Here is a 57,671-nt window from a genome sequence, read left to right as displayed (position 1 = left end):
GCTGGGCTACATAGCCCGAAAATTCCTGCCCCAAGGTGAGTGGCGTAGCATCCATGAGGTGTGTGCGGCCAATTTTGACTACGCTGGCGAATGCTTCGGATTTTGCTTGCAGCGTATCCCTTAGTTTTTCCACGCCGGGGATAGTCGTTTCCATCAATCTTTTATAAGCGGCGATGTGCATAGCCGTGGGGTAGGTGTCGTTTGAAGATTGTGACTTGTTCACGTCATCATTAGGGTGGACGAATGGTTTACCCTCACCAAGTTTGTTGCCCTGAATGACATGCACGCGGTTGGCTATCACTTCATTGACGTTCATGTTTGACTGCGTACCTGATCCGGTTTGCCAAATGACCAACGGAAACTGCCCATCCAACTGCCCATCCAATATTTCATCACATACCTGGGCAATTAAATCCCGTTTCTCTGCCGGCAATACACCTGCATCGGTATTCGTATAGGCCGCTGCCTTCTTGAGGTAGGCGAAGGCTTCGATAATTTCTTTCGGCATGGATGCCGCCGGGCCAATTTTGAAGTTATTGCGCGAACGTTCGGTCTGTGCCCCCCAGTATTTATCGGCAGGTACCTGCACTTCACCCATGGTGTCGTGTTCTACTCTATAAGACATGAATTTTGATGTTTTTGATTACGTATGCAAACTTAGATAAATCCGCTTTTATATGCAATTTAATCGCGTTGCATAAAAAAGTGGATTTATCGGTCTCTCCGGCTGCCATTGAAAGACAACTTTTGTAGAGGAAATATAGGGATTTGATGTGAGATGTGAGGGTGTACGACAGCTAGCAGGTTTCACGCAAAGCACGCGAAGGTTTTTTTCACGCAAAGTGCGCCGAGCCCATTCCTTAGCGGCCTTCGCGAGAAAGCGGAGTGCCTTTGTGTCTCTGCGTGAACCTTTTTAAATATTAGATTTAGACATGAGATGTGCTCTTGTCGAATCATAGATGTCCCAGAAAAACCACATAAATCCCTATCATTTTGCCTGTTATTAACTATATTGGGCAGCTGTTTCAATTTTGGAATATGATGAAAGCATACAGACTAATTTTAAGCATTATACTGTTAGTAGGAAGTACAACATTATTCGCGCAAGAAAAACCCCTGCGTGTAATCGTAATAGGTGCCCATCCGGATGATTGTGAAGTAGGGGCTGGGGGACTAGCCATTTTATATGCCAACCAAGGACATGCAGTGAAATTCGTGTCTATGACCAATGGCGACAAAGGGCATGTTCGGATGAAGGGGAAGGAGCTAGCTAAACACCGCTATGAAGAAAGCATGGAAGCGGCGCGGAAGATCGGGGTCACCTATGAGATTCTGGATATCCCCGACGGGGAGCTGATGGCAACCCTGGAGAATAGGCATGAAGTCATCCGCTTGATTCGCGAATGGGAGGCGGATATTGTGATATCACACCGCCCCAATACGTATCATCCTGACCATCGATACACCGGCGTGTTAGTACAGGATGCCGCTTTTTTGGTGACTGTCCCAAATATTGTGAGCAAGGTGCCCGCTTTGAAAAAGAACCCCCTATTCTTGTATTTCAGCGACAATTTCCAGCAACCCAATCCATTCCGCCCTGATATTGTCGTTGATGTGACCTCGGTGCTAGATGGGATGGTAGATTTGTTGGATGCACATGCATCACAGTTTTACGAATGGCTGCCGTGGATTATGCAATTGGATGAACCTCCCACTGGAGCCGCTGAACGGCGGGCATGGCTAAGGGCTTGGCGCCTACCCCAATCCATTATCACGGATGAAATAGAAAAGCAATTGCTTAAACGGTGTCCGCACAAGAAACTTAGCGATGTCAAACGCATTGAATCATTCGAAATCTGCGAGTATGGCAGACGGGTGACCGATGATGAAATCCATATGCTGTTCCCCATATTATGTACGGATTGAGTGAACCCTCTTCCCGGGAAAAACTACCCCATTAATCGAAGTGATTTAAACTTATGCGCTTACCAAACATAAACTCAAACAATGCAAAATACAATATAACGGCCTTATGGCTGTTCAAAAAAAATCCTTATCTTCGTGCTAGGTTTAGGTTGATAGCCCCTAATCCCATTGGGGCTGCCGTCCGCGAAAGCGGGCGGTTTTTCGTTTTGAGAGGAGCGGCTGATGGCATTTCAATCGATATCGGACAAAAGGAAATGCCTCGCTACGGGCAAGGTTGTTTAAATGCGAAGCATTCATGAACGCCTCTTAAAACAAGCACGAAGGCGAATAACATTATTTTAATCATGTCGGGTTCATAAACAAAAACTATTTCCTGGTGTCACAGGAAATGGGCCCAGCCTTTTCATAAACCACCCGCCCTTACCGCCGTAATAGTTGAGTCAGTTCTTTGCAAATGTGCCGCAACCTTTCAATACCTTACCATCGATATTCAGGAATATTTCGAACAGCATTTCCTGGTCATTGATAGAGTACACACAGGCGGGCAGCTCCCGTTTATCATCCCCGTTAAAATCCACTGCTTTAATCATGCCATAACATTTATTATCTGCTGCCGAAAACATAATGGTTTGACTGGGCAGCTGATCGCTGTGATAGGTAATGTGCAGGGTCTTTTCCCGATCTGAGGTAAACGATTTAAAATGCAGCTGGTTCTTACGGAACCCGGCTTCCCATATTTCTCCCTTATCGCCCGCCGCCAGAAAAGTTAAAAGCCCGTTCATCATGGCTTCCACAAAATAAGCCGCCGGCACTTCATATAGCCGATATGCGCTATTTTTGGGCAGCGTTACCGTGCGTGTCCCTGCTATCAAAGCAGCACTGCCTTGTTCGGTGTAGCTCCCTAACAGGAGGGTGTCTTTGACTAATTTCTCCTGTCCGTGCACCCGGACCGTACCAGCGCAGTAGAGGCTGACCAGCAGTATATGGCTTTTTAGTATTAATCCCGATAGATTCATTTCTTCATATTTGTCTGTTTCGAAGGCCGCCCGGAGAAATTCCGGGCGGCCTTTTATATTTCATCTTTCCGGTTTTTAATAAAGGTATGCTCCAACTTTGTATCCCCAAACATATGGATTACTGAGTGCCCTTGATTACTTCCATATACCAAATAACTTCAAAGCCGTAATTACCGTTCATTGATTTTTTAGGCACATACAGCATGATGATCCTCTATATCATGTTCCAACGATGCGTTTTGGGTAAGCTCATCCACATGATGTTTATACTTTTCATTCCAGCTGATGAAACGCCTTCAATTCCGCACCGGTAGAGCATATCATCGATAATACTCAAATTTCCGTTCTCTGATCGTCATCCTTCCATTTGAATCAACAATAACCCTTTTTGTGCAATTCTTATTTCTTGTCATATTGGCGGTAAACCTTGATTGTTTTGTCCACTTCCGCCTTTTTATATTCGTGAAAGTCTCCATTCGGGAAGTATGCGATCTCTTTTTCAATGCCTCCCGAATCGTCATACTCATACACCCAGCGCGTATCCAAACTGCCGTCTTCATTATAATTCTGTGTTTCCGTAGTTAATCCGAATTTGTCATGCGTGTGAAGTTTGTCAAACCAAAACTCGCCGTCGTCGTAATGCACAACCCTTACCTGGTTCTTGGCTTCATCATACGTATATTCAAATATCGCTTTATTATTGGTTGCATCTCTGACAAGATGCCCATTTTCATCATAATCGAATTTAGTGTCATTATTAAAGACGGAATCGTCACCCACCAGTCTGTTTTTGATTCGCGCAAGATCACCCTTTGCGTTGTAATGCAACGTATCGGTTTCAACCGTTTTACTTGAAAACCTTTCCCCGTATGCAATGCGGTATAACAGCTTGCCCGCTTCATCAAATGTTAGCTTACAATCATTGTCCATTTCCGAAAGAAAGGGATAATGAACGTCTTCGCTCAAACCCGAAGCCTCATAGCCGCCAAGGTCAATGACGGAATCTTGGGGCACAAGATACGTCTTCTGTTCCACCGTTTTTACGTTACCCTTCAAACCATAGACTAATAGCTGATTACTATCCCCTTTCGTGACCTCGTATATACTTTTTAGCACGAGGTTCCCCTCTTTTTTACTTTCCTGCGCACAACCTTGCAGGATTAAGAAAGCAAGTAAGCCTGATAGTGTCGCTTTTCTATACATCATAGACCAATTTTTACTTACGTTTATTTACGGATTGGCGCCTTTAACCAGGTTCCTATGCCAGATGACTTGAAGGTCATCGCTTTTTGACGACTGGGGAGCATAAAAGAGTATATCATCAACTTGCACCATCTCTTTAGGTCCCTTCTTATAGTGTCTTCTAATCACCCCCTCTCTACGGTTATATCCGTCTATTCGTTTTAGCGAGAGTAACTTTCCATCACCCAGAATTTCCAACTTGTAATTCGCTATTTCTGCAAGTTTTCGCTTTTTCTTATTGATAAACGAGATTCTGTGGTTGATGTGGTTTAACGCCTCTTCTTTATCAAAATAGCTTGATTGGTATAGATTAAATAACCCTTTGCCCAACGCATTTACATAATCCTCCCCTTGTTGGTTTTCAAAATCGGATATCAGTTTTTCATAGGCCTGTAAAACCTTTATTTTTAAGGTCGCCGTATCCTGCTCATCAAAGGTTCTTCCCATTCGCCAATCGATGAGCTCATAAGGCACGGCGGCGGTAAATATAGCTGCATGTATGAATGATTTTTGCCCGGCATAATCCCCTTCGGGCAAGCTATAGCTATATATAATCTTGGGTTCTTCCATGCCACCGTCTTTCCATGCCGTTTGCTCGATGGTTAGCTTAAAACCGATATCATGTTCCAATGATTCGTTTTGGGTAAGCTCATCCACATACCTTGGATAAATTTGTATTTCTATTTTTTGCTCCCCCTTATTGGGTATGCAGGAATTAATTTCCGTCAAATAATGACTCAAATAGTTCACATATTTATTCCCGATGGGTATACCATTTATTAATACGGTAAACGAATACCCCGTATTAACCCTTAATTGATAGGTGGGTTCATCGCCGAAATTTTCAAGGTGATCAATTTCGTCTATGATGTTTATACTTTTTATTCCATTTGTATTTTGCTGGCTACAAGCCAAAAATGGCGTCAAAAACATGAAACAGCAAATGGTACTTAATGTATTCGTCATGGAAAATATGGTTTAACCAGATTTTGATATACGATCACTTCTAATTTTTCTTTGCCATTATCTGAGTCAATCCCTTGGGGAGCATAAAGGTAAATGTCATCAATATGAACCGTTTCCTGACCGTTCTTTGTATACTTTCTTCTCAATACCCCTTCTTCCCGATTATATCCATCGATTTTTCTTAAAGATAAAAGTTTTCCGTTTCCTGAAATTTCCAGTTGGTAATTATCTAAATCCTCCAATTCTCTCGATTTTCTATTTATGAAGTCTATTTTATTCTTTTTCAGTTTCTCAAACGCATCATTATCGTAGTAGGCCCCTTGTGCCAAATTATACATTCCTTTTTCAATAAGCTTTATATATTCTTCTCCGTTTTTATGCTCGTAGTGATCTTTTAAATCTTTATAAAATTCAAGAACCGCTGTTTTCAATATCGTGCTATCTTTGTCTTTAAACGTTTTTCCGTTCCGCCAATCTATCAATTCATAAGGCACTTCCGCCTTAAAAGAGGCTTTGTGAACAAACGTTTCTTGCCGGGAATAATCTCCCTCCGGCAATTCATACTGATAAACGATCGTCGGTTCTTCCAAACTGCCGCTTATTCCAGAAGTGCTCTCAAGTTCAATTTTAAACGTATTACTATTTTCTATGAACTCCTTGTGGCTCGTTCCGTCACTGGTCATTGATGGACGAATATTAATCTCCAGCTCCTGCTCCCCTGAGGCCGGAATACAGTTATTCACTAAAAACCACCTCGTATTCCCTGTATTCTGATTCTTGCTGGCGGTCGTTATGCCGTTTATTCTGATGGTATACGATAACGAGCTCGTGACCTTAAGCCGATATACTGGTTCATTATCGTATTTTTCAATTTCCCGTATTGTCTTTCCCGTGGTTTGATTTTCAACACGCTCTTTGTTCTGACCACAAGACTGGATAGTCATTAGAACGAATAAAAAACTGATACTGATTCTCATCTTACTTACTATACTTGTTTCTATTCAATACACTAACACCAATTTCTTCACCATCTCCATTTCATTAGTACATTATTTGCTTTTCAATGGACTAATGGAGCATTCATATTTTGTCTGTTTCCAAGGGCAAACATGAATGGTCCGTCGGGCTTGCTGGCCGCGACAAATAAGGCCAATTGATTTTCTGTTAAGCCACACCGCATCTTGCTCAAATGTCACCTCGATTTGCGTTTGGCCGTCCTTGGCTTGGTATATTTCGATTTGGTTATACATACACAAATATATACCTGTTTTTTTTAGTAAAACAAATTAGATTGATCTTAAATTGTATCGATTTAAAAAAACAGATCATAATCGAACGTTAAAACCTGTTAAGAATCAATCGATTTTGCCGAGAACAACCATTTTTACGGCATGAAACAACTTTTCGCGCAGCTATTCGTGTCGATAATCGTGTCATGTTCGTTCTTTTTTAGATGACATAACTTTCTCAACCTTGTTAATCAGCATACCTATGCGTTTCTCCTGCAATACGGCTTTGATTCGGTTCATTGTTCCCACTATTGAAATGCCTCACAAGATAAGTATAGATCCGATTATCATCTCATTTTTTGAGATGCATTTTATAGCGCTGTTTTTGGCGCGTCGTAATGCTTTGACATAATATCATCCAAAATTAAGGATGAATATGTACCTCTTATTACGGGAAACCGGAATATTGGATAGGCTTTCTTCACTCATAATGAATAGTTATAGCTAAAAGTGTGTCCAGGGTTGAGGCAAGTGTTGCCATCTATAGGTTGAGGTGGGGATTCAAGATGTCGCACAGCAAATTGGATGGCAGACGCATCAAGCACCGTCAGGGCCGACCCAAGCAACGCAGGACTTACCATTGCCAGCATCGCGGTGGCTACCACCTCACCAGTTGGGGCCACCGGGATTTCAAGCGGTATGAAAGCAGGGAAGATTACTGACAAACAATAGCGATGTAGTTGATTGAAAGGTCGCGAAGCTGTAATATCGACCATGCATTCAAATATCCAATAGCCACCCCTAGGTGGCGTTTCGCTTTTGGCGTTGTTTCGTCAATTTAATCCCTCCCAGAACCTACGCCTTAGAAAATAAATGACTCATGCCTTGTAGTTCTTTGCTATAGAAAGGGTTAAGTCACCCGCCTCTGTCGGTGATGGTATATAGGTAGTGGCATTTCCCGGAAGGTTCTCCGATGGCAATGGGGCGGGGGATTTTACTCTTAAATAAAAAACCTCACATCCAGCAGGTGTAAGGCTTAATATGCATACAATAATTAAGAGACTATATTATTGTTGTTTTTTGAATTTATCATAATGAGGATGCCACTCGGGTAGCCCTGCTTTTTTGAGAAATGCTTCTGCATCCTTCTTCTTTTTTACAAAGGCAGGTGATTGTAGACTTAAGGCAAAGCGCTCTTCCTCTGTATACTGCTTCTTTTTAAGACCTTTATTTTCTATCGTAGTTCCCATACGCTTTCTATTTTAATTATTCAAAGATACGAAATTATTTGCCGGATTGTTTTCTCCTCAGCAAAAACGGATTGCTCCGAAATCGGAGGGCTTGTAGGGAAACTGGAAACTAAGTTTGTTAGTTTATCGCTGTTTACGTAAGTTTGCTTCCAGCACCATACCCGGAAAAACATGGCAGACCCCGAAAACAGCATAAAAACCAACGGCAGGCAGGACGACCGCCTCTGGAAAGCCGTGCTGGAGCATGTGTTCCGGCATTTCCTGCTGTTCTTCTTCCCAGCGTCAAAAGACCTATTCGATTTCAGAAGGGGCTTCGTCTACCTCGACAAGGAAATGGACGAACTTTTCCCCGAGCATAGGCAGGGAGGGAACAAAGGCGTGCGCTATGTGGACAAGCTGGTCAAGGTATTCCTTAAGGACGGCGGCGAGCGATTCATCCTCACCCATGTGGAAGTGCAGTCGCAGAAAGGCAAAGGCGATTTGGCCAGGCGCATGGCGGATTACTACATCAAGCTCCGCGAAAAATACAAGGTTCCGATTACGGCCGTCGCCATACTCGGGGACGGCAACAAAAACTACCGTCCATCAGGTTACGAGGAAGGATTGCTGGGCACCAAACTCACGTATGAGTTCACCAGTTATAAGATACTGGACCAGGACGAGGCGGCGCTGCGGGCAGACCGCAACCCGTTCTCGGTGGTGGTGCTCACGGCGCTGATGGCCATCAGGCGCAAGGGTGTGGACGACGACACCCTGCGGGGCATCAAACGCGATCTGTATTTCGAGATGAAGGGCCGCAAGATGCCAAAGCACACGCGGGCAGGGATATATGACTTTTTAAAATATTACGTTTCTTTTGTGGATCCAAATCAATTCATTATCTTTGAAAGTGAAACATCTGAAATAGAAGGAAGGAGTACCGAAGCAATGGGAACAACAGAGTATTTATTGGATAAGGCCGAAAAGCAAGGAATCCAAAAAGGTATGGAAAAAGGCGAAGAAACTAAAAGTTATAAAGTTGTAGCCAATCTAATCCAGCAATTGGGATTGGACGACCAAGCCGCAGCAGGGGTCGCCGAAGTATCCACAGACTTCGTGCAGAAAGTCCGCTTAGCCTTGCAAAAAAAGAAATAACGGTAGCCCGAACTACCATATATTGATATTGAGCCATATCCATTTGGGTATGGCTTTTCTATTTCGGAAGCGTCCCGTCCTTCCCATATTGCTCCACGATGCCACGTAAGAGGGTTTTCAGTTTCGGGTTCAGTGTTTTGGACTCCTTGCCGTTCTTGCTTACCTTTACCACATAGGCGGAGCCGTGTTTTTTCTCAAATTGAGCTACCGCATTCTTTATGGCATCAAGTAGGTTTACGAACGGATAAAGGGAACACTGGCCGTGGCCAGCCAACTCGTTATTGCATCACCGTTGAAACTGCCGCCCAAAGTGGTGGCGGTGGCCAAGTACCTCGCCCTGGCATTGGGTGTATTGGAAGCGGTGGAAGGAGCGGCGAAGGAAGGGACGGGCGATGAAAGTTAGCCAGCAGCTGGGCATCGGCACAACAGGCGGCACGTTGCTGAGCATTATGGGCCAGCTGGGCCTACACGATATGCTCAAAACAGCCGTGCTTGCAGCCATCGGTGCGGTGGTGAGCTTCGGCGTAAGCCTGCCGTTACAACGCTGGCAGCGGAAACGGAAATAGCGAGAAAAAGGGATGGGTTGAAACCCATCCCCTATTTTAGGACTAGACACACCTCTTCACTCGCCGTTCGGAGCATCCACGCCAACTTATCGTATGGTTAGGTGGATCTCGTTGATACATAATACTAAACTTACTTAGATTTACATAAAATGACTATTGGATATATGGCCCAAGCCTTCCGGAAGAAATTGTTCGTAGTATAAAAAGAATCGATAGCATTAAAAAGGTATAAATTTTACATTCTGAAAACCAGTCACTTACAATTAGGTGTGGTAATCTGATGTTTTTTTGAACTTCCGTGGGGTAAAGATCACGAAAGGATCGTATCTATCTAAAGAGACATGGTACTTTATATCACCTAAATTGGGGTAGTATTTCCCACAAATTAGGTGTGAAGAAACGATAAAATTTTTATTTTTCTTTGTCTCGTTAATCGCTTCGTTCGATATTTCAATAGCTCGACAAGCTAGCAGCGTACTGTTCCTAAGGAGGATTAAAGAAGAAAAAAGTTTAAACGAGTTCAAGATATAATATCCGATAGTCAAAATGATAGCGCTTTATGATTGGATCAGTATGCAATATTCTATATTCCCTTCGAATCAGAAATCAGCTTACTCAGCAAAAAATGGCTGATTTACTATATGTTAGCAGACCAACATATCGATCGTGGGAAATGGACATTGAGAAAATGCCTCTAGGTTCATTTAAAAAGGTAGTGAGTTACTTCAAACTAAGCAACGAGGAAATAAAAGAAGTATTAAATATCGATTATGATATCTTAAATACAACTTCAGCGCGGACTTCTGGATCTGGCATAGAAGGTATACAAAATGATATTAAATCAATAAAATCCTTTCTATTTAATGGAGTTAAGAATGAAGATTTGAGGTAGTAGTTTTTGAGGAAATACTGAATGATTTTATGGTTAGCGAATAATCAAACAAATTAATACGCGATGTCGAAAACAAAAATTGTTGTTGCTGTAGTATCTTCTATTTTGCTTAATATTAGCTGTAACAACCATCAAGATAAAATAGATCAATCTTACATCAGTCATCAGGACGAATATCGGAATATTATTGGGACGAGTTTATCTGAATTTAATAAGTTGCCAGTTCGAAATCTAATCACAGAATTTTTCGCGGCGTTGCTTCAAGGTGTGCGGTGCAAGTCACTTTTGTTTTACAAAGCGCAACTTGGAGTTGTGGTTGGCGGCAGCCAAAGATTTTCTAGAATACATCGTCAGCTTGCTGTTGGAATAGGGAAATCAAGCAATTTCGTTTTATTTTAGGTTTTTATGCTTATAGACCTTCTTGCCTTAAAGCGGTTAGCTTACTTTGTTCCGTTATTGGTTGGAGCTTTCTCTTCCATTTCATGTGGCCAACAACATGATAATAAGTATATTCATGGTATATGGACAGCTGAAGATTCCCTAAACGGTGTTCTCTACAAACACGTGTTGCAACTGGATGAAATAGATGGTGAAGGTCTTGCTGTTTCAGCAAGAGCAACTTATTTGGGTCATCCTGTCCGAATGCAATTTGATACCGCTTTTGTTTACGGTGACTCAGTCCGCTTTTGGAGCGACAATACCGGGATTAAAGACATCTTTAAGGGGAAGTTGGATGGCGACGTAATCAGTGGTGAATTCACCCGGAACGATCAAACACGGGAGATGACTTTCCGTAGATTCGACTTGAAAGCCCACCGACCTCAGACACCAATCCGTCCTTTTCCATATGTCGAAGAAGAAGTCCACTTTGCCAACCGTGACAGCTCGGTCGTGTTTAGCGGCACGTTTACATTTCCGAAAGGAGGCGGTCGATATCCTGCTGTTTTGGTCGCTACAGGGTCTGGCCCGCAGGATCGCGATGGGGATCTGTATTTTCATGACCCTTATTTGGTCATCGCTGATTACCTCACGCGGCACGGCATTGCCGTTCTCAGACTGGACGACCGTAATGTGGGGAGGACGGTGGAGGCTCCTGGGGCCAAAGTCGATTTTGTGGACGACGCGATGTGCGCTATCGAATTCCTGAGGGGGCATGCGAATGTGGACTGCAGGCGCATCGGTATTGTTGGGCATAGCCAAGGAGGATTAATTGCGATGGAGGTTGCGGCTGCTGTCCCTGATCTTGCAGCGGTTGTGTCGCTCGGCTCCCCCATTTCCGTTACGGGTGGTGATTACTTCTTAAACCATTATGAGCCTTTCATAGCGAATATGACTCATCAATCTAAAAAGAAGGTTACAAGGCTAATGTCTGAAATCTTCAACATGATAAAAGAAACCCCGTCAAAAAGGAGGGCTGCGGACCTGATACTGGACAAGCTCAAGATATGGTTGGAGTACAACCGCGACGATAAGGAGGCCTTATCTGCTTTCCTATTTACGCCTGATGATGTGGCGAATGAAATGGCGATCCGGGAAATGCTAGAGAAATCGTTTGGATATTATTTTTCCAGAGACCACTACTACATTTTGTCATATGACCCTGATGCGGTGTTTCCAAAAATCACATGCCCTGTTTTGGCAATTTATGGTGGCCACGACAACCGCATAAGCTTTCCGGCAGAGGAAGAACGTTTGGATTTCCTTGTTAGCCGATCCGGAATTGAGTTGGAGGCAAAATGTTTCGCACGCATGAACCATTTCTTGCAGACATCAAACAGCATGAATGACACCGAGGTGTTTGAATCGGATGAGACGGTGTCCCCTGAGGTCTTGGAACTATTGAAGCATTGGCTGATCGAACGACTTAATGCGGATTAAGCTAATTGCACCCTATTATAAGATGATACGAAAAAACAGTCCTAAAACCGAGAAGGTAGCAGAATCCTATCTTAATCGGCTTGCGAATATATAGCATTTTATAAATCAATTGAGAAACATGCCTTTTTGGATTTAAATGTAAAAAAGTAATTCAAAATGGAAAATTAAAGATCAAATCCTTTTATGTTAACTACTTACATTTGTATTGCAATAGACTAAAGTTAAAAAATGTCAGCTTATTATATTAATACTTGCAAAAGTGCAGACCCTAGGTCTGAAAAGCAACGGAGACCCACAAAAGGTAATAGCATTATGGTATAAATGAATTTGGAAAAGCATGACTCAGATAAAAATGTTTGTTCTTTTGATTGGTCTGAGCTATTCTTTTTTTTTGCGTGTCAAGGTCAGGAAGAAAATGAGAATATCTTAGGGCTTTGGGAAGCGTTGGATCCCGGGTCTGAGGAACCGTTTAACTATATTTTGGAAGTTTGTAACGGCCCAGACAACGAACCTGTTGGGTACTTGAGTATTCCTGCACTTTCTGTCGACAACGCCAAACTTGATACTTTTACCTACAGCGACGATACGCTCTATTTCGTTTTGCACCAGGGTCACGTACAAATGAGTTTTTCTGGTGTCTTGTCGGACAGTGAAATCGCCGGAAAGTACCAAGGTATCCGCAGTGGCTGTATTGCAGTACATGAACTTTTTAAACAACAGAAATATTAACAGGTTGAAACACGCGCTCGCCGTTTAAACCGCACAACGGGTTTTACTAGACACATTTCGCCCATGAAAATAAACTCCATAGAACGTAATGCCGCTTTTACTGTTCGGAGAGCTTGCAAAATTGTTAATATTAAAGTTACTGACACACGGTTGCAAGAAACTTTACTCGAACATCCGCATTTTCCGTCAATGCAATCCTTAAAGGATACCCTCACATCTTTTAATGTCTCCAATTTAGCTGTTAGAATCGATCCTATTTTGCTTCAGAGAATCACGCTTCCTGTCATCGTATACCTGAATAACAACATTGGATATGTGACTGTCGAAAAGGTGGAAAATGGTTTTGTCGAGTGGTTTCACAACGATTTGGGAGCTGGCCGAGATCATATAGCGGACTTTTCGAGAAAATGGAATGGCGTTTCTCTCGTGATTGAACCGAGTGCACTATCAGGAGATACCGATTACGAGAAGTACAAACTAGAAGAAACTAACAGGCGCAGGAAGAGGTATTCTCTTTGGATAGCATCGCTAATACTTTTTTTGTTATGGCTACTCGAAAGTCCAGCAACTACCAATACGCTATTCAACTTACTTCTTTTTATCAAAATAATAGGAAGTGTAGCTAGTTTCAAACTTGTCCAGATCTCGATGGATAAATATGATAGCTTTTGGAGAAAGGATAAACGTCTAAATTTTCCATCAAATTCAGAACGGATACTCCGATCTAAAATGTCGAAGTCTATTTTTGGCCTACACTGGGCCGAGCTGTGCTTATTATTTTTCTCTGGTGGACTGCTTTCCCTACTAACTTCAAATCTAAGTAATCTTCCTTCTAGAATTGATGCGCTGCAAATTTTCAGCTATTTGGCCTTAGGTCTCACTGCATGGATTCTTTATGTTCAGTCTAAGTTAAAAGGATGGTCTCCTCTTTGTGTACTAGTTTCAGGTCTTTTATGTGCTGAGTTTTTGATACTGTTTAAAGTTATTCCTACATTTTCCGGAGATTGGAAAGATACCACACAATTAATTCTACTTTTTTCAATTCCAACAGTTATCTGGGTCTCTTTTAAAGGTGTCTTAGGAAGCTCTTCTACGGCCCAAGGGCATTATTACACCATTAAAAAAATGATGTATGATCCTGCATATTTAAGAAGTTTATTAGCTAAGAAAAAGGAATTGCCACCACTGTTTTCTAAAATGAATTCTGTCACCATCGGAGTAAGTGAGGCTCGTACCTGCATAACGCTAGTTTTAAGTCCTATCTGTTTTATGAGTAGAACTGCTTTTTTTCAGACTCAAGAATTAATTTTAGCGAATCACGGAATAAGATGTGAGATTTTTTTAGCTGTTTCACAAAATCCAGAATCATTCGATTATACCCTTGCATCTGCCATACTAGGTACTACTTCTGTGCCGGCGAAAGTCGCATTGGAGGATTGGTACAAGCAAATGCCTATCAAGTTTGAAGATTGGAGCAAAACTTTGCAATTCGATAAGAAACTAGGCTTAGAGCAACTTATACACCATTTTCGTTGGTTTGAATTATCTGCCTTACGATCAGAGTTGCCCATCATACTTATGGATGGGGCAGAATTACCTATGATATATAATGCTTCTGATATAAAAAGGATGTTAAATGTTAACCTGAAAGGATGAAACATAATTGGATCTCGGTATATCTATATAGCGACCTTTCATTCGAGCGAGTTATTGCCGCCTTGATCAGAAAAATTGTAGTGGAACTAACCAATATGGATTTGATTCGCTCCTATTTCTTTATACGATACTGGGAAGGTGGAAGCCACATCAGGTTGAGGGTTTTACCAAAAGGAAATAAAAGCATCCCTGACGTCAGAAGCTACATCGTGAGAAATGGATCTACATTTTATGAATCACAAAAAGACCGCCAGCATTATCGTATAGAATTCGTTCCTTACGAAAGAGAAGTCGACCGATATTCTGGCAAAAATGGAGTAAAAATAGCCGAATCCATATTTCAATACTCCTCAATGGCTGTGATAAATATCATTAATCAGTATGAGTCTAGATGGAACAATGGACTTGCGATAGCCATTGCAATTAAAATGCATGTAATTTTTGCGAAGAGTTTAATCGAGGAATCAGAATCGAGGAAAGAACTATTTAAACGCATTTTTGAAAATTGTATGATGCATTCTGTAAAACTCGATATTGATAATCAAATTACACAGGCAAATATTGAAAGGGTAAAAAAGGCATTCGAGAAAACTTTCCTCGAGCAAAAGGAAAAGATTGTTTCAATAGTTAGGAGTACATTTTTTACGGAACTTGAAGAGACTAAATGTGAAGGTTGGGAAGAACAGTGGTTGCGATGCTGCCAACAGGTTAATGTTGACCTGAGTACACAACACCTAATTCCACCCAATCAGCTTGTTCAATATTGCGAAAATCATATCCACATGACTAATAACCGTTTAGGGGTGTACTTGAGGGATGAGTCTTTTATAGCATTTATGATTTATACCGTTTTTAACGAAACCAAAATTTGTAATAATTAAAGAAACATTGATATAATTTCATCTACCAACCAATTTAAGAACCCGATGTCTAAAAAAAAGGCAATTTTCATTCCTGCATGCATAAGGAGCCATGTGCTTCCCTCTTTTTATTTAGCGGAGTTGCTCTCTGAAGAATATGAGGTTGTGTATGCAGTTTGTTCAGAAGCTTTAGGAACGCTGTGTAAAAAAAACGGCTTTAGATATTTTACATTAGGTGGTCCAAAAATAGGTTTAGGTTTTGAAGAGAGGTATATAAAGGAAAAATATGGAAAGGTCAGTTTTGCGCGATTATTCAAGGCATATGTAACAAACGAATTGTATTGGAAAAGGAAAGATCTTTATGACCGAATTGTAAGGGATTGGCAACCAGATCTAGTGATCATAGATGTCTTCATGAGTACCGATTTTTTCGTACTAAAACAATACCGCAGTTTAAATATCGCATTTTTCAATCCGATGCCATCTATTTATACCATAGATACATTCCCTAGTTTTTCAAATGGAACAGAAACAGATACTTCTTACTCGGAACCAGAAATTCTAAAAGTAAATTTATGGGACTTAATTCTCGGAGGTAAGCAGTCTCTTTTACGATTAGCGAGGGATATTCAATATTTTAATTTGATAAAGAAGGTCGGCCTTAGCGGTAAGGAAATGCCGGTTAGAAGCAAGTTCACGCTTCTTTTTAAGGACGTTCCTGAACTAATACTTTTACCTGAAGAATTTGAATATGAATTAAATGCTGGAAAAGCGCATCAATTCTACTTGGGCCTTTGCCAACGAAACGAAAGAGTTGACACTGAGCTGGATGATTCTTTTTGCAGAAATTGGCCGGATATATTGAAAAAAAAGGCCAATGGTGAAAGAATTGTCTATTGCAGCTTTGGTACTTTTTTCGATAGAGCTGATAGAAAACTATTAAACTTTATAAAGCTGCTTTCGACTACACTAGGGGATTTTGAACGGGTACACCTAGTGTGTTCAGTTAACAAGTATGTAATCGATGCTATCAATTTAGAAAAACAGGAGAGAGACCGCATTTCGCTTTTTTATAAAGTTCCCCAAACCTTAGTGTTACAAAATGCTGCTGCTTTTATTACTCACGGTGGTATGGGCAGCATAAAGGAAAGCATATTTTACGAAGTGCCAATGATTGTATTTCCATTAGATCTTTTTTATGACCAAAATAGTAATGCCCATAAAGTGGAGTTTCATAAGTTAGGACTTAGAGGTGTACTTGATTACGAACGTGTGGATAGTCTGAAACAAAAAATGAAAGATGTATTAGATAACGACATCTATCGGGAATCGCTACGTAAGTTTAAAGGGCGGGTTAACGATAGATACTCGATTGAAAACCTGCAAGTTTTAATTAAAATGAATGTATGTATTTTCTAAAAGTAAGAGGCGATAAACACGTAAACGCGTCCTTTTAGTTAGGTTTCAGAGTCGATTCAAACCTATTAATTATGAGCCTGGGAAGATTTCCTTTCTTTAAACAATTAGATGCGATGGATTGTGGTCCGGCATCTTTAAAGATTATTTGTAAATACTACGGAAAAAATTTTTCCATGAAGTATTTGCGCGAAAAGTGTAACATAGCCAGAGAAGGGGTTTCTTTGAAGGATATTAGCCGTGTCGCAGACGAAATTGGATTACGGACTTTGCCACTAAAATTATCAGTAAAGGATCTCACCGAAAAAGTGCAGTTGCCTTGTATTATACATTGGAGATATACTCACTTCGTTGTGATATACAAAATTAGTAAAAGCATATTCTTTCTGTCAGACCCTCAAATCGGCTTGGTAAAATATACTAAAGCTGAGTTTGAAAAGTGTTGGACAGGGCGCCACGAAAAGGGAGTCGTTCTGGTAATCGAGCCAAGCCCTAAATTATATCAACAGAAAGACGTAAAAGTTAGAAAAAACATCTACCGATATGCTGGGTATGTATTGCCATACAAAAACTTTCTTTTCCAAGTCCTGATCGGAATGATAACCGGAGTGGCTGTCAGTCTTGTGTTCCCGTTTATTACACAGTCAATTGTCGATATTGGAATAGAGACAAAAGATTTCGACTTTATTAACATTCTTTTAGTTGCCTCTCTGGTGTTAACACTAAGCTCAGTAATTTCACACTACATACAGAGCAGAGTTATATTGTTTGTTGCGGATAGAATTAATATCAGCATGGTGTCAGACTTTTTATCTAAGTTATTACGATTGCCCATTAACTTCTTCGAAAGAAAGATGACAAGCGATATATTGAACCGAATCGGGGATCATAACCGTATTCAAGCTTTTCTTATGAATGCTTTCTTAGGAATTATTGTTTCAACTTTAAGTTTCATTGTTTATGCCGCGATATTATGTTTTTATAAAATTCAATTATTCCTGGTGTTTCTTGGCGGCACGATTTTGTATTTAATTTGGATCTTTTTATTTCTTGGGGCAAGAAGAAGGCTGGATCTTGGATTGTTCGATGCCAACACTGAAAATCAAAATGAAATTATCCAGATTGTCGATAATAGCACGGAAATAAAAATCAACAACTTAAATCAGAAAAAGAGGTGGGATTGGGAAAAAAGTAGAGCAGAGATTTCCAATTTAACTGTAAAATCATTGAATCTATCACAAACTCAGCATTTCGGAACAACTTTAATTGATAGAATTAAAAACATTGTGATCACATTCGTTGCAGCAAAAGCGGTAGTAGAAGGTGAAATGACTATAGGAATGATGCTATCCGCTCAGTACATTATTGGTCAAATGAATGGCCCCGTAGGACAAATAATTGGATTGGTTCAGTCATACCAGGATGCAAATATTAGTTTAGAGAGAGTAAACGAAGTTGTAGAAGAGGAGAAGGAAGAAAAAATTTTTGACGGCTTTGAATCCTCTCTTCCATCGAAGAGAACTATACGACTAGTTAATCTGTCTTTTAAATATCATGAGAGCACACCAAACGTGTTGAAGCAAATAAACCTCGAAATAGAAGAGGGCAAAATGACGGCGATAGTTGGTCAGAGCGGTAGCGGGAAAACTACTTTAATGAAACTGCTGCTGCGACTTTACGATACCTACGAAGGTGAAATATTCGTCGGCGACACACCGTTAAATTCGATAAACCTATATAATTGGCGACAAAAAAGTGCGGCAGTACTTCAAGACGGCAAAATATTCAATGACACTATACTGATGAATATTGTGTTAGACTCAGAAAGCATTGATGAAGAGAGGTTGAAATCCGTTATTGAATTTTCAAATCTTAGGGAATATATAAATGGGACTTCTCTTAAGCTATACACTCCTATAGGAAACGGTGGATTCGGTATTAGTGGGGGGCAAAAGCAACGAATTTTAATCGCTCGAGCGCTCTATAAGAATCCTGATTTTCTATTTTTTGATGAAGCAACAAATTCCTTAGATGCAAAAAACGAAAGAGAAATAAGCGATAATTTTGAACGAATCCTAAAAGAAAAGACAAGCGTAATAATTGCCCATCGCCTTAGTACAGTAAAAAGAGCCGATAAAATTGTCGTTTTACATAAGGGTGAGATTGTTGAAGTTGGAACCCACTCAGAGCTTGTCGCAGTTAGAGGTCATTATTTCAATTTAGTTAGCAATCAAATTGAACTTGATAGTTAAAACAGGGATGGAAAATTTTGATTTACGGGAAGAGTTTTTTAACGACGTATACACGATGAAGCCTAAGTGGTGGATGCGTTGGGGGATTACAATTTTTCTGGGTATATTTCTGCTATTGTTTTTCTTCGCCTACATTGTTAGGTATCCGGATATTATCAAATGTGATATTGAAGTTTCCACCAACAATCCGAGTATTACATTTCAAATCGCAGAAGGTAACGAAATTGAAAAAATTTTGGTTAAAAATAATGCGACGGTAAAAGACGGCACAAGTCTTTTAGTTTTCAGGAATAGTGCAAATTATCAGGATGTGTTGATGTTGGACAAAGACCTGAAAACTATTTCTCTCGACGAAGAAGGACTAGTCGGATTTTTTGAGAAATATATCGGAAAGGAAATGCAGTTAGGCGAAACTATCGAAAACGAATGGAGCTCTTTGTCAGATCAATTATTATCATATTACAAAATTCAAAAATTGAACTTTTTCAAGGTGCAAGTCGAGTATATAGAGGAAGAACTTGAAGACCGGATAAAGTTGAAACGGCAGTATTCTACGTTAACTCAAATCAATAATAACCAAGATGATATCAATGAGGAGAGGTTTAAAGCTGACTCTATTTTGTTTTCACGAAAAGTCCTAAGTAAGGGTGAATATAACAACAGTAGGCAGAGTTACTACATCAAGCAATTGGAACTGAAACAAAATGAAATACAGCTAACTAGGATTGAAGCAGAAATAGGTACACTTAAGAATAAAAGGAATAGTTTGTTGAATGAGGAAAGACAAAGTTTATTAACTCAAACCGTATCAATTAAAACATCCTTGGGACGTATTCATTCCGCTATCGAAGCTTGGAAAAAACGCTATTTGTTCGTTTCACCGGTACAGGGCAAAGTTCATTTCTTGCAAAATTTGGAGGAAGGTAATTTTTTTTCTGGCAAAATGCTTACTGTATTGCCTCACAGTACCTTTCATTCTGTCAAAGCTAATATAAACGTTGCCGGTGCAGGTAAAGTCAAGCTTGGTCAGCGGGTTCTAATAAAGCTTAATGATTATCCTTACAAGGAGTACGGTTTACTTGAGGGTAACCTGTCGGAGTTTTCGTCAATTGCAGGGGAGGATTTTTATGTAGGAAGGATTAAACTTGACAATGAAAATATTTCGAATAGCCGAATGGTAATTAGGGATAATATGAGGGGTATCGGAGAGATAATTACAAATGACCGAAACTTACTTGAAAGAGTGTTTTCAAACATTTTATACGTATTTAATAAGAAATAATGCATTAAAGAAAATCATAGCCATGGTGGAATCCGAAAAACCAATAAAAGAGTAGGAGTTTAATATCATTTTTATTTTTATTTTTTATGAAATTATCAATTGAAGATTTAATGGTTGACAGCTATGCTGTTCAGCTATGTGAGCAAGAGCTTACGGAGATTAAAGGTGGTACTACTGTTCCCTGTGGGGTTTATGTACTTGTCGGAACCGTAATAACCACAATTGGAATTATTGTTGCTGCTACCGCTAGCAAACCGAAACAGGTTAAAACAAAAAAAACAACGACTACTACATTTAAAAAAGCCGATGGTGGCGATAGTACCGTGGTTAAAGAAGAGTATGATTATTACCCTAATTAAACTACAGGTGACATTTCAAGTACTCATTTTCAATTTTTTTGGCATGATTAAGGAAAATGATTAGGTACTGAATTCCAAAAGAAGAAATGTTACTTTGTAGACTATTAAAAGTGGGTTCTTTGAATCTTCATTGAACCCACTTTTATCATTGCTTATCACATGCTTAATATAACACTATGGCGCTATCGTCAATAAAAAGTCAATTCGTTTATTGGATGCTAGGGATTCATTTCTTAGCTATATCCCCCAGCTGCCTTCCAAAGGATGAATCGACAATCAGTTCTAGAAACTTGAAATATCTAAAAGACAAATACGGTATCGAAACATTGAATTACTTTTATGAAACTGTTTTTCATGAGGATGACAACGGAATGAGTAATGTCATTACAAAACTGAGTTCCAACCCCACGATTGCAATTTTAGGGCATCCAACTGAAGAGGAGATTGGATATGTAGAAAGAGCAATTTCGGATGTAAATAAGTTGAAACTTCCTATCAGGTTATCCTTGGCTGCTCCAGGTGATTCCGCATTGATCAGGATTTTTTTTGGAGATCTAAAAGAGGTTAACGCCTTTTTTAAGCCAGACAGCGTTTTTATAAGCGATAATGATGCCGATTGGCATGTTGGAATGGTGAGATCAACTGCTTATGATGGCATTATAGAGCAGGCTAACGTCGGCATTTATTACACGGAAAAGGACCTGACCTACTCAACCAGGTACAAGATCGTGCTGGAGGAAATTATACAATCGCTTGGTATCATAGGCGACAGTTATAACTATCCGAGCAGTCTTTTCTTTGAAAATTACAATCCGGCTAAATCGTTAACACCATTAGACGTTGATGTGCTGTCATTACTCTACGAACCAGTGATTCCTGCAAACTACACGAGGGAGTCATTTGAAAAGAATTTTGCTGATGAGCTCTACGCGGTTAACACACATCAGAAGATTGAAAATTTGCTAGCAAAATACCCGCAAACGTCGTATGAGGATGTAGAAAAATGTTTTTTCGATGGCGTCTTCCTAAAACACCCAAAAGAAACAAACCTATACTTGTATGGACCGATACAAAAAGAGGACTCACTCACCATAGCGCGTGCCATTTTGGCCCTCAATAAGATATCTCCCAATATAAACCTCAAACTAGCTGCGTCACCCGCTATGGAACCCAGTCACGGAATTGTTTTTGACTTCCGTCAATCGGATAACCAGAAAGCATCGGTAAAAGGCAGTAACGAAATAATCGCGGGGAGAACCTGTATGTTTCCAAAGCTTATCAAAAATAAGGTTCAGCTTTCTTTTAACGCTAGTGAAAGCGCTCAGGAATTAAGGCCGCGGAGTATAATTGATGCGATCTACTTCAGCTTAATTCAGATGCCCAATGAGCCATCCCGTACCAACGAGTTGTTTAAGACCAATGGAAATGAAATAGAATTTACCCCTCGATATGCAAACTTATTGAAGCTAGTTTATTCCAACGAATTTATAGATGGCCTGAAATTAGCGGATTTTAAGGAAATTGAATTAGACATGGCCAAATGAATATTTTATCAATACCCAGTTTGGTTGGAGGGCATTCTCACTTAATTCCTCTATTTGTTTTCCACCAGCGTTATCTCAGAAGGTTAAGTTATGTAAATAACTTCTTTTTGGTTGGAGAACAGAATAAAGAGCTACTTAAGGCTAGTGGCATAAACTGTGTTAACTTAGATTATTCGGTCCGATCCCACCACAGCTTAGAAAAGCTGAGACGGGAGATCTTTGCTGCCGAACAAGAATCGTTCGATTTGATAAAACCTTCCATTGTAATTGAGGATAACTGCTTTACTAGCCCATTAATATCAGAAAAGAATGGCGTTCCCAGAATTTCAGTCCAACGGACTGGTTTTTTCAGGTCTATAGATAATCGATATAGGCGGGAACATCACATTCATTCTGCAGAGAAAGACGATAAAGGTAATAGAGCCAGCAGATTGCTTGATTTTTTTCACGACCAATCCCAGCTTAACGATTCTACTCCGGAATCAAAGTTCTTAAAACAATACTTAAACGCCAAGACAAAAATTGTCCCGGGAATACGGTCTATTGAAATACTTCCGGATTCTTTGTCTGATGATACTTCATACTTCTTTGCTGGTCCGCTTACCGTAAAAGACAATCCTTCAGACTTGCTAATTAAAAATTTAGAAAAGTTTTTTGAGGCTAATCGCGATAGAAGAAAAGTGTTCCTAACATTGGGTCTGATCGATAATACCCCGGCGGAAGCCTATATTGATTATCTGGTGGAACAGGAATTCTGCGTAATCACCACAGTTGATTATATAGTCAAAAAAGACCATGAAAGGCCGAGGGTTTTTCAAAATAAATTTTTGCCGCTAGATATTGTTTCGTCTTCCGTGGATTTGATAATTCATCAGTGCGGCTCCGGGATATACCACTATCCCATACTGAATGAGAAGCCTGCAATAACGTTGGGAACATTGTGCTATGATAGAGAAGATGTAGCAATGGTATTGCAAATGAAGCAAGTATCAAAACACGTCCCGCATCCAAAAGACAACGAAAATCATTTTGAAATATTTGTAGAGTGTGTTGACCAATTTAAAAATGGGAGGTTGTGTAGTCTTCCTATGCTTTTAAGTTTAAAAAGAGAGATACACCAAACGATGCTCGAATTTGACATTGAAGAGGTCATAAAACATACTTTGAGTTAAATTACTGATACTGCCATAGAAAATTTAATTTTTACAAATCCGGATCGAGTTTTCATGAGAACTACATTTCCATTAATCTTCGGGCGACAAGGAGGTGCTAGTACCAACTTATTGGATTTTTTAACAATGAAACAAGGCTATGAAGAGTGTAATTCCATTACATCACTTAACTTGGAAGCTGACGCTTTGAAACAGACCGTTGTTAATATTCTCTTCGATTTAATTGGTAAAGAATCAAACGATACTGCTAGAAATATTCTTTTATCCTTGAAAAGAGACGTATTCAATAATCGCGATCTCGCAAAATACAGTGGTATAGTAAGTGACTATGACGATCTAAAAAAGGCCATCGATTTGTATATTTCTTGCTCATTCCAAGTAGCCAGTAAGAAAGAGCAATTTGAAATAAGCTTTAAAAATCAGTTAAGAAAAAGTGTTAACACAATTAGAGAGAGCTGGGGACAACATTTCTTGGCTAACGGAATCTTATTTTCTTCTAATGTTCTATACGAAGAAATCAGAAAAACACTACCTAAAGACTCTAAAATAGACAAAAGCAACAAGAATCTTTTAATTGCAATAACAAAATACTTTATAAGAAGCGTTACGAAAACCACCCCGTTTAGCAGCTTAAATAGCGTGTTTGTATTGGAGTTGAAGGAAAAACGATACAAAAAAGTCGACTTTAATCAACAAGAATCTAGAATTCAAATTTCTAATTTAATATTTTTTCGCGTCAAAGAAATATTGCTTGGAAATAAGAATTTTGTTCGACATTTGATCGTAAAACCTAATTCAGCAATTTGCAAAGAAATAGAAGATGATGAATTCTTTCATTTTTTTGTTAATGTCAAGAATAACGAGTATTTCAAAAAAGCGAAAAAAAATGCTGTCGTTATAGCGATTATTGAGCTTGCTAAACAATCGGTTCATCATCGCGATTTGGAAGATTTAATAGCTATTAAATATCCTCAGGGAGAGGAAACGATCGGTGAATTTTTAAACGCGTTGATAGACGTGGGAATTCTGATCCTCCAATTCCCAGTAGCAATAGACAACATGGAGTGGGTCAATAGTCTGATAGACTTTATTGACAGAAATAAGCTAAACCTCGATTTAGAAGTATTGAAAGTGCGTAGCTTTTTAGTGCTTCTTAGGTCTACCGTGCTTTCCTTGGAGTCAACGCATGATATTTCTAAGCGCAGGCAATATATGGATGATTGCTCCCGACAAATTAGCAAAGCACTGAATTTTGACGGAACTTGCGATTATTTAAATAAGTTGGTCCTTTCAAAAAATTTATTCTACGAAAATGTTTTCACCACATCTGATGTTGAACTGGAAAGTATACACATTGAGGCGGTGCAGGATAGGATACGAGAGGTTTTTTTTGCATTAAACTGTATTTCTTTGAAAGAAAGAAGTATAAGTTTTCTTTATCGGTACATGGTGCAAAATGGAGTTAAAAGAATGCCATTATTGGAGGCGTACACTGAGATTTATCTGAAGAATAAAAAAGCAATCGACAGCGAGAATGTGGATTTTGATGCTGCCAATGTTATACTCGATAAGCTTCTTGCCGAACTTGCAAAAGGAGATGGTGACCGTCCAATAGATATTTCGTCTTTTGTAGACCGATCATCAATCGTAATTGATAACAATATAAAGTTTGGGGCATTTGTGCAATTCATTAATAATAAATTTGAGGACGTTATTATTAATTCTTTTTCCGGCGGATTTGGATCTAATGTGTCTAGATATCTGGGGTTTTGCCCTACTAATGTTTTAGAAAGATGTCGCGAATACGTAATTAATTGCGAAAAAGACTCAATGGTTGCTGATGTTAGGGACGCTTCTATCCATAATTCAAATTCTTTTCCAATTTTAGCAAATTATACTATAGATATCGCTTCTTCGGATACTGATTCGAATGAAGATATTCCCCTAAACTCCTTGTTTTTAGCTGTTTGTGACGATAACAAGGTAAGAATTATCAATGGAGACGGAGTAGTCGTTAAACCGGTGAATTTTTCTATGGAAGCAGTACATAGGAAATCAAAATTTACACAATTTTTGGATTTATTCAACAGCACAGACCTTTTTGGGTACAGCTATTTAATGCAAAGAATTGGCGATTTTTTAATCAACTCCGCGTTTAGTTGTAATGTTCACATGAGCCCCAGAATTATATTCGACAGAAAAATAATTCTAAAACGGAAGCAATGGCATATTAAGGTGGATTATTTGCGATCTTACATAGGCGTCTTCGAAGAGCGTCCTGAAGTTTTTTGTTTAAAATTGAATGCATTTATTCGCGATTATTCTATTCCCAGCGAAGTCTTTGTTAAATTCTCGCACACACGAAAGCGGAATGATGGTCAGTCTTATGATAGTTATAAGCCTTTTTACATAAACTTCGTTGCGCCGTTATCAATATTGGTCTTCATGAATATGCTTAATAAGAGTGACAGCGTGCTAGAATTATCTGAAGTGCTGCCCGCTCTTCCTTCTGCGACTGAAAGCTCCCCGGGCCGAGTTAGGGAGTACGTAATGAGTCTATAATTGTTTACGTTTACAGAAGGCTGCAACATAGTATCGACCTAATTACTATAGTCTTAGAGCCTTGAACTACGTATACATGCTCGTTTATCAAAATTGATTTGTAAATTAATAACCTGGGACATTTAGTGTGGCTTTCACGCATAAGATAAATAAACAGACGATCATTTTAAGTACAAATATTACTATAACGTATGGACAATTTACATAATACGATGTACAACGAAAATAACACTGTTACCGTAATACTTACCGTTTGGAAACGAAATCATTTGGAGGAACAAATTGAATCAATGTTATCACAGACGGTAACGCCTAATGCAATATGGGTATATCAATGTAAAAATTATGTCGATGTTTCCGCTACTTTGGCAAAGTTCCCGTTCGTCGAACATTTACATTCTTCGGTTGACCTTAAATATTTCGGTCGCTTTTCATTGGCCCGATATGTTAAGACAAATTATGTCTGGATATTGGACGACGACGTTATCCCCTCTTCTAACTGGCTAATAAAATCGTTGCAGTTGTGCGAAAAAGAAAATGCAATTATAAGTAGTGCAGGTAGAATTATCCCAAAAGGAGACTATTTCCCTGAGCGGCTAGAAAATGTTAACCAGTTCTTTTTCGGAGATGTCCCAAGGCAAGGTTCGCAGAATCTTTGTTTCAAAAATACAGTTGTTGACTTTGGTTGTAATGGTTGGCTTTTTAAACGCCAATGGCTAGACTATTTTTGGAGTGCGAGTCCATTTACCCTTGAGACTGCAGAAGACATGCACTTATCTGCAATGTGCAAAATCAAGGCGGGTATACGAACAATAGTTCCAAAGCAGACCAGTGAGGAGACAAGTGGGAATCTGAAAATTCAATATGGTCTAGATGAATATGCCTCCTGGTTGAGAGGAGGTTTTTTTGATGAAAGAAATGAAGTTCTACATTATTTAATAGACCACCTGGCATGGCGTCCGTTACTCTGGGAACGTAATCTTAAAAAAGAAGTCTATAGATTCACGTTGCAATCGATAAAGCTCGGAAGACAGGTATTGAAGAAAATCAGGGCTATCCTGATAGCTTTTAGTACTAGGTAACGTTTTTCACCGGACTGAGTTTTTATTGAATATTTTACCTCTGTATTTTAAATCGTCAGTTAAATTTGATACGTTGATAGAGCGCTACATTTTTCTTCAAACTATCCAAAACGTATTACCGCACATAACCAGCCAAAAGAGAAAAGCGGAATGTGAGGACTTAATTAAAGACATTTCCATAAATTGTCGAGCACGATCCTCCAATGAAAACCCACGTGCTGAATATTATAAGGCTGTACTATTTGACCTATTATATGAAAATTACTATACAATCGATAAGCTGAATTTCGTAGAAAAAGTATTTTCATGGGCTGACAAAGAACAATTTATAACGCAAAAGACAAACTCAGAAAATGGCACTGCAGAGTACATTGATAATTTAACTGGAGATTGTGGGATAGGCCATGGCCTAGCTGGAATGGGATTGGCTTTGATTCAGCTTGCTGGGACTAATGATCGATTTTTGGAGAAGAGCATTCGATAGAGGACAGTTATAAATTCAGTCATAAATATTGGTATGCTTATACCTCGTCAGGGAAAAGAATCACTGAGCTCATCATCCCCTGTTATATCACCTAAATTGGGGTAGTATTTCCCACAATTTAGGTGTGAAGGAGGAATAGGATTTTTATTTTCCTTTGTCTTGTTAATCGCTTCGTTCGATATTTCAATAGCTCGACAAGCTAACAGCCTATTGTTCCTAAGGAGGATTAAAGAAGAAAAAAGTTTAAACGAGTTCAATATAAGCTAGCCATAAAGAAAAAATAATCAAAACAGTTATGACCATTCGTTATTCAATTATCTTTTTCCTCGCGTTCATCAACCAGATTTGTTTTTCCCAACAAGTCATTTTTGAGGGGCCATGGGAATACAAGGACCAGGTTAGAAATGGAACATTACATACCACCTCAGGTAACCACGAACCGATTGAATGGACCAACAAAAATGCACCCGATACGACGTACATCACCAAAACATTCCGTTTCAAGGATCTCGAAAAAGGAGGAATGACACTGCGCTTTCGTATCGATAGCATGGCGTTATTCGATACGACATCCAATATTTCGGTCATCATTATCGGCACCCATAACAAAACCTTTCCGATTTACGTAAACTTACCATTGAGTAAGTCGGCGATGTATCCTTCTACGGAACAAGCTATCAATATAGTCGTCGACACGCCGGTCGACTCAATGGCCATACACTTTATGCTGACTGGTAGGTCTGCCATGCGCTTGTCAAAGGTTCATTCTACCCTCACACAGGGCGAATATACCAAGGAGTGGCAGCGGCAATACGCACAACGCGTTGAAGACCCTTCCTTCCGCAAACAACTAGCTGTAATGGGAAAGGTTTGGGGATTGCTTAAATACCATGGGCCTAACATCAGCAATGACGATATGGATTGGGATCAAGTTTTGATCCATAGCCTCGACAGTCTGTTCGGTTCAAACACGAAGAACAATTCCAAGGGAATCATTGACCGTTGGCTTCAGCTTGCTTATCCGGATACTGCGGCTATTGTCGGGAAAACTATACGCACGTTTACCGATGCCGAACGGATCAACATAGATGACGCATGGATCGAGCAAAACGATGTGCTTGATGGACAGACGCGATCCTTGTTGAGCAAAGCAAGAAACCATTATCAGCCATTCGCCAACAAATACGTCGCCACCTGGGATGCTGCAGACGAACGCATCAGTCCAAGGGATGGTGCGGCTCAGTTTTTTGAGGAAAAACGCCATGGGAATCCGGTTCCGACCGCAAATGAACGGATATTGATGCTGTTTAGGTACTGGAACATTATCCAATACTATTACCCTTATAAATACACGGTAGCCGATAAGTGGGACACGATACTGGAACAAATGATCCCGGTATTTGTCAATGCGACTACCGGCAACGCTTATGGTCGTGCCCTGCTTCGATTGAATGCCGCAATTAATGATGCCCACACCGCGCTCCCATGCCGTGCATCGACGGTGACTTCTACTGTATTCAACGGTTTTACGCCTATGATGCCTGTTAAACTCCGTGTACTGAACGGCGAAGTATATGTAAAACAGGTGAGCCCCGCATTCCAGGCCGCTACAGGTTTGCAGAAAGGAAGTCGTATACTGAAAATCAATAACCGTCCCATAGCAGCGCATATCGCACTACTGGCCGAACACATTAGTACCGGCCGGGACGATGTTTTGGAACACATTATAAACGGCAATGAAGTACAAGGTGAATTATTGAGTTATATGCCGGTCGTCAATGATTCCATCCGGTTGGTCTATCTAACGGATTCGGTGCAACAGGATGTTGGCTTTCGGTTTGATCCGTCTATGTTCGCAGACGCGATGAAGCTCATGAAAGATGCTAAAAAGCCCAGTCACTTTGCAGCAGCGCACAAGGGCGTATGGCGGGTGAACGATACGACGCTTTATCTCAACAGTGGTTATTGGGAAAAACAATTTGATGACGTTGGTTTGCTCAAAAATGTAAAGAAGCTCATTATCGATATGCGAGACCGTCCCAAAGCTAATTATAATTGGAACTTTTTATTTAAAGAGCAAGAGGAATTTGTGAGGTTCTCAATGCCCATTCGAGTTCCGGGTTACGTGAAAGTAGTCCCCCAAGCCATATCCCCAAACAAAGATTATTTGTTCTCCGGAAAGGTAGTGGTGCTGGTTTCGGAAAATAGTAAGAGCTATCCGGAAACCGTCACCATGCAGCTGAAAGCCGGGGTAGAAGATGCGGTATTTATCGGGAGAAATACCTGCGGATCAAACGGAAATGTGACCTGGATTCCGGTAGTGGGCGTAAATAAGTATAAACTCGCGTTCTCAGGGGCACGGGTTATGTTTCCGAATGGGACAGAGACACAAAATGTCGGCATCGCCCCGGATATTGAGGTGAAAAGAACCCTTGAAGAACTTTTAAGAGACCAGGACGTGATTCTCAAGCAGGCTATTAGTTTGTAAGAAAGGGTTATACTTTATGATTAATTATCTTACTTACTCAAATACATCGATTTCTTCGCGTACATTTCCCTGAAAAATGGATCCTCTAAATCCTTGATGAAGCGAATGGCCTCACCAGTCGATTTCATTTCCGGCCCCAACTGTTTATCCACATCCGGGAACTTATCAAAGGAGAATATTGGTTCTTTGATAGCATACCCGGTTAGCTTGCGCTCAATGGTAAAATCCTTCAGTTTGTTTGCGCCAAGCATCACTTTGGTAGCAATATTGATATAAGGTACATCATATGCCTTCGCGATAAAAGGAACGGTACGTGATGCCCGTGGGTTGGCTTCTATCACATATACTTTTTCGTCCTTTATCGCAAACTGGATATTGAGCAGTCCGCTTACATTCAATGCTTTGGCCAGTTTTATGGTATATTCTTCCATTTTTTGTTGCACAGCTGCTGGCAAACTGAACGGGGGCAATACGGCACTGGAATCGCCAGAGTGGATACCAGCGGGTTCGATGTGTTCCATCATACCGATGATGTGGACATCTTCGCCATCGCAGATGGAATCGGATTCTGCCTCCTCGGCGCGGTCGAGGAAATGATCGATCAACACCCGGTTGCCGGGTAAATTGCGCAGGAGTTTAACAACAGCCGTTTCAAGTTCTTCGTCGTTGATAACGATGCTCATTCGCTCCCCACCTAGCACATAGCTGGGGCGAACCAGCACTGGGTAACCCACCTCTTTGGCCACTTGAAGTGCTTCTTCGGCACTTTCAGCCACACCGTATTGGGGGTAGGGGATATCCAATTCCTTCAACAGATCGGAGAAGCTGCCGCGGTCTTCGGCCAAATCCATGTTCTGGAATGAGGTGCCGATGATTTTGATGCCATTGGTTTCCAGCTGCTCGGCCATCTTCAGGGCGGTTTGCCCACCTAGCTGCACGATGACGCCTTCCGGTTTTTCCAGCTCAATGATTTCACGGACATGCTCCCAATAAACGGGTTCAAAGTAGAGCTTGTCTGCCATATTGAAATCTGTGGACACCGTTTCCGGGTTACAGTTGATCATGATGGCTTCATACCCGGCCTCTTTGGCGGCCAGCAGACCATGCACGCATGAGTAATCAAACTCGATACCTTGCCCAATTCGATTGGGACCGGAGCCAAGCACGATAATTTTCTTCTTATCTGATGCGATGGACTCATTTTCATGTTCAAACGTGGAGTAGTAATATGGGGTCTGCGCTTGAAATTCAGCAGCGCAGGTATCTACCATCTTATACACCCGCTTGATGCCCAATTGTACGCGTCGGTTGTATACATCATCTTCAGAGACATTGCCAAGCAGCCAAGCGATTTGCACATCCGAATACCCTTTTTGCTTCAGCGATAGGAAGAAATCTTTTGGGATGTTGTACAGCTGGTAGCGACGCAATTCGGTTTCCAAGAGCACCAGCTCTTGGATTTGCGATAAGAACCATTTGTCGATATGGGTAATCTTGCGAATGGATTCAAGGGGCACGCCTAACTCAAAAGCATCCTTGATATGGAAGAGGCGGTCGCTGCTCGGATGTTCGAGGCTGTACATGATTTCTTCTAGGTTCCGGATTTGCTTCCCATCGGCTCCAAGTCCATGGCGGCCAGTTTCCAGGCTTTGGCAGGCCTTCTGCAGGGCTTCGATGAACGTGCGGCCAATGGCCATCACTTCACCCACGGATTTCATCTGTAGGCCAAGTTCCCGGTTAGCTCCCTTGAATTTGGCAAAATTCCAACGGGGAACCTTTACAATCACATAGTCGAGCGTGGGTTCGAAGTAAGCCGAGGTGGTTTTGGTAATCTGATTTTCAATTTCGTCAAGGTTGTAGCCAATCGCCAGTTTGGATGCAATCTTGGCAATGGGATATCCGGTGGCTTTGGAAGCCAATGCGGAAGAACGTGATACACGCGGATTGATTTCGATAGCAATGATGTCTTCATTTTCCGGATTGACGGAAAATTGTACGTTACACCCTCCGGCGAAATTGCCAATGGCACGCATCATCTGGATGGCTTGATTACGCATATCTTGGTAGCAGCGGTCACTTAGTGTCATGCCCGGGGCTACGGTAATCGAGTCGCCTGTATGGATACCCATCGGGTCGAAGTTCTCGATAGTACAAATGATGATTACATTATCATTGCTATCGCGGAGCAACTCCAATTCGAATTCCTTCCAACCTAATACGGCCTGCTCTACCAATACCTCATGCGTAGGCGATGCTTGCAGCCCACGGCTGAGTGCTACCTCAAAATCTTCCTTTTTATGGACAAAGCCACCACCGGTGCCTCCCAAGGTGTAGGACGGCCGGATAACTAAAGGAAAACCAATCTCCTGGGCTGCTTCTTTTCCCTCAAGGAATGAATTGGCGATTTTGGATTTGGCCACGCCGATACCGATATCTACCATGAGTTTCCTAAACGCTTCACGGTTTTCGGTTTTTTCGATGGCGGCCACATCTACTCCAATAATTTCTATGTTGTATTTTTTCCAAAGACCACGTTCATCAGCTTCAATGCATAGGTTGAGCGCTGTCTGTCCGCCCATGGTAGGCAGTACAGCGTCTATGTGCTGCTCCTGCAAGATGGTTTCGATACTCTCGCATGTCAAGGGCAGCAAATACACATGATCGGCAATAACTTTGTCGGTCATGATGGTAGCTGGGTTGGAGTTGATGATGGATACTTTAATTCCTTCCTCTTTAAGTGAAAGGGCAGCCTGAGAACCAGAATAGTCAAATTCGCAAGCTTGTCCGATGACAATTGGGCCTGAGCCGATGATCAATACAGAATTAATGGAGGTGTTTCTGGGCATTATATGGAGAAAAATGTTAACAATTTCCAACTATTTTATGGCGCCAAAACAGTGAGAAAGCCCGGGGAATCTTGGTAGGATATTCCGACTGTTTTGTCGGAGTGCAAAGATACATTTTTTTATGAAATAAACGATTAATTATTTTTGATGAAGCGATTTCTATCCTACCACTTTTTAGGTATTTTGTTAGCCGTCACTAACTTTTTTTTTCAGAATGCGAATAAAAGTCTACTTTTGGGAATTAAAAATAGGGAGATAATATTAATTAGAAATTACATTATGAAAATTAAATTGACGTTGTTAGCTTTTTTCGCTGTATGTACCATGACGGTGTCTGCACAAAGTGATTACAAAAATTCAATTGGTATCCGCTTAGGTTCGGGGTATTATGATGCTGTCGCCGTTGCTTTCAAGACATTCATCAGCCAACCGGGTGCTTTAGAGTTTGACCTGGGATTCCGGCCTTATTCAGGGTGGGCCAAGCGGACAAACCTTTCTTTTTCTGGTGCGTACCAACATCATTTTCCCATCGGAGACATTGCAGGATTCAAATGGTTCGTAGGTGGAGGTGTTGTGCTATCCAATACCTTTTCTGATGTTGATGACGTAGATGGCTTCAATGCTGGAATTTATCCAACAGGCGGTGTGGACTACAAGTTAAAAAATGCACCCTTTGCTTTTTCAGCAGACATCAGACCTACAATCCATATCGTGAACGGCTCTGACTTTCGAGGCCGTGAAAATTTTTACGCCAATGGAGGTGTGACCGCAAGGTACACGTTTTAATGGTTAAAAGATAAAAAGTGCAATGGCCAGCCAATTCGTTTGGTTGGCCATTTTTGTGTCAGCTATTGCCAAAGAACGATCTTGGACAAATTATGGATGTCTCTTTTTTCGAGCTGTTAGTTGACCAATTCCGGCAGACATCTGCTCTGGAGTGGTTTGGAACCATCACAGGCTTTGTTTGTGTGTATCTTGCTGCTCGTCAGCATATCCTCAATTGGCCGATCAGTATACTCAGTGTTTCTGCATATGCTATACTATTTTATCAAAGTAAGCTATATGGCGATGCTGCACTGCAGTTTTATTTTCTTGGTACGGCTATATATGGATGGTACTATTGGGCAAAAAGAGACACGCAGGATATGAAACCAATTGTGTCACTGAGTACCAAACAGATTACCGGCGTAGTGGCGCTCACCACCGTATTGGCCTTTTTGCTGGGATTGTTTTTAAGCCATTTTACCGATACGGATGTGCCTTTTATAGACGGCACCTGTACGGCGCTCAGTTTTGTGGCCCAATTTCTCATGTCACGAAAAGTACTGCAAAACTGGTTGCTTTGGATTATTGTTGATATTTGCTATATTCCATTATATGTATATAAGGGATTAACACTGACTGCGGTATTGTACTTGGCTTTTGCCATCATCGCATATACCGGATACCGGGACTGGAGGAAGACATGGATAGCAAGCAACTGATAAAAATAGCGGTTGTCGGGCCCGAATCAACGGGCAAATCGAGCATTGCCGAACAGTTGGCCCGTCATTACGGCACTGTATGCGTGCCGGAATATGCGCGTGAATACTGTCGACATCTAAACCGCGAATACACGCTACAGGATGAAATGAACATGTTCTATGGCCAATTGGCCTTGGAGCGGAGCCTGCTGCCCCTTGCACAGAACAACCTCCTGATATGCGATACCATGTTCCTCACGATGAAGGTATGGTGCGACCACCTTTTTGGCCATACACCCCGCGAGATACACGAAGCACTGGAAACACCTAGTTATGAGTTTTACCTCTTGATGGATATCGACTTGCCTTGGGTGGATGATCCATTACGAGATTTTCCGGACCTTAGGGAGCATTTCATGCAGGTATGGCATCGCGAATTACAGGCAATCGGAGCGAACTATGCGGTTGTGTCGGGATTGAGGGAGGAGCGGTTTACGCATGCACTGGAAGCGGTCACACGGTTCCTCGCCAATTTGTAGATTTGCCAATTCGCACATTCGTGAATAAGCGAGTGTACGAATCGGCAAATAAGCGAATAAGCAAATCAATACCGATAATGCTCGGGTTTATAAGGCCCCTCTACCGGTACGCCAATATATTCCGCCTGATGGGGTTCCAAGATATCCAGCTCAACACCGATTTTCGCCAAATGCAGACGGGCTACCTTTTCATCCAGATGCTTGGGGAGTGTATATACCTTGTTTTCGTAGTTACCAGTGTTGGTCCATAATTCAATTTGGGCCAATGTTTGATTAGTAAACGAATTGCTCATCACAAATGATGGATGCCCTGTGGCGCAACCGAGGTTGACCAAACGGCCTTCGGCCAACAAGATGACATCTTTTCCCTCAATCGTATATTTATCTACTTGGGGTTTGATTTCGACTTTGGTATGGCCGTAATTCTGGTTGAGCCAAGCCACATCGATTTCGTTGTCGAAGTGGCCGATATTGCACACTACAGTCTTGTCTTTTAGGGTTTTGAAATGCTCGCCACGCACGATGTCACGGTTACCGGTGGTAGTAACCACGATGTCCGCTTCCTTGACAGCATTGGCAAATTTCTTTACTTCAAACCCTTCCATGGCGGCTTGCAGCGCACATATGGGATCTATTTCGGTGACGATAACCCGCACGCCTGCACTACGCAGCGACTCGGCCGAGCCTTTGCCCACATCGCCGTATCCAGCTACCACGGCAACTTTGCCAGCCAACATAAGATCTGTGGCGCGGCGGATGGCATCAACCAATGACTCGCGGCAACCGTATTTGTTGTCAAATTTGGATTTGGTGACGGAATCATTCACATTGATGGCCGGGAGGTGCAACGTGCCATTTTTCATACGTTCATATAAGCGATGTACACCGGTGGTGGTTTCCTCGGAAAGCCCCTTGATGCCTTCAATCAGTTCGGGATATTTGTCGAATACCATGTTAGTAAGGTCGCCACCATCATCCAATATCATGTTGAGGGGTTTCCGTTCTTCACCAAAGAAAAGGGTTTGTTCGATGCACCAATTGAATTCTTCCTCAGTCAGGCCTTTCCAAGCATAAACCGGAACACCGGTAACGGCGATGGCGGCGGCGGCATGATCCTGTGTGGAGAAAATGTTGCAGGACGACCAAGTGACTTCGGCTCCCAATTCGATAAGGGTTTCAATGAGCACGGCCGTTTGGATGGTCATGTGCAAGCAACCGGCGATGCGGGCACCCTTCAATGGCTTTGAAGCTCCGAATTCTTCACGGAGTGCCATGAGACCCGGCATTTCGGCTTCGGCCAATTCGATTTCCTTGCGGCCCCATTCGGCGAGGCTAATGTCTTTTACTTTGTAAGGGATGTATGAAGTTTCTATTGATGACATGGTTTCACGTTTTATTGAATGGCAAAATTACCTTATTTGATGCTGAATACCAAACGTTGACAGGCATCACATCACAAAATCTGACATTCATTTGAGACAAGGCATTTGTTTAGGGTCATGATGTAGTGTATCTTTGCACATTGAAATAGTTGTTAAACTAAAAGAAAGGACTAAACACGATGTATCCAGAATACTTGGTAGCGCCGATGCGCAAAGAATTGACCGATGTAGGTTTCGAAGAATTGAAAACACCGGAGGAAGTTGAGACGGTCATTAAACAAGACGGAACAGTTTTCGTAGTTGTCAATTCAGTATGTGGCTGTGCGGCTGCTAATGCCCGCCCTGCTGCGATTACCGCCGTCAAAAATGAGAAACACCCAGACAAGGTGGTGACAGTTTTTGCAGGGATGGAGAAAGACGCGGTTGACGCGGCTCGCTCATACATGCTGCCTTATCCACCATCTTCACCTGCCATGGCCTTGTTCAAGGACGGTAAATTGGTGCACATGATTGAGCGCCACCAGATCGAAGGCCGCCCCGCACAAATGATTGCTGATAATTTAGTGGCAGCATTTGATGAATATTGCTAGTATTGCCGTTTAAATTTTTGAGTTAATAAAAAAACCATCCCGAATTTTCGGGATGGTTTTTTTATGGGTCTGAATTTGGTTTCGTTGCCGATTAATATTCAATCGGTATATTCAGCTCCACGCGGCTGCCGCGTTGCGGTACACCTACAATCCTTACGATGTTGCGTTCGGAGTCGGCCAAAGCCGCTTCCACAGCGTCCGCATTGTTGACGGGTTTACCATTAATATGGGTAATGACCAATCCACGTTGTACATTAAAGTAGTCGAACAGTCCTCCACGATGCACTTGCGTTACGACCACACCAGATGATATCCCTAGCTCCTTTTTCTTCGCATCGGTAGCGGGCACAAACCCAGCCCCCAGCTTGTTGTATATTTCCGTTGCGCTACGCGTTGCGGCAGTTTCTTTTTCAGCTGCGGCTGCAGAAGAGCGGGTATCTTCCTTCAAGGTAACCGTTACATCCCGTTCCTTGCCGTCACGTTTGTAAGTCAATTTCACCTTGTCGCCTGGGCGTAAACGGTAGATGCGTTCTTGCAATTCAGCAGACGAGGTGATGGTACGGCCCTCTAGTTTGGTGATGATGTCTCCCGCTTTGATTCCTGCTTCTACAGCAGCACCTTTTTCCGTTACACCGTTTACATAGAGGCCATTAATATCTTCAATGCCTAATTCCTTGGCTGCTGATGGGTTCAACTCCCTAAACGTAATGCCAATCAAACCGCGTTTTACCTCTCCAAACTTTACAAAATCATCCGAAATTTTCTTTACAATGTTTACCGGTACGGCAAATCCATAGCCCGCGTAGTACCCTGAAGGCGACATGATGTTGGAGTTGATGCCGATCAATTCGCCATTGGCATTGACCAATGCACCCCCACTGTTGCCTTTGTTAATGACCGCATCGGTTTGGATAAAGGATTCTACGGCATTTGCGATAAACTCTTCCTGTTCATTTTGCGGTTGGCGATAGCCTTGTTGTTGCTGATCCCGCTGATATTGCTGGTATTGTTCGGCCCGGATAATACCGGTGGAACGCCCTGTAGCACTTACGATACCGGCAGTAACGGTGGATTCCAATCCCAAAGGATATCCCACAGCCAATACCCATTCCCCAATGCGAACCTCGTCCGAATCACCCAACTTGGCAAAAGACAGGTTTTTGGCGTTAATTTTAATCAATGCAATATCCGTATTCGGATCCCTACCGATTACCTTGGCTTCCAATACACGTTTATCGGTCAGCGTAACCTCAATTTTATCGGCGTCTACTACCACATGGTTATTGGTCACGATATACCCATCGTCTGAGATGATCACTCCCGAGCCCGTTGCCTGGGCTGGTTGCGCGCGTTGTTGCCGTTGTCGGGGCATGCCAAAAAATTCCTCGAACAAATCAAGAGGGTCCTGTCCGCCTCCCCCTCTGGATTGGCGTGCAGCATAAGTGGTTTTAATATTGACCACCGCAGGGGCTACTACCGCCGCCGCCTGGGTGAAATCCGGGTTTCCGGTAGACGATACCACATTCGGAACCGGATCATTGGCATAATGTAATTCTTGTCTTTCTTCAAAAGACATTTTGCTTTCCTGTTTGTTTTCAAACAATTTGTAACCGCCCAATGCAATCAAGCCTCCTGTGAGTGCGGTCAATAATGTTAATCCTAATTTTTTCATGATATTTCCAATCGTTATAAGTCGAAAATTTTTGCTGTTGCAAAATGATGTTCAAATGTAATACCATTTGTCACACCAAAGCAAATGTATGGCTGCACTTTTCTGTTAAATAATGTTAAAGCAAATAAATGGGAAACACCTTGTTGCTTTTCACTTAACGTGCTGAAATATTGAACGGATATAATTACCTTTGGCCCTCCAATGGAAACACATTTGTTCTATAAATACCAGGGCGCTGGCAACGATTTTATTGTTATTGACAACCGAAATGGGCTGTTTGATAGGAATAACGCGGATTTGGTGCATCGCCTTTGCGATAGAAAGTTTGGTATAGGAGGGGATGGATTGATGCTATTGCAGCATGCAGCAGGTTATGATTTTGAAATGGTATACTACAATGCCGATGGACGCGAAGGAAGCATGTGTGGCAATGGTGGGCGCTGTATTGTAGCCTTTGCACGGGATCTAGGACTCATTGACCGTGAAGCTGACTTTTTGGCAGCTGACGGTGGGCATCGTGCTTATATGCATGATCAACAGGGATGGATAAGCCTGCAGATGATCGATGTAAATGAAATCAAACAGGACGGTGATGCCTATATAGTCAATACCGGTTCGCCACATTACATCAAGCTGGTAGATGGCCTTAATCTCTTCCCCGTGGTTGAAGAAGGACGTAAAATCCGTTATAGTAATGCTTATCGGAGTGAAGGCATAAATGTGAATTTCGTAGAGGCTGACGGCTTGGGTTATTTTGTCCGCACGTATGAACGTGGCGTGGAGGATGAGACGTTGGCATGCGGAACGGGTGCCACGGCTGTGGCGTTGGCCATGGCTTGGCATGAAAGTAAGGATGGTGAATTGGAAACCCCCATACGGGTGGCAGGAGGAAATCTGAATATCCGTTTTTCCAAAAAAGGGAGCCTCTTTACACAGGTGTTTTTAGTGGGGCCTGCTGAATTTGTTTTCGAAGGTAAGGTTGCTTGGTGACATGAGACTTCCCCGTTTTTTGATATACTACCATGTGTTTGCTTTGCTTGTGGCATTACTAGCTGTGGGATTACAACACGTCGTTGATCCTACAATAATACTTAGTCCCCATTTTTGGTTGCTTTTTACCGTGGTTTTTATCCTTACGCTGGTGGCCTATGTGTTGAGCGATTTGGGCATCCGCAAAGGAGAAGAATTATCTGTTTACGGTCCCATTGCCGGACTTTTCGTCAAGCTACTCGCTTGCTTGGCCGTAGTAGCCATATTAATAATTAAATTCCCTGAAAATAAGGTTCTTACAGCCCTTAACTTTTTTTCACTATATTTCTTGTTTACGGTCTTTGAAGTTATATGTTTGTTGCGTAACTTGCGCGACCAAAAGAAATCTTAAAAAATTGGGAATAGATGAATTTTAGGCACTTTTTCAACTCAAAAAAAATCACCTTCACAGCAATTTTCGTTGTTTTTGCCATATTTTCAACTGTAAGAGCCGCCAATAGTATTTCCGTTGATAGTGCCGCCGTTGTTGCCCAAGGAGCTCATGGGGAGGAGAAATTTAACCCGACTGAGATCATCATGGAGCATATCAGTGATGCCCATGATTGGCATATTTGGGGAGATTTATCGCTTCCGCTACCGATCATATTATATACGGATAAAGGATTTGAGTTTTTCTCTTCGGGACAGTTCCATCATGGAACGCATGATTATGAAGGAAAGCATTATACCTATAGGTTGGTAGATAAGAAAAAAATCTGGGTGGTGGGAGCCAATGGGGAAGTTGATGAAGCAGCCTCAGGCCGTGTTTGGGATTTTTCAATCACTAAGAACGTCGCTTCCATGTTCTTATCGGTGTTTATATTAGTCTTGTTGTTTTCGTCTGTTGCCAGGACCTACAAAAAGCGAGAAGGTAAAGCACCTAAGGGATTCCAGTCACTTATCGAGCCTATTATATTGTTTGTGCGTGACGATATTGCTAAGCCAAACATCGGCCATAAATATGCCCGGTTCATGCCTTTATTATTGACCATTTTCTTTTTTATTTGGTTTAACAACTTATTGGGATTGATACCGATTTTTCCGGGAGCGGCCAACGTGACGGGAAATATTGCGACCACGTTGGTTTTGGCGCTAGTTGTTTTGGTCGTAGTCAATGTCAATGGTAATAAATATTATTGGAAGCATATCCTCATGCCTGATGTGCCTTGGTGGCTGTATCCAATCATGATTCCTGTTGAATTGGTAGGCGTGATTTCTAAGCCATTCGCATTGATGATTCGTTTGTTTGCCAACATCACTGCTGGCCACATCGTTATTCTGAGCCTTATTTCGTTGATATTTGTCTTTCAATCATTGGCAGTAGCTCCAATTTCATTGGCTTTTGTGTTATTCATGAATGTATTGGAACTGTTGGTTGCATTTTTACAGGCATTCATTTTTACGTTGCTCACCTCCTTGTTTATCGGGATGGCTATAGAGGAGCATCATTGATTTTAGTAAATACTTAATAGATCAATATACATTAAATTAAATTAGTTATGGTAGGTTCAATTGCGGCACTTGGTGCTGGATTAGCGGTTATCGGTGCCGGTATCGGTATCGGACAGGTGGGTGGCAAAGCGGTAGAAGGTATCGCGCGTCAGCCTGAAGCTGCTTCAAAAATTCAGACAGCTATGATTATCGCTGCGGCACTTGTAGAAGGTGCGGCACTTTTTGCAATCGTAGTGTCTTTGATGGGATTGTAATCCATCATAAGTTGCTGAATGGAAAAAAAGCCGGGCTCCTAACGATTGGTTTTGCTCCCGGCTTTTATTTACACAACGTAGAAATTAAGAACTGAATATGAGTTTTGATATTGGTAATCCAAGTTATGGATTGGTATTTTGGACATTAATTGCTTTTTTGCTGCTGTTGGTGCTGTTACGGAAATTCGCATGGAAGCCAATTATCCAGGCGTTGAATGAGCGGGAAACCTCCATCGAAAATGCCTTGGCATCCGCCGAAAAGGCAAAGGAGGAAATGGCACGGCTATCTAATGAAAACGAGCAGTTGCTTAAGCAAGCTCGTGTCGAACGGGATACAATTCTTAAAGAAGCCAAAGAACTTAAGGACCAAATTGTGACGGATGCTAAAGTACAAGCGCAAACCGAAGGGGCCAAGTTGATTGAACAGGCAAAAAAAGAAATCGACGATCAGAAGAAACGGGCAATGGCCGAAGTGAAAAACCAAGTGTCTTCGCTTGCTATAGATATTGCGCGCACAGTGCTTCAAAAGGAATTTGAAGACAACAAAAAGCAAGAGGCTTTGGTGGCAGACTTGCTGAAGGACGTAAAATTGAATTAATAGGCCCCTGAAGCTAATCGCATAACGATATGTCAGAGTTTAAAGTTGCATCACGGTACGCAAAATCATTGATTGATTTGGCGCAGGAGCAAGGTAGCCTTGAAACCGTAAAAGGGGATATGGCGCAATTCATAGCGGTATTGCGTGCCAGTAAGGAGCTGCAGGCTGTGCTTAAGAATCCAATCATAAAACAGGATAAGAAGAGCAAGATTCTAGATGCATTGTTCGAAGCAAAGATACACCCCTCTATAACGGCATTTTTCCACATCATGGTACGAAAAGGCCGCGCCGGTATATTGTATGCCACAGCACAGGAATTTATCCGCGAATACAATGAGGTGAAAGGTATTGTAAAAGCGACCGTAGCATCAGCCGTGGCATTTTCGCCTGAGCATCTTGATATACTGGAAAAAATAATTGCCAGCGAAATTAATGCAAAAATAATTTTAAAAAATAAGGTAGACGCCACATTGATTGGTGGGTTTATAATTACTGTGGGTGATAAGCAAATCGATGCTAGCATAGCCGGTAAACTCCATAAGCTCGAACGCCATTTTAAATCCCAAGTTGTTAATTGATGAACTTCCAAAGATGGGAGTCAAAAAAAAGTTAAATAGCAAAAAACCCCTAATAATAGACAAATGATAGAGGTAAGACCAGATGAAGTATCGGCAATTTTGAGAGAACAATTGTCGGGCTTTAAATCAGCAGCCGAACTCGAAGAAGTAGGTACCGTATTACAAGTGGGTGACGGTATCGCTCGTATTTACGGCTTGACCAAGGTTCAGTCGGGTGAACTGGTTGAATTTGATAGTGGATTGCAAGGTATCGTATTAAACCTTGAAGAGGACAATGTAGGTGTTGTACTTCTTGGCCAATCGGATGAAATAAAGGAGGGAGACACCATCAAACGTACACGCCGCATTGCTTCCATTAAAGTGGGTGAAGGTATGCTGGGTCGTGTGGTGAATACATTGGGGCAACCCATAGATGGCAAGGGTCCTATCTTAGGCCAAACCTATGAAATGCCTATCGAACGCAAAGCGCCGGGTGTCATCTTCCGTCAACCGGTAAACGAGCCATTGCAAACAGGTATCAAAGCGATTGACGCCATGATTCCGATTGGACGTGGTCAACGTGAATTGGTTATTGGCGACCGCCAAACAGGTAAAACAGCTGTTTGTATAGATACCATCATCAACCAAAAAGAGTTTTACGATGCAGGTGAACCGGTATTCTGTATCTATGTGGCTATCGGCCAAAAGAATTCCACGGTAGCCAATATTGTGCGTACACTGGATGAAAATGGGGCCATGCCTTACACCGTTGTGGTGGCAGCGTCTGCGGCAGACCCAGCGCCTATGCAATTTTATGCGCCCATGGCGGGAGCCGCTATCGGTGAATTTTTCCGCGATACGGGCCGTCCGGCCTTGATTATCTATGACGACTTGTCGAAACAGGCCGTAGCCTATCGTGAGGTGTCACTATTGTTGCGCCGTCCCCCAGGTCGCGAAGCCTATCCTGGTGATGTATTCTACCTGCATAGCCGCCTTTTGGAACGTGCTGCGAAGATCAATGGGTCAGATGCAATTGCCAAGAACATGAATGATTTGCCCGATTCCATTAAAGACATCGTGAAAGGTGGTGGGTCACTAACAGCGCTACCGATTATCGAAACCCAAGCAGGTGACGTATCGGCTTACATTCCCACTAACGTGATTTCCATTACTGATGGCCAGATTTTCTTGGAATCCAATCTCTTCAATGCTGGGGTGCGTCCAGCGATCAACGTAGGTATCTCGGTATCACGTGTGGGTGGCAACGCGCAAATCAAATCCATGAAGAAAGTGGCAGGTACATTAAAGCTGGACCAAGCGCAGTACCGTGAATTGGAAGCATTTTCAAAATTCGGTTCGGACCTAGACACGGCTACCAAAGCGGTGTTGGATAAAGGTGTGCGTAATGTGGAAATTCTCAAGCAAGGACAGTTTTCACCCGTTGCCGTTGAAAAGCAAGTCGCTATTATTTATGCCGGTGTAAAAGGCTTGTTCCGTAGCGTCCCGGTAAATAAAGTAAAGGAATTTGAAGCGGAGTACCTCCAACAATTAGAACAGCGCCATCCCGAAGTGTTGAAAGCATTGAAAGCAGGTAAATTCACGGACGAACTTACTAATGTAATGGATACTGTGGCCAAAGAGTTGGCTGGAAAATATTAATAATTTAGACATGAGACATTAGATTTGAGATTTGAGATTTTTGATATGGGATTTTTGCTGATATTTTCCATGTCTCACATCTCATATCTCACATCTCACATCTAAGATATGGCAAACTTAAAAGAAGTAAGGAACCGGATCACATCGGTCAGCTCCACACAGCAGATTACCAAGGCCATGAAAATGGTTTCGGCCGCCAAACTCAAGCGTGCTACGAATGCCATTGTGCAATTGCGGCCCTATGCCAACAAGTTGAGGGAGATTTTGGCCAGTGTCTCTGCGAGTGTGGAAGGTAGCGCTTCTCCATACACGGTCGACCGCAAGCCAAACCAGGTATTAGTGGTGGTGATTGCCTCCAATAGAGGGTTGGCTGGGGCGTTCAACGCGAATGCGATGAAGACCGCCAACCGGCTGATTGCCGAGAAGTACGGTGAACAGCTTAAGGCAGGAAATGTAAGCATCATTGCCATTGGAAAAAGAGCCCAGGATTATTACCAAAGGCGCAAGTACCGTGTAATAGGTGATAACAGCGAATTGTTTATGGCGCTTAATTTCGAAAACACGTCGAAGATTACCGAGGCCATCATGAAGGGGTTTTCGGATGGCGACTATGACCGTGTAGAGTTGGTATACAACCAGTTCAAAAATGCAGCTGTACAAATCCTTACCACCGAACAACTGCTCCCTTTATTGCCTACAACAGTAGGATTGGACCAACCAAAGTCGGAAGTGGATTACATCATTGAACCATCCAAAGAAAAAATCATTGAGGAATTGATTCCAAAAGCCATCAAGACGCAGCTATTTAAGGCGGTGCTGGATTCGCATGCTGCTGAGCATGGCGCGCGGATGACAGCAATGGATAAGGCTACCGACAATGCAGGAGAGTTATTGAAAGCACTTAAATTATCCTATAATCAGGCTCGGCAAGCCGCTATTACCACTGAGCTTACGGAAATCGTAAGTGGCGCGGCCGCATTATCCAATGGATAGTTTCAATCAGATGATAGCATAATGAAGGGGCCTGACGGCCCCTTTTTTTGCAGCCACGGAGTATCAATTTTTGGAAGAGAAATATGCAACCATTAAAAATACCTGAAAATAGGTATTGCTGTATAGCAAACAAATGTAGTACTTTTGTGTTATAAGCTCCACAAGGTGATTCAATGCGCCTTTGGCAGGGTTATTGAGTAATTGAGTGTGAGATGTGCTGAGTTGAATTATTGGTCAATAATTCATTATTATTGTACATATTGTAGCAAGAGGAGGGGTGTTTTCGGTTAACCAATCAGGATGGGAGAGCTACATTAAAACCCATACATGAAAAAATTAATACTTCGCTTCAAAACTGTACCTCGCTGGGCAATTTTGTTGCTGGACTTACTGATATTGACTTGGTCTTTTTCCTTATCTTATTTTATTGCTAATCAATTTAATTTCAATGACATCATTCGAGGTCATTTCTTTATAAGCACGGCCTTATATAGTGGTATTGCATTGCCGGTGTTTTTTTTGATGCGGATACATACTGGATTGATTAGGTATTCGGATACACGGGATATGCTGAAGATATTTTCAGCCATGCTCATCACCACGTTAACCTATATGGTGGCCATTTATTTAGTATTGAAACCTCTTTTGGAGATTACGGCCTCGGAAATGATTTTGGTGATGCTGATTAACTTTTTCATTGCGATATCTTTCCTCATCATGCTCCGTATCGTCGTGAAAAGCGTTTATTTCATGTTAATGAGGAAGATACGTGACGTTGACACGGTGAGGGTATTGATTTATGGAGCGGATCAAAATGCCATCATGGCCAAACAGGCCTTGGAAAACAGCACGGAATCCAAATTTATCATTATAGGTTTTATCGATACAGGCAGAAGTAAGCTAAATAGCTACATCGAACGGAAGAAGGTCTATCATGTGAAGGATCTCGCCGTCTTGAATGATAAGTATTCGATAGACCAGATGATTTTCGTGAAGGATCATTTGGGCCACCGGGATAAAAAGGTCATCGTAGAACGTTGTTTAAGGTTGGGTATCAAGGTGCTTACCGTTCCGCCAGTTACGGAATGGGCGTCGGGAAGATTGAAATTGCAACAAATAAAAACCCTTCGTATCGAGGATTTGCTACAACGTGCGCCCATTAAGATCAATAACGACCAGATTTGCGATGACCTTTGTGGTAAACGTATCCTGATCACGGGTGCCGCGGGATCCATTGGTTCCGAAATCGTGCGCCAGGTACTGCGTTATGATCCCCAGATGCTTATCTTATGTGACCAAGCGGAGTCGCCGATGCATGAAATCCAATTGGAAATCGAAGAAAAATTCCCAGAAAGCAATGTGGTTGTAGCCATCGCGGATATTCGCAACCTGGAACGGATGCATCAAATATTCAACGATTATCGGCCTGAACTGGTGTACCATGCCGCGGCGTATAAGCATGTGCCCATGATGGAGAAAAACCCTGGTGAAGCGGTAAGCACCAATATAGGCGGAACAAAGAATATAGCAGATCTATCTATCCTTTTTGGCGCCAAGAAGTTTGTGATGATATCTACGGATAAAGCAGTAAACCCGACTAATGTGATGGGTGCTTCAAAGCGCATCGCCGAGATCTATACGCAAAGCCTTGATGAAATACAATCTATTCAACTGGTGGATGCAGCTACTGGAACGAGCAAATTGATGAAGGGGACGCGTTTCATCACCACCCGGTTTGGCAATGTGTTGGGTTCAAATGGGTCCGTGATACCGCGTTTCAGTTCACAAATTGAAAAAGGCGGCCCCATCACGGTAACGCACCCCGAAATCACTCGGTATTTTATGACCATACCCGAAGCTGTGCAGCTAGTATTGGAAGCGGGTACGATGGGCAATGGTGGCGAAATTTATGTGTTTGATATGGGTAAACCTGTGAAAATTGTTGATTTGGCTAAAAAAATGATCCAACTCGCGGGACTCAAACCAGAAAAGGACATCGAAATCATTTATACCGGTCTACGAAGCGGAGAAAAACTGTATGAAGAATTACTGAGTGATGGCGAAAAAGTGCTGCCTACCCATCACGACAAAATCAACATCGCTCGGGTCAATCCGGTGGACCATGAACATGCAAAACGTATTATTTATGAATTGCTTGCTTTGAATGAACGGAGAAACAGCAGTGGTATGGTTCGAAAAATGAAAGAGATTGTCCCCGAATTTCTCAGCAAGAATTCTCCCTTTGAAGCGCTTGATTCGGTGGGGTAAACGGCTGACATCCGATAACTGACAGCCAATAGCTTAATAAATCACCACCTAATCAATGCACTTGCCCAAGTAAATCCTGAGCCAAAAGCAGCGAGGCAGATCAAATTACCATCCTTAATTCTCCCCGCCTCCCAAGCCTCACATAATGCAATCGGAACCGATGCTGCGGTGGTATTTCCGTATTTTTGGATATTATTGAACACTTGATTATCATCCAAGCCTAGTAGCTTCTGCACATATTGGCTGATGCGAAAATTAGCCTGATGAGGTATGAGCAGATCAATATCTTGTTCCGTAAAACTGTGTGTCGATAATGCTTCCTTGATGACTTCCGGAAATTTTACGATCGCTTTTTTGAATACGGCGGGCCCATCCATGTAGGGTAGTGCGGCCCCACTTTCCAATTGTTCCGTAGTAAGAAAGAGCCCTCCCAACTCCTGATCTGGGAAGGGCGGTTTATCCTTCATCCATTTGTTGGCATGAGCACCGGGATAATACATGGCCAATATTTCAGCATCGGCACCATCGCTATGGAGATGGGTGCTTAAGATGCCCTTTCCCTTTTCTTGAGTAGGTTGGAGTACAACTGCACCCGCGCCATCACCGAAAATGACCGACATATTACGGCTGCGTGTCTCAAAATCCATGGCAAATGAGTGCTTTTCACTTCCCACTACCAAAATGTTTTTGTACATACCCGTTTTAATGAACTGATCAGCCACGGATAATGCGTATACAAAGCCCGAACATTGGTTACGTACATCCAATGCACCTATTTCATGCATACCCATTTCACGTTGCAGCAATACCCCACAACCTGGAAAATAATAATCGGGGCTTAATGTGGCAAATACGATGAAATCAATATCCTGAGCCGTAGTCTTCGCCCGCTCAATGGCTATTTTAGCGGCTTCGATGGCCATTGTGGTGGTAGTTTCCGCATAACGATCCGCAAAACGGCGTTCCTGTATGCCAGTGCGCTCCTGTATCCATTCATCACTCGTATCCATGAAACGGGTTAAATCGTGATTGGTATAGACGTTCTTGGGAACGTAATACCCTATGCCAGCTATTTTTGATTGGTACATGTATGTCAATCTTTTATAGGTTTATAACATGCAATTGTACGGAAATTTTATAAAAAGAAGTAATTTTGTCTTTATGACCATCGAAACGCAAGAAGAAACCTTTACACTGGACGAAGTATTGTCCGCTATTACGCCCAGTCACAAGCTTATTCTCTGGAATGATGATACCAACACATTTGAGCATGTGATTAGTTGTTTGATGAAACATTTGCAATACACTGAACCCGAAGCTGAAAAAATCGCATGGAAAGTACATACGGATGGCAAATGCGCTGTATTGGAAGGAAGCTACACCGAGGTGGATGTGTACCGAAAAATACTCAAATCAGAAGGATTGACGGTGAGCGTGGAGTAGGGGTGATCCCATACGTAACAATGTAATCGAAGCAGTTCCCAAGCTGTAATAATGCGGTTACTATAGGTGTATGGTTACGATAAAAGCACAATCTTTGTGGCAGAATATTCAGATACTATTTTATTAGATAGACAAAATGGACTTTGCGCGTAACATAAGGATTGGATGGATTTTTTTAATCGTTATTTTTATTTTACCCTTAGGTGTGGCTGCACAGGAGGGGAATGCAAAAGTATCGGGTGTAGTCATTGATGAGGCATCAAAGGAGCCAGTGGGCTTTGCCAGTGCAACCTTATTGAAGCAAGACTCAGAAAATTATATCAACGGAATGCAAACGGCAGCGGATGGTAAAATCTTATTTACTGATGTCGCTCCAGGGACATACATGGTGCGGGTCACTTATGTAGGGTATGAAGACCTTCTAAAGGAAAATATTGTCGTCGAAGCGGGGAAGGATGTAGATTTGGGCGGCATTTTATTGAAGTCATCCGGCGAGTTGCTGGAAGAGGTGGTGGTTGAAGGTACTCCACCCGCCATGCAATTAGGGATAGACCGCAAAATTTTCAATGTGGCGCAAAGCACCATCAGTGTAGGGGGCACGGCTACGGATCTGCTTGCCAATGTGCCTTCGCTACAGGTTGATATGGATGGAACGGTGAGTTTACGTGGATCCAGTAGCGTGCGCATACTGATCAATGGCCGTGAGTCGGCGATGGCGGGTAGTGATATCACGCAGTTTCTACAATCGCTACCGGCAAATTCTGTTGAACGTATTGAAGTAATAACCAATCCGTCTTCAAGGTACGATGCTGAGGGGCAGTCGGGCATCATCGATATTATCCTCAAGAAAAATACCCGCTCAGGACTTAATGGTGCAATCAATGCCTCAGGAGGCTCGTATAATAATTATATGGCGGGCTTAAACCTGAATTTCCGGGATGAAAAATTCAACTACTTTGGCAGCTATACATTTAACCGCCGGAATATGGTGGGCAATGGGGTGAATAATACGGAATTATTGACCAATAATAGCCTTACAAATAATGTGAGTGAAAGTGAACGATTAGGGCTTAACCATGGTGTGCAATTAGGGCTGGACTATTATTGGGGAGAAAAAACCGTGATTGGCTTATCCGGTAACCTCAGCTTGCGGGGTAATGAACGGAATGAAGATTTATTTTATAATTATCTTAACCACTCTTCCTTATCGGGTACCAGCACACGGTTGTCAAGGCAGGATGAGGATGACCTTGGTTTTGACCTTAACCTTGATATAAGGCGTAGCTTACGTAATGACGGGGAGCAATTGATTGCTAACGTAGCTTTTGGCAAAGATAGCGAAGAGGGGATCAATACGTTTAATCAGGATTATTCCCAACCTCCGGGGGGGGAATATGAGCGGATGCGGATTAATGACACGGAAGAAGATGGGCGAAATCTCAACCTCCAATTGGATTATGTGAGGCCTTTTAGTGAAAATCATAAGTTTGAAGCGGGATACCGCTCCATCATTAGGTCAAGCCAGGATTATCAATATTCCCAGTCCGACTCCACTGGGGGAGGATTGTTGCCCGATTACAGCGTGAGTAATGATTTTGACATGACCAGCACCGTGCATGCCCTTTATACCAATTACCAGAATAAATTGACTGATAAGCTTGGGTTTCAAGTCGGGTTGCGGGCGGAGCAAGCTTATTTGGATACGGAATTGGGCTTACTTACCCCCGGCCTTCCGGAAAATGAACAGCAGATAGAAGGAAAACTTGATTATTTCAGAATTTATCCCAGTGTTTTTTTAACACAGGAGTTTGGTAATGAAAATCAGTTGCAATTGAGTTACACACGCAGGGTAAGCAGGCCCAGGGGTTGGCAGGTCAATCCGTTTGTGGATGTATCCGATAATTTGAACCGCCGCCAAGGGAACCCCAATCTCCTGCCTGAAGACATTCATTCGTTTGAACTGGGATATACCAAGACCTGGAGTTCACTTATACTTACATCGTCCATCTATCACCGGATTGTCAATGATGTGGTACAACCCATTATCATTGAGGTCGATGAAAATACGGGGGTCACGTTGATGCAATGGCAAAACATTAGTCGCAATGAGGCCACGGGGTTTGAGTTGATATCCAAGATTGATTTTTCCAAAAAATGGGATGTTATGGCCAATGTGAACGCCTTTCAAACCCGTTTCAGAGGTAGTGAAGCTTTTGGGATAGCACCATCCGAGGGATTCAGTTGGAATGCAAATGCAACAACCAATTACCGTTTTACATCGACCCTTTCGGCCCAAGCACGTTTCGATTATCAGGCCCCCCGTATCATGGCGCAGGGAAAGGGTATCGAAACCTTTGTTGTTGATGCGGGTGTGAAACTGGATGTTTTGAATAAAAAGGGAAGCATTATGTTTAATGTACGGGATTTGCTTAACCAGCGTAGGTGGGGCGGATATACGGTTTCAAACAATGTATACCGTTATTTTGAGAGTCGCTGGATGCGTAGAATGTTCATGTTGTCATTCAATTACCGCTTTGGGCAGCAAGATTTCCAGGACAAGGATAAACGCCGGAAGCAGGATATGGATGATTTCAATGGGGGTGAAGAATTTTAGGTTGGTCTAATAGCCAACCTAACCTCAGAATAAAGATTTCAATTCTTCTAATGCCGATATACTTTTCCTGACATCCGAGGGTATCTCGGCTTTATTGGGATTGAAATAAATCGCATCCATGCCTATATTCTGGGCTCCGCGGATATCTGCCTCTAGGCTATCACCTACCATCACACTCTGGGGAATCTCCGTTTTGGCATTAGCGATGGCATAATGGAAAATTTGGGGATGAGGTTTATGAACACCCACCGTCTCGGAAATCACGATCGTAGCGAAATATTTTTTCAGATCACATCGGGTCATCTTGATCTCGGCTGCATCGCCAAAGCCGTTCGAGATAAGATGCAGGGTATATTTTTCCTGCAAATAGCCAAGTGTTTCATGCGCGTAGGGAAATAGATTAGTCTTTTGTGGACATAACCGCAAATAATCCGTTTCAAAAGCTATTGGAAATAATTTGGGATCTACACCCAATTCGATGAACGTATCCGCAAAACGGGCCTCCCGCAATTCGGATTTGTTTATTTTGCCATGGTGGTACAGTGCCCATAGGCGCTGGTTATTCCTGTTGTATGTTTCAATGAATACATCTGCAGCGCCAATGCCGATACCATGGAAGTGATAGGTGTCAAACAGCTCCATCAATGTTTCTTCCGCATTTTTTTCGAAATCCCAGATGGTGTGGTCCAAATCAAAGAAAATGTCCTTTTTGAGGGTGTTATGCATAGGACAAACTTAGATAAACGGCCGTTTATATGCAAGTTTATTCACTAACGCTAACCTTTAATGGTGTTCATGATTGCTTCGCAATTATCGGTCTTTCATCTGTCGTTTAGTTTTCTAAGCTGCTCACGGATATACGTTCCGGCTTCAGTCAAATGCCCCGTGCCCCAATTGCCCATTGTTGGCGCATCGGGAAGGAGGATGGCAGTAGTTTCCTTTTTGTCTGTTAGATTCCAATTTGCCCAGCTCAGTTGCCGTTCTTCCATCCAAGTCATCCAGCTGTCCGTTTTCTCCCGGTCAAACATGCCATCTCCATCGGACTCACCGACACCCCATTCGGTAACAAACAATGGAATCCCCAGCTCCAGAGCCGTATTGGCCTTATGCCGTAGATTTTCTTGATGATAGGGGTCGCTAGCATAGAAGTGAAGGGAGTAAGCAATATTGGTATAATCCGTTATGGGGTCTTGTGCGGCTATGTCTACATCTTGATCCCAATGAGGGGTGCCTACGACAATCAGGTTGTCGGGGTCATATTTTCGAATTTCCTCGATGACTTCCAGTGCATATGCTTTGATGACGGACCATGTTTGTCTTTCGGGCTCGTTCCAGATTTCGTAGATGATATTCGGCGTGCCGGCATATAGTTGGGCCATTTGCGTAAAGAAAGCCTTGGCTTGTTCTCTGTTTCTGTCAGCATGGTGGTCGTGCCAGTCGATAATTACATAAATACCCAGTTTGATAGCGCGGTCTGCCACTTTGCACATCAGTGCCGTCTGCTCTTCGGGTTTTTGTAGATAGCCTTCCTTAGGTTCAATAGCCATCGATTGCCGAATGAGTGAAACCTTGAAATCATCAACCAACCAATCGACCACATCATTATTGTAATATTTCTTGCCCTCCCATATACTCCAAGAGAAGCTGATGCCACGTAATTGCGGCGATACCCCATATTGGTTGATGATGCGATTGCCCGCAGTTTGCAAGGAACCATGTTTTTGCACAGGAGTAAGGGCTTCTTGGGCACTAAGCTGATAAGTGAAAGTAAGCATGACGATTGCCAATATTTGGCAAATGAAAGAATCTATGGTATTCATCGCGGTTACAGTTTATTTCATCATAAAGTTTGTTCTTTAAAGGCCTCATGGCAGCGGTTGCGATTCTTTTAAAAAACCCCTGGTAGTAGGGAGTAAATATATGCATTTCGCTTATTTTCTTACTCACAGTAAGGGAAATGAAAAATCAAAAAAAAGCGATTAGCGATCAAAATCTCACGTCTCAGTCATATTGTCATCTATTATTTGCTTTTAATCCTTGTAAATCGATACTTTTGTGGTTGCTATTCAGGAGTTTGGTATGCGGAAACCGTTGGTGTTATTTTATTTTCTTGTTTTTTATGCAACTGCACAACTGGTTTGGTGGGGAGTATTGCTCATTGAGTCCCAGCCACACCGGAAAGTGATGATCATTGGTGAAGGCATATTTTTTATGCTCATCTTTGTGGTTGGGGCGCTCAAATTAAAAAAGGCGTTCGTGCGTGAGCACAAGATACAACAACAGCAACAAAATTTCCTTTTGGCTGTTACTCATGAACTTAAGTCGCCACTTGCTTCCATTAAATTGGCTATCCAAACCATCCTAAAACGCAACCTGAACAAGGAGCAGCAAGCGCAATTCCTTTCCAATTCGCTCAAAGACATTGAGCGTTTGGATGATTTGGTAGGGAATGTGTTGATTGCGACTAAATTGGAAAACGCACGGCGCAATTTCCCCAAGGAAGATATCAACTTGACCGAACTGGTTCAACATGTTGCAGGACGGCTGCAGATTCATTCGTGTACCTCACAAATCATTAAGACTGAACTGGCTCCCGATATCCATATTGAAGGCGATAGGTTTGCCTTGACCAATGTCGTGACTAATTTGATTGAAAATGCCGTCAAATATTCACCCCCATGCGCTCATGTATTTGTAAAACTAGCGGAGGATAATGGCAGTGTCTCCTTTTCAGTGGCCGACCATGGGATAGGGATTCATGAAGATGACAAGAAGCGTATATTTAATAAATTTTACCGGATAGGCAACGAAGACACACGGAAAACAAAGGGCACTGGTCTGGGTTTATATATCGTTAAGACTGTTTTGGAAAAACACCGCGCACAAATAAAGGTGAAAGATAATACCCCATCAGGGAGTATTTTTGAAGTAATATTTAACAACTATTATGCAACAAGCTAAGCAACGGATTTTATTGGTAGAGGACGAAGAGCACCTTTTGGAAGCGATTAAGTTGAATCTAGAGTTAGAAGGTTACCGGGTATCCACGGCCACTGATGGCAAAAAAGCCTTGAAGGTATTTAAAGAAGAGCGGTTCAACTTGGTGATATTGGACGTCATGATTCCGGAAATCGATGGGTTTCAAGTGGCAGAAACGATACGCCTGCAAAATACGGCAGTGCCCATTATGTTCCTTACCGCCAAAAATAGTAGTGAAGACCGTATTACTGGGCTCAAAAAAGGAGCCGATGATTATTTGGTAAAGCCGTTCAACCTTGAGGAGTTGATTCTACGCGTAGGGATATTGGTGCGAAGGGGGATGAAAGGGGACGATCTGAAGGAACTCAATTCCTACCAAATAGGTGATAAAACCATTTACTTCAACTCCTATGAATTACACCATGCTGACGGTACGGTGACCTCACTGACCAAGAAGGAAACGATGTTGCTCAAATTGCTCATCGAGCGACGAAATGAAGCCGTTTCTCGTGAGCAGATTTTGGAGACCGTATGGAATTACGATGTGTATCCTTCCACACGGACCATCGATAATTTTATCCTGACATTCAGAAAATACTTCGAACCCGATCAAAAACATCCGGTATATTTCCACTCCATCCGTGGTGTAGGTTATAAATTCACGGACAACCCACAGTAACCATGATGACTTCAAAGGCACGCGCCGTGGTATTGGTGCTTGCATTTATTTTGTCGCTTTGGGCTGTATATGCCCAAGCCTATGAGGTAGCCGTAATGATTGCAGGGGGGATGGGATATTTGGTATGGAGCCATTTTCGTGAAGGAACCGTATTCATTGCCACACAGGCTTTCCAACGCAAGGATTTTGAAAAGGCAAAACGGTTATTGACGGATATCAAAAACCCCAAATATTTGCGTAAGAGGCGACGTAATTACTATGAATTTATGAGTGGGAATCTGGCGTTGAAGGAAGAAGATTACGAGGCCGCGGAGCGACATTTCCAAATCGCTTCACTATTGCCCTTCCGGCGACCCAATGACAAGGCTATTATTTTGGTAAACTTGGCCAATATCAACCTGCGAAAGAGAGATTTCGAACGGGTAAGAGGTTACATAGCCGTTGCGCGTAATTTGGAAGTGACCTCCCGTATAGCGCAGATAATCAATAGAATAGAAAACGAAATACCCAAAGACGAACAGTGACTAAGCAACTACAGAACAACTTATTGATAAACGCGGCATTTTCGCAGCAGACCGAACGCCCGCCCGTATGGATGATGCGTCAGGCTGGGCGTTTCATGAAGGAATACTGGGATATCAAGAATAGATATTCTTTCCTTGAAATGTGTAAAACCCCTGAAATCGCGGCTGATGTGACGATGCTTCCCGTGGATTTGCTGGGGGTAGACGCCGCCATTCTGTTTTCGGATATTTTGGTGACTGCCGAGGCAATGGGAGGGCAACTGAGCTTTGAACAAGGTGTAGGGCCTCGTTTTGCAAACCCCATTCGGAATATGGCTGATGCGGAGGCATTGCAAACCGACGTGGTAGAAAACCTGCATTATGTGGGTGATGCGATTAAAGTTGTCCAGCAACGATTGCAAGGGAGCATTCCATTGGTAGGCTTTGCGGGCGCTCCATTTACGGTGCTGAGTTACTTGGTAGAGGGAGGATCATCCAAAGATTTCAAGCGCACGAAGCTATTGCTCCATAATGAGCCTGAACTTGCCCATTTTATTCTCCAAAAGATTGCAGATGTCACCGTCGGCTACCTCAATTTGCAGATAGCGGCGGGAGTGGATGCCTTACAGTTATTCGATAGTTGGGCACAGGCCTTGTCTTGGGACGATTATAGAACGTTCTCACACCAATACAATGCGCAGATCATTTCCAAGCTTAATCGCAAGGGTGTGCCCGTGATTTCCTTTTGCAAGGGAAGTTCGGTGTTCGCCCCATTGATGGCCGAAGCCAAACCGGATGTGGTGTCTGTAGACTGGAATGCGGATTTGAGGAATGTCAAAGACAACTTGCCGCAAGGGGTGGCTGTACAGGGCAATTTGGATCCGTTTGTATTATATGCCGACAAAAAAGTAATCAAGGAAAAAATACTGCATTTGTTTGAACGTATGCGCGGGCAAGATGGTTTCATTTTTAACCTGGGGCATGGGATCATGCCTGATATCCCGTTTGATAACGTGAAATATGCGATTGAGGTGGTGAAGGATTTTAGATTTTAGAGTTACGATTTTAGATTTTCTATCAAGCCGATAAATGGTTTATCTTTATGCCAAAGCTATACACATTATCTTCGTCATCACGTGGATGGCCGGATTGTTTTATATGGTACGGCTATTCATCTACCATAGCGAGGCTAGGCGGCGGGCGGTGGTGGAATACCAAGTCTTGCACCGCCAATTCATGGTGATGGAAAGTAGGTTGTGGTGGATTATCACCACGCCTTCCATGTATCTCACGGTGATTGCGGGTTTGGTCATGCTCTATATCGCGCCGACGCTACTTCAGGCAGGTTGGATGCACGTGAAGCTGGCTTTTGTGCTGGGCCTGATTGCCTACCATTTCGTCTGCCAGCGGATCATGTTCCGGCTTAAACGTGAAGCGTCTGTGTGGTCATCAACGCGTTTGCGCATGTGGAACGAACTGGCTACCCTATTGTTGTTCGCGATCGTCTTTACCGTGGTGCTCAAAAGCGCCATTAATTGGATATATGGGGTGCTTGGGCTGTTGCTGTTTGCCCTGACCTTGATGATGGCTGTGAAGTTGTACAAGAAATTTAGGGGGCGGAAAAACCTGAATTAAATAAAACAGCACGAATGGGTTCATCATAAAACCTTCAAACCCCATTTAGGATTCCACGGACACCGTTTGATAGCCAGTAGACCCGATATGGGGTTCACCAAAAACCATGGGATGGCTATTAGCCCCTAAACGGTGGGCAATAGGCCCGATATGGGATTCATTGCAAGCCATATGGTGGCTATTAGCCCCTATACGGTGGCCAATAGACCCGGTATAGTGTTCACTGTAAACCGTGCAGTGGGCTGTCAGCCCCTGAACGGTGGCCAATAGACCCGGCATGGTGTTCACTGTAAACCGTGCGGTGGGCTGTCAGCCCCTATACGGTGGCCAATAGACCCCGACATGGTGTCTACTGCAAACTATTGGGGGGCTATTAGCCCCTTGACGATGGCCAATAGACCCGGGATGGTGTTCACTGCAAACCGTGCGGTGGCTGTTAGCCCCTATACGGTGGCCAACAGATCCGATACGGGGTTCAACCAAAAACCATATGGTGGTTATTAGCCTCTAAACGGTGGCCAATAGGCCCGA

At 42.4% G+C, this 57,671-nt stretch carries 56 protein-coding genes (1 of these 56 only partly in view); 42 read left to right on the top strand and 14 right to left on the bottom strand.

Annotation, left to right across the window (positions count from 1 at the left end; translation table 11 throughout):
* Positions 1-625, bottom strand: partial view of a class II fumarate hydratase gene (fumC, locus tag NF543_RS18105; RefSeq protein ID WP_257669591.1) — the 5' portion only. 773 nt of this gene lie to the left of the window's left edge; the window shows 625 of its 1,398 coding nt (coding positions 1-625); it begins with the start codon at positions 623-625; its stop codon lies off the left edge, out of view.
* 416 nt (positions 626-1,041) lie between these two features.
* Between fumC and NF543_RS18100 the strand changes: the two genes are divergently transcribed.
* Positions 1,042-1,926, top strand: a complete 885-nt coding sequence (locus tag NF543_RS18100; RefSeq protein WP_257669590.1) for a PIG-L deacetylase family protein — start codon at positions 1,042-1,044, stop codon at positions 1,924-1,926.
* Positions 1,927-2,366: 440 nt separating this feature from the next.
* On the opposite strand, the gene NF543_RS18095 is transcribed toward NF543_RS18100, so the two are convergent.
* From NF543_RS18095 to NF543_RS18080, 4 genes are all read right to left on the bottom strand, one after another.
* Positions 2,367-2,942 (bottom strand): hypothetical protein, encoded by a 576-nt coding sequence (locus NF543_RS18095; protein WP_257669589.1) that lies wholly within the window; start codon positions 2,940-2,942, stop codon positions 2,367-2,369.
* Positions 2,943-3,341: 399 nt separating this feature from the next.
* Entirely contained in the window at positions 3,342-4,148 is an 807-nt protein-coding gene (locus NF543_RS18090) for a hypothetical protein (RefSeq protein WP_257669588.1), read from the bottom strand.
* Between the two features lie 24 nt (positions 4,149-4,172).
* Positions 4,173-5,150 carry a hypothetical protein gene (locus NF543_RS18085; protein WP_257669587.1) on the bottom strand — a complete coding sequence of 326 codons (978 nt, stop codon included), beginning with the start codon at positions 5,148-5,150 and terminating at the stop codon, positions 4,173-4,175.
* Positions 5,147-6,127: a hypothetical protein gene (locus tag NF543_RS18080; protein WP_257669586.1), complete on the bottom strand. Its 981-nt coding sequence runs from the start codon at positions 6,125-6,127 to the stop codon at positions 5,147-5,149. Before NF543_RS18080 ends, NF543_RS18085 begins: the two co-directional genes overlap by 4 nt.
* A gap of 764 nt (positions 6,128-6,891) precedes the next feature.
* Between NF543_RS18080 and NF543_RS18075 the strand changes: the two genes are divergently transcribed.
* Positions 6,892-7,101 carry a hypothetical protein gene (locus NF543_RS18075; protein ID WP_257669585.1) on the top strand — a complete coding sequence of 70 codons (210 nt, stop codon included), beginning with the start codon at positions 6,892-6,894 and terminating at the stop codon, positions 7,099-7,101.
* A 345-nt stretch (positions 7,102-7,446) separates the two neighbouring features.
* Here NF543_RS18075 and NF543_RS18070 read toward each other — a convergent pair whose 3' ends face one another.
* Positions 7,447-7,629 (bottom strand): hypothetical protein, encoded by a 183-nt coding sequence (locus NF543_RS18070; protein WP_257669584.1) that lies wholly within the window; start codon positions 7,627-7,629, stop codon positions 7,447-7,449.
* 171 nt (positions 7,630-7,800) lie between these two features.
* Here NF543_RS18070 and NF543_RS18065 point away from each other — a divergent pair, with 171 nt between their 5' ends.
* The gene (locus tag NF543_RS18065) at positions 7,801-8,763 is read left to right on the top strand and encodes an RpnC/YadD family protein (RefSeq protein ID WP_257669583.1); all 963 of its coding nucleotides are present in this window, start codon (positions 7,801-7,803) and stop codon (positions 8,761-8,763) included.
* 58 nt (positions 8,764-8,821) lie between these two features.
* Here the strand turns inward: NF543_RS18065 and NF543_RS18060 are convergent, their stop codons facing one another.
* Positions 8,822-9,037, bottom strand: coding sequence for a hypothetical protein (locus NF543_RS18060; protein WP_257669582.1), 216 nt, complete (start codon positions 9,035-9,037; stop codon positions 8,822-8,824).
* Between NF543_RS18060 and NF543_RS18055 the strand changes: the two genes are divergently transcribed.
* The 18 genes from NF543_RS18055 to NF543_RS17970 all read left to right on the top strand — a co-directional run bounded on the left by NF543_RS18055 (position 9,026) and on the right by NF543_RS17970 (position 29,985).
* The gene (locus NF543_RS18055) at positions 9,026-9,166 is read left to right on the top strand and encodes a hypothetical protein (protein WP_257669581.1); all 141 of its coding nucleotides are present in this window, start codon (positions 9,026-9,028) and stop codon (positions 9,164-9,166) included. The genes NF543_RS18060 and NF543_RS18055 overlap by 12 nt on opposite strands.
* Complete coding sequence (locus tag NF543_RS18050; protein ID WP_257669580.1) at positions 9,156-9,329, top strand: hypothetical protein; 174 nt, start codon at positions 9,156-9,158, stop codon at positions 9,327-9,329. Before NF543_RS18055 ends, NF543_RS18050 begins: the two co-directional genes overlap by 11 nt.
* 625 nt (positions 9,330-9,954) lie before the next feature.
* A complete protein-coding gene (locus NF543_RS18045) occupies positions 9,955-10,221 on the top strand; it encodes a hypothetical protein (RefSeq protein ID WP_257669579.1) in 267 nt (88 codons plus the stop codon).
* A gap of 63 nt (positions 10,222-10,284) precedes the next feature.
* Positions 10,285-10,620, top strand: coding sequence for a hypothetical protein (locus NF543_RS18040; protein WP_257669578.1), 336 nt, complete (start codon positions 10,285-10,287; stop codon positions 10,618-10,620).
* 6 nt (positions 10,621-10,626) lie between these two features.
* The gene (locus NF543_RS18035; RefSeq protein ID WP_257669577.1) at positions 10,627-12,099 is read left to right on the top strand and encodes an alpha/beta hydrolase; all 1,473 of its coding nucleotides are present in this window, start codon (positions 10,627-10,629) and stop codon (positions 12,097-12,099) included.
* A 321-nt stretch (positions 12,100-12,420) separates the two neighbouring features.
* A complete protein-coding gene (locus tag NF543_RS18030; RefSeq protein ID WP_257669576.1) occupies positions 12,421-12,828 on the top strand; it encodes a hypothetical protein in 408 nt (135 codons plus the stop codon).
* Positions 12,829-12,891: 63 nt separating this feature from the next.
* Positions 12,892-14,484, top strand: a complete 1,593-nt coding sequence (locus NF543_RS18025; protein ID WP_257669575.1) for a cysteine peptidase family C39 domain-containing protein — start codon at positions 12,892-12,894, stop codon at positions 14,482-14,484.
* Positions 14,481-15,365, top strand: a complete 885-nt coding sequence (locus tag NF543_RS18020; protein ID WP_257669574.1) for a thiopeptide-type bacteriocin biosynthesis protein — start codon at positions 14,481-14,483, stop codon at positions 15,363-15,365. The genes NF543_RS18025 and NF543_RS18020 overlap by 4 nt, the downstream gene beginning before the upstream one ends.
* A 45-nt stretch (positions 15,366-15,410) precedes the next feature.
* Positions 15,411-16,763 (top strand): glycosyltransferase, encoded by a 1,353-nt coding sequence (locus NF543_RS18015; RefSeq protein ID WP_257669573.1) that lies wholly within the window; start codon positions 15,411-15,413, stop codon positions 16,761-16,763.
* Positions 16,764-16,834: 71 nt separating this feature from the next.
* Positions 16,835-19,012 (top strand): peptidase domain-containing ABC transporter, encoded by a 2,178-nt coding sequence (locus NF543_RS18010; RefSeq protein ID WP_257669572.1) that lies wholly within the window; start codon positions 16,835-16,837, stop codon positions 19,010-19,012.
* Positions 19,002-20,294 (top strand): HlyD family secretion protein, encoded by a 1,293-nt coding sequence (locus tag NF543_RS18005; RefSeq protein WP_257669571.1) that lies wholly within the window; start codon positions 19,002-19,004, stop codon positions 20,292-20,294. Before NF543_RS18010 ends, NF543_RS18005 begins: the two co-directional genes overlap by 11 nt.
* A gap of 86 nt (positions 20,295-20,380) precedes the next feature.
* Positions 20,381-20,653, top strand: a complete 273-nt coding sequence (locus NF543_RS18000) for a hypothetical protein (protein ID WP_257669570.1) — start codon at positions 20,381-20,383, stop codon at positions 20,651-20,653.
* A 176-nt stretch (positions 20,654-20,829) separates the two neighbouring features.
* Complete coding sequence (locus NF543_RS17995; protein ID WP_257669569.1) at positions 20,830-22,197, top strand: DUF2927 domain-containing protein; 1,368 nt, start codon at positions 20,830-20,832, stop codon at positions 22,195-22,197.
* Positions 22,194-23,369 (top strand): glycosyltransferase family protein, encoded by a 1,176-nt coding sequence (locus NF543_RS17990; RefSeq protein WP_257669568.1) that lies wholly within the window; start codon positions 22,194-22,196, stop codon positions 23,367-23,369. Before NF543_RS17995 ends, NF543_RS17990 begins: the two co-directional genes overlap by 4 nt.
* 126 nt (positions 23,370-23,495) lie before the next feature.
* Positions 23,496-25,931, top strand: a complete 2,436-nt coding sequence (locus NF543_RS17985) for a lantibiotic dehydratase (protein ID WP_257957526.1) — start codon at positions 23,496-23,498, stop codon at positions 25,929-25,931.
* Positions 25,932-26,143: 212 nt separating this feature from the next.
* On the top strand, positions 26,144-27,013 hold the full coding sequence (locus NF543_RS17980) for a glycosyltransferase family 2 protein (RefSeq protein WP_257957525.1): 870 nt from the start codon (positions 26,144-26,146) through the stop codon (positions 27,011-27,013).
* Between the two features lie 73 nt (positions 27,014-27,086).
* Positions 27,087-27,497: a hypothetical protein gene (locus NF543_RS17975; protein ID WP_257669565.1), complete on the top strand. Its 411-nt coding sequence runs from the start codon at positions 27,087-27,089 to the stop codon at positions 27,495-27,497.
* Between the two features lie 295 nt (positions 27,498-27,792).
* Positions 27,793-29,985: a S41 family peptidase gene (locus NF543_RS17970; protein ID WP_257669564.1), complete on the top strand. Its 2,193-nt coding sequence runs from the start codon at positions 27,793-27,795 to the stop codon at positions 29,983-29,985.
* 29 nt (positions 29,986-30,014) lie between these two features.
* Here the strand turns inward: NF543_RS17970 and carB are convergent, their stop codons facing one another.
* A complete protein-coding gene (carB, locus tag NF543_RS17965; RefSeq protein ID WP_257669563.1) occupies positions 30,015-32,831 on the bottom strand; it encodes a carbamoyl-phosphate synthase large subunit in 2,817 nt (938 codons plus the stop codon).
* A 279-nt stretch (positions 32,832-33,110) separates the two neighbouring features.
* Here carB and NF543_RS17960 point away from each other — a divergent pair, with 279 nt between their 5' ends.
* The 3 genes from NF543_RS17960 to NF543_RS17950 all read left to right on the top strand — a co-directional run bounded on the left by NF543_RS17960 (position 33,111) and on the right by NF543_RS17950 (position 34,833).
* Positions 33,111-33,617 carry a hypothetical protein gene (locus NF543_RS17960; RefSeq protein WP_257669562.1) on the top strand — a complete coding sequence of 169 codons (507 nt, stop codon included), beginning with the start codon at positions 33,111-33,113 and terminating at the stop codon, positions 33,615-33,617.
* Between the two features lie 92 nt (positions 33,618-33,709).
* Positions 33,710-34,315 carry a nicotinamide riboside transporter PnuC gene (gene pnuC, locus NF543_RS17955; protein WP_257669561.1) on the top strand — a complete coding sequence of 202 codons (606 nt, stop codon included), beginning with the start codon at positions 33,710-33,712 and terminating at the stop codon, positions 34,313-34,315.
* The gene (locus NF543_RS17950) at positions 34,297-34,833 is read left to right on the top strand and encodes an AAA family ATPase (protein ID WP_257669560.1); all 537 of its coding nucleotides are present in this window, start codon (positions 34,297-34,299) and stop codon (positions 34,831-34,833) included. Before pnuC ends, NF543_RS17950 begins: the two co-directional genes overlap by 19 nt.
* Before the next feature lie 65 nt (positions 34,834-34,898).
* Here NF543_RS17950 and ahcY read toward each other — a convergent pair whose 3' ends face one another.
* Entirely contained in the window at positions 34,899-36,215 is a 1,317-nt protein-coding gene (gene ahcY, locus NF543_RS17945; protein ID WP_257669559.1) for an adenosylhomocysteinase, read from the bottom strand.
* 179 nt (positions 36,216-36,394) lie between these two features.
* Between ahcY and NF543_RS17940 the strand changes: the two genes are divergently transcribed.
* Positions 36,395-36,805 (top strand): BrxA/BrxB family bacilliredoxin, encoded by a 411-nt coding sequence (locus NF543_RS17940; RefSeq protein ID WP_257669558.1) that lies wholly within the window; start codon positions 36,395-36,397, stop codon positions 36,803-36,805.
* A gap of 91 nt (positions 36,806-36,896) precedes the next feature.
* On the opposite strand, the gene NF543_RS17935 is transcribed toward NF543_RS17940, so the two are convergent.
* Positions 36,897-38,477 carry a trypsin-like peptidase domain-containing protein gene (locus NF543_RS17935; protein WP_257669557.1) on the bottom strand — a complete coding sequence of 527 codons (1,581 nt, stop codon included), beginning with the start codon at positions 38,475-38,477 and terminating at the stop codon, positions 36,897-36,899.
* Positions 38,478-38,678: 201 nt separating this feature from the next.
* Between NF543_RS17935 and dapF the strand changes: the two genes are divergently transcribed.
* From dapF to NF543_RS17890, 9 genes are all read left to right on the top strand, one after another.
* Positions 38,679-39,467: a diaminopimelate epimerase gene (dapF, locus tag NF543_RS17930; protein ID WP_257669556.1), complete on the top strand. Its 789-nt coding sequence runs from the start codon at positions 38,679-38,681 to the stop codon at positions 39,465-39,467.
* Between the two features lie 43 nt (positions 39,468-39,510).
* Positions 39,511-39,858 (top strand): hypothetical protein, encoded by a 348-nt coding sequence (locus tag NF543_RS17925; protein WP_257669555.1) that lies wholly within the window; start codon positions 39,511-39,513, stop codon positions 39,856-39,858.
* Positions 39,859-39,872: 14 nt separating this feature from the next.
* Entirely contained in the window at positions 39,873-40,958 is a 1,086-nt protein-coding gene (atpB, locus tag NF543_RS17920) for a F0F1 ATP synthase subunit A (RefSeq protein ID WP_257669554.1), read from the top strand.
* Positions 40,959-41,005: 47 nt separating this feature from the next.
* Positions 41,006-41,212, top strand: a complete 207-nt coding sequence (gene atpE / locus NF543_RS17915) for an ATP synthase F0 subunit C (RefSeq protein WP_257669553.1) — start codon at positions 41,006-41,008, stop codon at positions 41,210-41,212.
* Positions 41,213-41,309: 97 nt separating this feature from the next.
* On the top strand, positions 41,310-41,810 hold the full coding sequence (locus NF543_RS17910) for a F0F1 ATP synthase subunit B (protein WP_257669552.1): 501 nt from the start codon (positions 41,310-41,312) through the stop codon (positions 41,808-41,810).
* A 29-nt stretch (positions 41,811-41,839) separates the two neighbouring features.
* Positions 41,840-42,388, top strand: coding sequence for an ATP synthase F1 subunit delta (gene atpH, locus NF543_RS17905; protein WP_257669551.1), 549 nt, complete (start codon positions 41,840-41,842; stop codon positions 42,386-42,388).
* Between the two features lie 63 nt (positions 42,389-42,451).
* Complete coding sequence (atpA, locus tag NF543_RS17900) at positions 42,452-44,026, top strand: F0F1 ATP synthase subunit alpha (protein ID WP_257669550.1); 1,575 nt, start codon at positions 42,452-42,454, stop codon at positions 44,024-44,026.
* Between the two features lie 108 nt (positions 44,027-44,134).
* Positions 44,135-45,019 (top strand): ATP synthase F1 subunit gamma, encoded by an 885-nt coding sequence (gene atpG / locus NF543_RS17895; protein ID WP_257669549.1) that lies wholly within the window; start codon positions 44,135-44,137, stop codon positions 45,017-45,019.
* 327 nt (positions 45,020-45,346) lie between these two features.
* On the top strand, positions 45,347-47,287 hold the full coding sequence (locus NF543_RS17890) for a polysaccharide biosynthesis protein (protein WP_257669548.1): 1,941 nt from the start codon (positions 45,347-45,349) through the stop codon (positions 47,285-47,287).
* A 41-nt stretch (positions 47,288-47,328) separates the two neighbouring features.
* Here the strand turns inward: NF543_RS17890 and NF543_RS17885 are convergent, their stop codons facing one another.
* Entirely contained in the window at positions 47,329-48,375 is a 1,047-nt protein-coding gene (locus NF543_RS17885; protein WP_257669547.1) for a 3-oxoacyl-ACP synthase III family protein, read from the bottom strand.
* A 73-nt stretch (positions 48,376-48,448) separates the two neighbouring features.
* On the opposite strand from NF543_RS17885, the gene NF543_RS17880 reads away from it, so the two are divergent.
* A complete protein-coding gene (locus tag NF543_RS17880; RefSeq protein WP_257669546.1) occupies positions 48,449-48,730 on the top strand; it encodes an ATP-dependent Clp protease adaptor ClpS in 282 nt (93 codons plus the stop codon).
* Positions 48,731-48,866: 136 nt separating this feature from the next.
* Entirely contained in the window at positions 48,867-51,344 is a 2,478-nt protein-coding gene (locus NF543_RS17875) for a TonB-dependent receptor (protein WP_257669545.1), read from the top strand.
* Positions 51,345-51,368: 24 nt separating this feature from the next.
* On the opposite strand, the gene NF543_RS17870 is transcribed toward NF543_RS17875, so the two are convergent.
* Together NF543_RS17870 and NF543_RS17865 are read right to left on the bottom strand one after the other, a co-directional pair.
* Entirely contained in the window at positions 51,369-52,070 is a 702-nt protein-coding gene (locus NF543_RS17870; RefSeq protein ID WP_257669544.1) for a YjjG family noncanonical pyrimidine nucleotidase, read from the bottom strand.
* 95 nt (positions 52,071-52,165) lie between these two features.
* On the bottom strand, positions 52,166-53,164 hold the full coding sequence (locus tag NF543_RS17865) for a glycoside hydrolase family 5 protein (protein ID WP_257669543.1): 999 nt from the start codon (positions 53,162-53,164) through the stop codon (positions 52,166-52,168).
* Between the two features lie 259 nt (positions 53,165-53,423).
* Between NF543_RS17865 and NF543_RS17860 the strand changes: the two genes are divergently transcribed.
* From NF543_RS17860 to NF543_RS17840, 5 genes are read left to right on the top strand one after another with little or no spacing between them, the layout of a single operon-like run.
* A complete protein-coding gene (locus NF543_RS17860; protein WP_257669542.1) occupies positions 53,424-54,305 on the top strand; it encodes a sensor histidine kinase in 882 nt (293 codons plus the stop codon).
* Positions 54,292-55,002, top strand: a complete 711-nt coding sequence (locus NF543_RS17855) for a response regulator transcription factor (protein ID WP_257669541.1) — start codon at positions 54,292-54,294, stop codon at positions 55,000-55,002. The genes NF543_RS17860 and NF543_RS17855 overlap by 14 nt, the downstream gene beginning before the upstream one ends.
* Before the next feature lie 2 nt (positions 55,003-55,004).
* Complete coding sequence (locus NF543_RS17850; RefSeq protein ID WP_257669540.1) at positions 55,005-55,526, top strand: hypothetical protein; 522 nt, start codon at positions 55,005-55,007, stop codon at positions 55,524-55,526.
* Positions 55,523-56,560: a uroporphyrinogen decarboxylase gene (gene hemE / locus NF543_RS17845; protein WP_257669539.1), complete on the top strand. Its 1,038-nt coding sequence runs from the start codon at positions 55,523-55,525 to the stop codon at positions 56,558-56,560. Before NF543_RS17850 ends, hemE begins: the two co-directional genes overlap by 4 nt.
* Positions 56,561-56,594: 34 nt before the next feature.
* Positions 56,595-57,140, top strand: coding sequence for a CopD family protein (locus NF543_RS17840; RefSeq protein WP_257669538.1), 546 nt, complete (start codon positions 56,595-56,597; stop codon positions 57,138-57,140).
* A gap of 45 nt (positions 57,141-57,185) precedes the next feature.
* On the opposite strand, the gene NF543_RS17835 is transcribed toward NF543_RS17840, so the two are convergent.
* On the bottom strand, positions 57,186-57,419 hold the full coding sequence (locus NF543_RS17835; protein WP_257669537.1) for a hypothetical protein: 234 nt from the start codon (positions 57,417-57,419) through the stop codon (positions 57,186-57,188).
* Between the two features lie 63 nt (positions 57,420-57,482).
* On the opposite strand from NF543_RS17835, the gene NF543_RS17830 reads away from it, so the two are divergent.
* Positions 57,483-57,644 carry a hypothetical protein gene (locus NF543_RS17830; RefSeq protein ID WP_257669536.1) on the top strand — a complete coding sequence of 54 codons (162 nt, stop codon included), beginning with the start codon at positions 57,483-57,485 and terminating at the stop codon, positions 57,642-57,644.
* The last annotated feature ends 27 nt before the right edge of the window (positions 57,645-57,671 follow it).

Source organism: Parapedobacter tibetensis (assembly GCF_024704835.1).
Lineage (GTDB): Bacteria > Bacteroidota > Bacteroidia > Sphingobacteriales > Sphingobacteriaceae > Parapedobacter > Parapedobacter tibetensis.
The sequence above is the reverse complement of the archived record's forward strand: the minus strand, read 5'-3'. Positions and strand labels throughout refer to the sequence as shown.

Bases quoted from the DNA above. Each gene is read 5' to 3' on its own strand.
- NF543_RS17950 (WP_257669560.1), top strand. From the start codon at position 34,297: ATGGATAGCAAGCAACTGATAAAAATAGCGGTTGTCGGGCCCGAATCA.
- NF543_RS17840 (WP_257669538.1), top strand. From the start codon at position 56,595: ATGGTTTATCTTTATGCCAAAGCTATACACATTATCTTCGTCATCACG.
- NF543_RS17875 (WP_257669545.1), top strand. From the start codon at position 48,867: ATGGACTTTGCGCGTAACATAAGGATTGGATGGATTTTTTTAATCGTT.
- NF543_RS18100 (WP_257669590.1), top strand. From the start codon at position 1,042: ATGAAAGCATACAGACTAATTTTAAGCATTATACTGTTAGTAGGAAGT.
- carB (WP_257669563.1), bottom strand. From the start codon at position 32,831: ATGCCCAGAAACACCTCCATTAATTCTGTATTGATCATCGGCTCAGGC.
- NF543_RS17985 (WP_257957526.1), top strand. From the start codon at position 23,496: ATGAAACAAGGCTATGAAGAGTGTAATTCCATTACATCACTTAACTTG.
- NF543_RS17990 (WP_257669568.1), top strand. From the start codon at position 22,194: ATGAATATTTTATCAATACCCAGTTTGGTTGGAGGGCATTCTCACTTA.
- NF543_RS18070 (WP_257669584.1), bottom strand. From the start codon at position 7,629: ATGGGAACTACGATAGAAAATAAAGGTCTTAAAAAGAAGCAGTATACA.
- NF543_RS18030 (WP_257669576.1), top strand. From the start codon at position 12,421: ATGAATTTGGAAAAGCATGACTCAGATAAAAATGTTTGTTCTTTTGAT.
- NF543_RS17935 (WP_257669557.1), bottom strand. From the start codon at position 38,477: ATGAAAAAATTAGGATTAACATTATTGACCGCACTCACAGGAGGCTTG.
- atpE (WP_257669553.1), top strand. From the start codon at position 41,006: ATGGTAGGTTCAATTGCGGCACTTGGTGCTGGATTAGCGGTTATCGGT.
- NF543_RS17960 (WP_257669562.1), top strand. From the start codon at position 33,111: ATGAAAATTAAATTGACGTTGTTAGCTTTTTTCGCTGTATGTACCATG.
- NF543_RS17860 (WP_257669542.1), top strand. From the start codon at position 53,424: ATGCGGAAACCGTTGGTGTTATTTTATTTTCTTGTTTTTTATGCAACT.
- NF543_RS17980 (WP_257957525.1), top strand. From the start codon at position 26,144: ATGTACAACGAAAATAACACTGTTACCGTAATACTTACCGTTTGGAAA.
- NF543_RS18015 (WP_257669573.1), top strand. From the start codon at position 15,411: ATGTCTAAAAAAAAGGCAATTTTCATTCCTGCATGCATAAGGAGCCAT.
- NF543_RS17970 (WP_257669564.1), top strand. From the start codon at position 27,793: ATGACCATTCGTTATTCAATTATCTTTTTCCTCGCGTTCATCAACCAG.
- NF543_RS18035 (WP_257669577.1), top strand. From the start codon at position 10,627: ATGCTTATAGACCTTCTTGCCTTAAAGCGGTTAGCTTACTTTGTTCCG.
- NF543_RS17995 (WP_257669569.1), top strand. From the start codon at position 20,830: ATGGCGCTATCGTCAATAAAAAGTCAATTCGTTTATTGGATGCTAGGG.
- ahcY (WP_257669559.1), bottom strand. From the start codon at position 36,215: ATGTCATCAATAGAAACTTCATACATCCCTTACAAAGTAAAAGACATT.
- NF543_RS18045 (WP_257669579.1), top strand. From the start codon at position 9,955: ATGGCTGATTTACTATATGTTAGCAGACCAACATATCGATCGTGGGAA.
- NF543_RS17835 (WP_257669537.1), bottom strand. From the start codon at position 57,419: ATGCCGGGTCTATTGGCCACCGTTCAGGGGCTGACAGCCCACTGCACG.
- NF543_RS18090 (WP_257669588.1), bottom strand. From the start codon at position 4,148: ATGATGTATAGAAAAGCGACACTATCAGGCTTACTTGCTTTCTTAATC.
- NF543_RS18000 (WP_257669570.1), top strand. From the start codon at position 20,381: ATGAAATTATCAATTGAAGATTTAATGGTTGACAGCTATGCTGTTCAG.
- NF543_RS17830 (WP_257669536.1), top strand. From the start codon at position 57,483: ATGGTGTCTACTGCAAACTATTGGGGGGCTATTAGCCCCTTGACGATG.
- NF543_RS18025 (WP_257669575.1), top strand. From the start codon at position 12,892: ATGAAAATAAACTCCATAGAACGTAATGCCGCTTTTACTGTTCGGAGA.
- NF543_RS18080 (WP_257669586.1), bottom strand. From the start codon at position 6,127: ATGAGAATCAGTATCAGTTTTTTATTCGTTCTAATGACTATCCAGTCT.
- NF543_RS17855 (WP_257669541.1), top strand. From the start codon at position 54,292: ATGCAACAAGCTAAGCAACGGATTTTATTGGTAGAGGACGAAGAGCAC.
- NF543_RS17880 (WP_257669546.1), top strand. From the start codon at position 48,449: ATGACCATCGAAACGCAAGAAGAAACCTTTACACTGGACGAAGTATTG.
- NF543_RS18085 (WP_257669587.1), bottom strand. From the start codon at position 5,150: ATGACGAATACATTAAGTACCATTTGCTGTTTCATGTTTTTGACGCCA.
- NF543_RS18095 (WP_257669589.1), bottom strand. From the start codon at position 2,942: ATGAATCTATCGGGATTAATACTAAAAAGCCATATACTGCTGGTCAGC.
- pnuC (WP_257669561.1), top strand. From the start codon at position 33,710: ATGGATGTCTCTTTTTTCGAGCTGTTAGTTGACCAATTCCGGCAGACA.
- NF543_RS17890 (WP_257669548.1), top strand. From the start codon at position 45,347: ATGAAAAAATTAATACTTCGCTTCAAAACTGTACCTCGCTGGGCAATT.
- NF543_RS17910 (WP_257669552.1), top strand. From the start codon at position 41,310: ATGAGTTTTGATATTGGTAATCCAAGTTATGGATTGGTATTTTGGACA.
- NF543_RS17885 (WP_257669547.1), bottom strand. From the start codon at position 48,375: ATGTACCAATCAAAAATAGCTGGCATAGGGTATTACGTTCCCAAGAAC.
- NF543_RS17865 (WP_257669543.1), bottom strand. From the start codon at position 53,164: ATGAATACCATAGATTCTTTCATTTGCCAAATATTGGCAATCGTCATG.
- NF543_RS18010 (WP_257669572.1), top strand. From the start codon at position 16,835: ATGAGCCTGGGAAGATTTCCTTTCTTTAAACAATTAGATGCGATGGAT.
- atpB (WP_257669554.1), top strand. From the start codon at position 39,873: ATGAATTTTAGGCACTTTTTCAACTCAAAAAAAATCACCTTCACAGCA.
- NF543_RS18050 (WP_257669580.1), top strand. From the start codon at position 9,156: ATGAAAGTTAGCCAGCAGCTGGGCATCGGCACAACAGGCGGCACGTTG.
- dapF (WP_257669556.1), top strand. From the start codon at position 38,679: ATGGAAACACATTTGTTCTATAAATACCAGGGCGCTGGCAACGATTTT.
- NF543_RS18020 (WP_257669574.1), top strand. From the start codon at position 14,481: ATGAAACATAATTGGATCTCGGTATATCTATATAGCGACCTTTCATTC.
- atpH (WP_257669551.1), top strand. From the start codon at position 41,840: ATGTCAGAGTTTAAAGTTGCATCACGGTACGCAAAATCATTGATTGAT.
- atpA (WP_257669550.1), top strand. From the start codon at position 42,452: ATGATAGAGGTAAGACCAGATGAAGTATCGGCAATTTTGAGAGAACAA.
- NF543_RS17850 (WP_257669540.1), top strand. From the start codon at position 55,005: ATGATGACTTCAAAGGCACGCGCCGTGGTATTGGTGCTTGCATTTATT.
- atpG (WP_257669549.1), top strand. From the start codon at position 44,135: ATGGCAAACTTAAAAGAAGTAAGGAACCGGATCACATCGGTCAGCTCC.
- NF543_RS17870 (WP_257669544.1), bottom strand. From the start codon at position 52,070: ATGCATAACACCCTCAAAAAGGACATTTTCTTTGATTTGGACCACACC.
- NF543_RS18065 (WP_257669583.1), top strand. From the start codon at position 7,801: ATGGCAGACCCCGAAAACAGCATAAAAACCAACGGCAGGCAGGACGAC.
- NF543_RS17940 (WP_257669558.1), top strand. From the start codon at position 36,395: ATGTATCCAGAATACTTGGTAGCGCCGATGCGCAAAGAATTGACCGAT.
- NF543_RS18040 (WP_257669578.1), top strand. From the start codon at position 10,285: ATGTCGAAAACAAAAATTGTTGTTGCTGTAGTATCTTCTATTTTGCTT.